This is a genomic window from Neorhizobium sp. R1-B, assembly GCF_004368875.1.
GTDB classification, from domain to species: Bacteria; Pseudomonadota; Alphaproteobacteria; order Rhizobiales; family Rhizobiaceae; genus Neorhizobium; species Neorhizobium huautlense.
In genome coordinates, this window is sequence record NZ_SOEM01000008.1 from 162,911 (window position 1) to 212,230 (window position 49,320).

Here is a 49,320-nt window from a genome sequence, read left to right on the forward strand (position 1 = left end):
CGCCGAGGGCATTCACATGCAACTCCAGATCGACCAAGGCGGCCTTCTGAGGCGGGTGGAGCGACCTTCTTCCTTGGGCATTTCGATTTCAGCAACTTCCCAATCACCCCCATCCGCGCTTTTGGGACAGGATGGTTCGCAATCCCTTCTTGATTGGCGACGGGATCAAAAATAACTCAATCTGGTGAGAAGACCGTCGCCAGAGAGTCGATTCCGCCAATGACCAAACCCAATATTCTGATCATCATGGTCGACCAACTGAACGGGACCTTGTTTCCGGACGGTCCGGCGGAGTGGTTGCATGCGCCGCATCTCAAAAGCCTGGCGGCGCGTTCGGCCCGATTTGTCAACAACTATACCTCTTCGCCGCTCTGCGCGCCGGCGCGGGCTTCCTTCATGGCCGGGCAATTGCCGAGCCGAACCCGCGTCTACGACAATGCTGCGGAATATGTTTCCTCGATCCCGACCTATGCGCATCACCTGCGCCGCGCCGGATATTACACCGCGCTGTCGGGCAAGATGCATTTCGTCGGGCCAGACCAGTTGCACGGCTTTGAGGAGCGGCTGACGACGGACATCTATCCGGCCGATTTCGGCTGGACCCCGGACTACCGAAAGCCTGGAGAGCGGATCGACTGGTGGTATCACAATCTCGGCTCGGTGACCGGCGCGGGCGTTGCCGAAATCACCAACCAGATGGAATATGACGACGAGGTCGCCTTCCTCGCCAACCAGAAGCTTTATCACCTCGCCCGCGAGCGTGACGATGCAGCCCGTCGGCCCTGGTGCCTGACCGTTTCCTTCACCCATCCGCACGACCCCTATGTGGCACGCAGAAAATTCTGGGACCTCTATGAGGATTGCGAACACCTTCTGCCGGAGGTTGGCGAAATACCGCTCGCGGAACAGGATCCGCATTCCCAGCGGATCATCTTTTCCTGCGACTACAAGAATTTCGACGTCACGGATGACCATATCCGCCGGGCGCGCCAGGGCTATTTTGCCAACCTTTCCTATATCGACGAGAAGGTCGGCGAACTGATCGATACGTTGACCCGCACACGGATGCTCAACGATACCTTCATCCTGTTCTGCTCCGACCATGGTGACATGCTGGGAGAGCGGGGGCTGTGGTTCAAGATGAACTTCTTCGAAGGATCGGCGCGCGTGCCGCTGATGATTGCCGGCCCGGGTATCTCCCCTGCCCTCCTTGCAGCGCCGGTTTCCAACCTCGACGTCACGCCGACACTCTGCGATCTGGCCGGAATTTCGATGGACGAGATCAAGCCATGGACGGATGGCGAAAGCCTGAAGCCGGTCATCGATGGAGGCATCCGCTCCGCACCGGTGCTGATGGAATATGCGGCAGAAGGCTCCTACGCGCCGCTGGTCGCTATCCGCGAAGGCAAGTGGAAATATATCCACTGCGAGCTGGACCCGGAGCAGCTATTTGATCTCCAGGCCGATCCGAAGGAGCTCAGAAACCTTGCCGCGGATCCGGCCTATACAGACGTGCTGGAGGATTTCAGAGCCAAGCGGAGGGCCAAGTGGGACATGGCCGCTTTCGATGCGGCCGTGCGGGAAAGCCAGGCACGGCGCTGGGTGGTCTACGAGGCGCTTCGCAACGGAGCCTATTATCCTTGGGACCATCAGCCATTACAAAAGGCCTCGGAGCGCTACATGCGCAACCATATGAACCTCGACAATCTCGAGGAATCCAAACGCTACCCGCGCGGAGAATGAGATGAAAGCCCAGCCGATCGCCAGCCATTTCATCGATGGCGAATATGTCGAGGATACCGAGGGCACTCTCATCGAAAGCCTTTATCCGGCAACCGGGGAGGTGATTGCCCGGCTGCACGCGGCAACGCCTGCCATCGTCGAACGGGCGATCGCTGCGGCCAAACGCGCCCAGCCAGAATGGGGGGCAATGAGCCCGACGGCGCGCGGGCGTATCCTCAAACGCGCCTCGGAGATCATGCGGGAGAGGAACCGCGAGCTTTCCGAACTTGAGACGCTCGACACCGGCAAGCCGATCCAGGAGACGATTGTCGCCGACCCGACCTCCGGGGCGGACAGTTTCGAGTTCTTCGGCGGGGTGATCGCCGCGGGCATGAACGGCAGCTATATCCCGCTCGGCGGCGATTTTGCCTATACCAAGCGTGTGCCGCTCGGCGTCTGCGTCGGCATCGGCGCCTGGAACTATCCCCAGCAGATTGCCTGCTGGAAAGGTGCGCCGGCACTTGCCGCCGGCAATGCCATGGTCTTCAAGCCGTCCGAGAACACGCCGCTCGGGGCGCTGAAGATCGCCGAGATTTTGCATGAAGCGGGCCTTCCCAAGGGACTCTACAACGTCATCCAGGGCGACCGGAATACCGGGCCGCTGCTGGTCAACCACCCGGATGTGGCGAAGGTTTCCTTGACCGGTTCGGTGCCGACAGGCCGCAAAGTGGCGGCAGCGGCTGCCGGGAGCCTGAAGCACGTGACGATGGAACTTGGCGGTAAGTCGCCGCTGATCGTTTTTGACGATGCCGATATCGACAGCGCCATCGGCGGCGCCATGCTCGGCAATTTCTATTCGACAGGGCAGGTCTGCTCCAACGGCACGCGCGTCTTCGTGCAGAGGAATCTCAAGGATGCTTTCCTGTCGCGGCTGAAGGAGCGGACGGAAAAGATCGTCATCGGCGACCCGATGGACGAGGCGACGCAACTTGGACCGATGGTCTCCTTCGACCAGCGCCAGAAGGTTCTGAGCTATATCGACAAGGGCAAGGCTGAGGGCGCGACGCTTCTGACGGGAGGCGGCATTCCCAACCACGTCACCGGCGAGGGTTATTACGTGCAGCCGACCGTGTTTGCGGACGTCACCGACGATATGACTATCGCCCGCGAAGAGATTTTCGGGCCTGTGATGTGTGTGCTCGATTTCGACGACGAGGAAGAGGTGATCGCCCGCGCCAATGCGACCGAATTCGGCCTGTCGGCCGGCGTTTTCACCGCCGATCTTTCTCGCGGCCATCGCGTGGCGGATCAGCTTGAAGCCGGCACATTGTGGATCAACACCTACAATCTCTGCCCGGTGGAAATTCCCTTCGGCGGCTCCAAGCAGTCCGGCTTCGGGCGCGAGAATTCGCTTGCGGCGCTGGAACACTATTCGGAGCTGAAGACGGTCTATGTCGGCATGGGCAAGGTCGAGGCGCCGTATTGAGGTTGACGGAATGAAAAGCGCAGATTTCGTCATTATCGGTTCCGGCTCGGCGGGGTCGGCGCTGGCCTATCGTCTGTCGGAGGACGGCAAGAACTCGGTGATCGTCATCGAGGCGGGCGGATCGGATTTCGGGCCGTTCATCCAGATGCCGGCGGCACTTGCCTGGCCGATGAGCATGAAGCGCTACAATTGGGGTTATCTTTCAGAACCCGAGCCGAACCTCAACAACCGGCGCATCACTGCGCCGCGCGGAAAGGTAATCGGCGGGTCATCCTCGATCAACGGCCTCGTTTATGTCCGCGGCCATGCGGAAGACTTCAATCGCTGGGAAGAGCTTGGCGCGACCGGCTGGGCCTATGCGGACGTGCTTCCCTATTTCAAGCGCATGGAGACGTCCGAGGGTGGCGAGGACGGCTGGCGGGGCACCGACGGACCGCTGCATGTCAAGCGCGGGCCGGTGAAGAATCCGCTCTTCCACGCCTTCATCGAAGCCGGGAAACAGGCCGGCTTCGAGCTCACCGACGATTACAATGGCTCGAAGCAGGAAGGCTTCGGGCTGATGGAACAAACGATCCACAATGGCCGCCGCTGGTCTGCCGCCAACGCCTATCTGAAGCCGGCGCTGAAACGGCCGAATGTCGAAATCGTCTATGGCTTCGCCAACAGGGTCGTCATCGAGAATGGCCGCGCGGTGGGCGTGGAGATCGAGCGCCGGGGGGGCGCCGAAACCATCATGGCCAATCGCGAGGTGATCATTTCGGCCTCCTCCTTCAATTCGCCGAAACTGCTGATGCTTTCCGGCATCGGTCCGGCGGAGCATCTGAAGGCTATGGGTATCGAGGTGAAGGCGGATCGGACTGGCGTCGGTGCCAACCTGCAGGACCACATGGAATTTTACTTCCAACAGGTCTCGACGAAGCCGGTGTCGCTTTATTCCTGGCTTCCCTGGTTCTGGCAGGGAGTGGCCAGCGCGCAATGGCTGCTTTCCAAAGGAGGGCTCGGCGCTTCCAACCAGTTCGAGGCCTGCGCCTTCCTGCGCTCGGCACCCGGTTTGAAGCAGCCGGACATCCAGTACCATTTCCTGCCAGTGGCGATTTCCTATGACGGCAAGGCAGCAGCAAAAAGCCACGGCTTCCAGGTCCATGTCGGCTATAATCTGTCGAAATCACGTGGAAACGTGACGCTTCGCTCGCCCGACCCCAAGGCGGATCCGGTTATCCGGTTCAACTACATGAGCCATGCGGAAGACTGGGAAAAATTCCGCCACTGCGTGCGGTTGACCCGTGAAATCTTCGGTCAGAAGGCCTTCGACCAGTATCGTGGTCCGGAGATCCAGCCCGGCGAGCACGTCCAGACGGACGAGGAGATCGACGCCTTCCTGCGCGAGCATCTGGAGAGCGCCTACCACCCCTGCGGCACCTGCCGCATGGGCCGCGCCGACGATCCCCTCGCCGTCGTCGATCCGGAATGTCGGGTGATCGGCGTGGAACGATTGCGCGTTGCCGACAGTTCGATCTTCCCGCATGTCACCTACGGCAATCTCAACGGTCCGTCGATCATGACTGGCGAGAAGGCCGCCGACCATATCCTTGGCAGACAGCCTCTGCCCCGCAGCAATCAGGAGCCCTGGATCAATCCGAGAGCCGCTGTGAGCGACCGGTAGTCAGTGGCCAACGCTGTCGAGAAAATTCCGGGTGTCTCCCAAGCGCCTGCGGCGGCGAGCCATGATGCCGGGCCATTCGTTCGAGGGGCTACTCAGTTCAAGACTATGAGGATGCCTTGGTCGCTAGTGCCTCCTTGCAGACTTGCTCGACGAGCCCCTGAAGGACCTGAATGCGTTCCACCAGCCATTGCAGCTCTTCGTCAGTGATTTCGTAGTGGGGAGAATAGCGTGCATCGACATAAGCGCGATCGAGCCGTTCGAAGCACCGGCGGGCGAACTTGGTATCCCGCGGCCATGCCTCGATCAGCCGCGGCTCGAGCCGCTCTGCCGAGGACCGAAGAGATTTCAGCCGGTGCGATTTTGGGCTGTAGAGCGTCAGCACGAGGAGGACGCAGTGGTAGAGGCGCTCTGTGGCCTGATGGAGCATAAATGCACCATCGCACCAAATCCTTCGCTCGATGGCAATGCTGGCTAATTCGAAAGCGTCCGCGGAAAGGGCGAACCATCTTTGAAAATATGCCTGTGCTTCCTTCCTCGCCTCGTCTTCGCTGAGCGGCTTTGGTGCCACAAAGGGATGGCCGTCCTTCTCATAGAGCATGATGCCATCGCGGACGATGTCGATGAAGAACGGCTTCCCGCGGGCCAGCTGGTCGTTCACATCCTGCAGCGTGTGCACGATGACATTGACCGGCGTTTCAATCGTTTTCGTCACCAATAGCTCGCGCAAAAAATGATCGGAGACGTCGTGCCAAAGCTCGTTTTCCTCGCCGACGCTATGCATGTTGACGACGACAAGAATGTCATAGTCGGAGCGGTAACCGCTCTTGTGGTCCTCCACCCAGCCGCCGCGGCTATACGAACCAAATAAAATGACTTTGAGGATCCGGCCGGCCTTCTGTTTTTCCGAAAGCTTTGACTGCTGCGCGGCATCGAACTCCTCGAAAATAATCTTCAAGGCGCGCGAAAGCTCCCGCCGCTTGCGCTCCGGAAGATGGCCTAAAGCCTCGTTGTCAGTCACACCAACACCTGTGTCCATTGTCGTACAGCAGCCTCGCAAATTTATGGAAGCAAGCCACGCTTGAAATCGTGGCTACGACTTGATCATCGCACTAGCTCACTCGTGAAGATATACAACCTAAAGGCTTTCCCCGCCACTCGTTGCACATACCGATGACGTCAGTGACGATAGTCTGCGTGCCGCGGACTCGCTAGTTCCATAGATGCCCTTGGTCAACCTGAACGAATCTACGAACGGAACAGATGCCACGGCCTCGACTCGTGATCAGACGTTCAACATGTCGGTGCCCGAACGCGATCGTCAGTCAAAAAGAGCTGCTCACACGCGTCCAGTTCGACATCAGCCAAAGATAGGGTCGCGTAAGAGATAGCCCCTTCGGATAGCGATCTCCCATCTATAAAAACCCGATCCAGCGACCAGCAATCACGGCGCCGACCCAGGAAAGAACCGAAAATGTTGCACCAACACGCAATGCCATACTTGGCGTCTCTCCCGAAAGCACCGCTCGCCATCCGCTTCCGAAGTACACGACCGCGACGTTGACAAGGGCGAGCGCGACAAGGCAGAGCTTCGCCAGGAAGGCGGTGTTTCTTGCATATTCCGTTGGTCGGACAGAAAACAGGCAGAGGCCGGTGAGGACGGCGAGAAAGACGCCTGCGGCGGCGATCCGGGAAAGATAGGGAGCAATCGCGGCCAAGGGGACAGCCGGAGCAAAGCCCAGCAATCGCAGGTCGAGCGCCAGGATCGCTCCGAAAAGCGTACCGATGCCGAGGATATGTGCGGCGTTGACCAAGAGATAGAGTGTCGAAGAGGCAATCAGGGCTCGTGCAAGCAGCGTCTCGGCAAGCGGCGCAAGCCACTCCATCGACATCGCCTCAATTGCTCTTGATCCGCTCGGGATAGATGTCGAAGGTTTTGCCAGCGACGATGATCCGGACGGCCTTCATGCGCTTTTCGTTGCGGTCTTCGGAACGGTTGCCGGTGGCAACGATTCCATCGCCGACTTTTGCCTGCCCCTCCACAAAGCCCGAGCGCTGGGTCTGGTTCGGGTTGCCGAGTTCGACACGCCAGACTCCATCTTCGGCCTTGACCTCTAAAGTAGGATGCGGCGGCGCGAAGGAAAGCGACTGGATCGTGCCCTTAAGATCGATCTGGTCGGCTTCGGCCCAGGACCAGCCATGGTGGGCCGCAGCCGAGCCCGCCAATGCGGCGGCAAGGGCGGCTCCGGCAAAAATGCGGGTGATTGGATATCGGGTCATGGAGGCTCTCCCCGGGGTTTTAGAATTCACCTGGGAAGATGTGGACGCGGTGGCGATTGACCAGAGGGTTTCACCTCTTCTTGAATGACCGGTGAGACGCCGGTCAATTCGCCGCCGTCACCGCAATCGCCCGATCCAGGATCAGCCGGCCGAGCGCACGGTAGTCGCCATCGAAATGGTGGCCGCCGTCCCGCGCCAAGATCTGAGCGCCCGGCATTTCCGCAACCGCCGGGCAGGCGCTGTCTTCCTCCGCAAGACCATAGATACACTGGATCTTGAAGGGCTCGATTGCCCTCAGATCATCGATGGGATCGCCATATTTGCCGGCGCCGGAAAAACCGAGCCAGCCGGTGACATCGATTTCAAAATCGGCCTGATGCGACAATGCCAGCAGCGAGACAAGCGTGACCGCCTGCCTGTCTACCTCGGGCAGAAGCCGGTAGGTGGCCGGCAGAATGTTCGCACCGAAGGAATATCCGATCAGCAGCACGTCTTCGACCTGCCACCGGTTGCGATAAGCTCTGATGATCCGGGAAAGATCGGCGGCGGTCTGTTCCGGCGTCTTTTCGCTCCAGAAATAGCGCAACGCATCCACGCCCACGACCGGAATGCCGTCCTCCTTGAGATAGGCGCCCAGTTGCTGATCGATATCGCGCCAGCCGCCGTCGCCGGAATAGATGATCGCCATGGCGTCGTGCCGGGGTATCGCCTCGATTGGCACGATCGGCAGATTGAGTGGGGAAGCGGAGCCGGCCAACCCTTTCGTGATCGACGCGGTCTTGAGCGTCAGCGCCGCAGCGGGATTGTCCGCCGTCTCGCGCAGTTCGACCGCCGGATGGGTTTCCTTCAGGGCTTCCACGTGCACGCGACCGGCAGCGTCCGCGCCCGGGGTGAAGACGACGCGCACCGGATTGGGCAGATCGCCCGGGGTCAGTCCATAAACCATACCCTCCGGTACGGGCGTTTTCGGCGCCGGGGTGCAGAGCACTTTGGAGAGCGGGATCGTGGTCTTGGGGTCCACTGAAATGGTTTCGGCAATGGTGGAGACGGGCGTCTGGGCTGCAATGGCGAGCGCGAGCGTCGCCCCGTCGCCGATGCCGGCGACCACGGGCGGGCGGTAGTCGGAAATCTCGGCCGACCGATGAAGTTGGCGGCTCAGATCCTCGATATCGGCGACAAGATAGAGGCAGTCATCCTGCTCAGCCTTCAGTGCAGCGTAATATTCCGGCAGATCGACTCCCACCACCAACGCGCCGTCCTTGATAAGAGTGGCGGTAATCTCCGCTTCCCTCTCCGACCAGCCTTCGCCATCGGAAAGCAACACGACGATGCCGACTGCCGGGCCGTCGGGATAGGAGATCCGGCTGGTTGGCAGACTTCTGGTCTCAAGTTCGGAACCGGATACGAGATGGAAGACTGTCGCAGCAGCCGTGATGCTTGCGACGATGATCGGCAAAAGCCTCATCGGCGCAATAGTCCCTTGAGCCCACCGCCAATGAGCATGGTTATGTCGAATACTGAAAGGACGGGCATGCCAGTGCCGGAGACCGCCAGATAACGCGGATGCCAATCCGGATCGAACTTTGACTTGAAAGCCTGGACCCCGCGAAAATTATAGAAGCGTTCGCCGTTGCGGAAGATGCGCTCGCCGACATGGTTCCAGAGCGGAGCCTTGCTATGGGTCGAAAGGCCGGCAAGCGGCGCCATGCCGAGGTTCAGCGTCTTATACCCCTCGGCCTTCATGTGCTCCATGATACGCACGAAGAGAAGATCCATCATGCCGCGATGGGTCTCGGGGAGATGCCGCATCAGGTCGATGAAGGCATCGCCGCCGGACGCCGTGGAGAGAATGCTGGCAAAGGCCACAATGCGGCCTTTCAACCGGATGACTGCCACCGGTCCGGCAGCGACATATTGCGACTGGAATGTCCCCAGCGAGAACCCTTTTTCCGCTGCATTCTGCGCGGCAAGCCATGTGCGGGAAACGGAAAGCAGTTCATCAAGAACGGCCGGCACCTCCTCCGGCTTCAGCATCGAGAACTCGAGCCCGTCGCGGACCGCCCTGTTGATCGAACGGCGGAGCTTCAGCCAAGCGCCGCCCTTGAGATCGAACCTGGTGAGATCGACGACCGCCTGTTCGCCGAGCTTGTAAGGCTTCAATCCGGCCTCGACAGTCAGCGGCAGAAATTCCGGCGAGACCTGATAGAACACCGCCCGGCACCCTGCCTTTCGGGCCGTCTCCATGAATTTCAGCACCAGATCGGGCCAGGCCTTGCGGCAGCCGATCGGATCGAACAACGCCACCCATGAGCGGCCTTGCTGGGCATACATGATGAAGGCCTTGCCGCAGCTGGAGAAGAGGATCTTCTTGTCGCCGAGGCGCACCAGGCCCCCGATCGCATTCGGCTGCGTGGCTAGGATCTCCACGGCCCGGTTCATCTCCTCGTCGGATGGGGGCTTGCGGCAGGGAGCCGCGCGCCGCAGCCGGTTGGTGGCGACCGTGCCGATCAGAAGCGTCAATGCAAGGCCGGAGGGCGCGTGCATCGGGTCGCCCGAAAGAAACAGCGTCCAACCCAATCTCGCCAGGCTTTCCTCGAGAAAGAGATTGGCGGCGAATGCGATCGTAAAGAGGATCAGGCTGAAGAAGAGGATGATACCGCTGCCGGGGGTAAGCCTGCGGATCAACACCTTCGCCAGCGATACAGCGAGAGGAGCAGGCCGGCTTTCCGGCGAACCCGTATGCGGCTCGGAAGTGTCGTCAATTTGGGCAGTCTCTGCCATGGAATACCTGTCGGGATTAAAGATTGCGCGGCACATTAGATGTCGCGCATGGACCGAAGCTTGCGACGACGGCTATTTACCCGCACTCCGTGAAGCAGAAAATGACATGTATCAATTTTTTACGCTTTTAATGCGGGCGAGAACGGGGTTTAAGGCCGGCCGCGATGCAGCGGCCGGGCCAGATAACCCGAAGACCGGCATCGTCAGGCGTTTGTAAAAACCTTCCACCGCGTCGGACGAAAGCGCACCTCGCTTCCGAGCGCCACCGGCGCATGAAGCGGCACCTCGACCTCGACGTGATAAGGCGCATGGCCCTCATTGGCGATGTCGATCTCTGCAATGCGGGTGCCTGCCAGCCGGCGGCAGGCGGTGACCTTGCCGAACAGCGCATCCTGAGCGTCGACAAGAGATACATCCTCAGGGCGGAAGAAGAGCTCCCCGCTTCCTGCCGCCGGTTCTGAAATGCCGATGGGTTGCCCCTGGAAGAGAATGGTTTTGTCTTTTACTTCCACCGGCAAATGCGAGGATTCTCCGATGAAGGAAAAGACGAAGGGCGAGCCGGGACGGTCGTAGACATCGTCGGCGGAACCGACCTGCTCGATCTTGCCCTGGCTCATGACCACGACCCGGTCGGCAAGCTCGAGAGCCTCTTCCTGGTCATGGGTGACAAACACCGTCGTATGACCGGTCCTGTCGTGAAATTCCCGCAGCCAGCGCCGCAATTCCTTGCGTACCTTGGCGTCGAGGGCGCCGAACGGTTCGTCGAGCAGCAGAATGCGAGGCTCAATCGCCATGGCGCGGGCAAGCGCCACGCGCTGGCGCTGACCGCCGGAAAGCTGGTTCGGATACCGTTTCTCAAGCCCCCCGAGGTGAACCATGTCCAGCAGATCCGAGACGCGGCGGCGTATCTCGGATTTCGGCGGGCGGGCTGACGACGGGCGGACCTTCAGACCGAAACCGATGTTCTCCGCGACCGTCATGTGACGGAACAGCGCGTAGTGCTGAAAGACGAAGCCGACATTGCGCTCCTGCACCGAACGGTGGGACGCGTCTTCGTCGCCGAAAAAAATCTGACCCGCGGTCGGAAAATCCAGACCGGCGATCAGGCGCAGAAGCGTCGTCTTGCCCGAACCGGAAGGCCCGAGAAGCGCGATCAGTTCACCGGAAGCGATTTTCAGCGAAACGTCGTTCAGCGCCGGAAAGCGTTCGAATTCCTTGCGGATATTGTTGATGGTGACTTCCATCGATGCGTAAACCTTTCAATGCCTGCCGCCGGCATTGCCGGCACCGAACCGAAGTTCGAGAAGTGTCTTGAGGGCAAGGGTGACGAGCGCAAGCAGTGCAAGCAGCGATGCCACCGCGAAGGCCGCTACCATGTTGTACTCATTATAAAGTATCTCGACATGCAGCGGCATGGTGTTGGTGAGCCCGCGAATGCGGCCTGAAACCACCGACACGGCGCCGAACTCGCCCATGGCGCGGGCATTGCAGAGCAACACCCCATAGAGCAGGCCCCATTTGATGTTTGGGAGCGTGACCAACCGGAAGGTCTGCCAGCCGGATGCGCCAAGCGACAGCGCCGCCTCTTCGTCGCCGCTTCCCTGGTCCTGCATCAGCGGGATCAGTTCGCGCGCCACGAAGGGAAACGTCACGAATACCGTCGCCAATACGATACCCGGCACGGCGAAGAGGATCTCTATACCCCAGCTTTTCAGAAGAGGGCCAAGCAGGCTGCCCGAACCGAAAAGCAGAACGTAGACGAGACCCGAGATTACCGGGGAGATCGAGAACGGCAGATCGATGAGGGTGATCAGGAAGGCTTTGCCCTTGAACTCAAACTTCGCGATCGCCCAGGAGGCACAGAGCCCGAAGACGAGATTGAGCGGCACGGCGATCGCTGCGACCAGAAGCGTCAGCCGGATAGCAGCCGCTGCATCCGGCTCGGCCAGAGCTTCGTAATAGGCGCCCCACCCTTCCCGGAAAGCCTCCACGAAGACCGAAAGGAGCGGCAGAAAAAGAAAGAAGACGAGAAAAGCAAGCGAAAGCAGGAGAAGCACGACCTTCGTCGCCAGCCCCTCATCTGCCGGATCGCGGAAGGCCGCTTTGGGAGTGCGGGGGTGGTCAGACATTACCGTACCTCCTGCGGCTCCAGGCCTGAATGAGATTGATGACAAGCAACATCAGGAAGGAGATGAGCAGCATGATCGTGGCGATCGCTGTTGCGCCCGCATAGTTGAACTCCTCCAGCCGGATGACGATCAGCAGCGGCGCGATCTCCGAAACATAGGGAATATTGCCGGCAATGAAGATCACGGAACCATATTCTCCGACACCTCTGGCAAAGGCGAGCGCAAAGCCGGTCAGTATCGCCGGCGTCAGTCCAGGCAGGATGACCCGGGAGATCGTCTGGAACCGGTTGGCACCGAGCGTTGCAGCTGCCTCCTCAACCTCCCGATCGATCTCTTCCATGATCGGCTGAACGGTGCGAACCACGAAAGGGAGCCCGATAAAGATGAGTGCTATGACGATGCCAAGCGGCGTAAACGCGATGCGGAAGGGCATGAAGAGGGAGCCGATCCAGCCGTTCGGAGCGTAGAGCGAGGCAAGCGCAATGCCGGCTACAGCCGTCGGCAAGGCGAAAGGCAGATCCACCATGGCATCAACCAGCCGCCGGCCGGGAAAGTTGTAGCGGGTGAGCACCCAGGCGAGAATCGTGCCGAAGACGACATTGACCAAGGCAGCCAGAAAGGCCGTGCCGAAGGATATATAAAGAGCGTCGAGCGTACGTCGGTCGGCAAAGACGGCAAAAAAGCCGCTCCAGCCAAGCTCGGCGGTGCGCCAGAGCAGACCGGCAAGGGGGATGAGAATGATCAGCGACAGGTAGGCGAGCGAAAAGCCGAGCGTCAACCCGAAACCCGGGATGATGCTCGGCTGCTTCAGTCGCCACTTCGCCGGTGAGGCAGTGGCGGTATGGGTCATAAAGGATTCCGAATTACTTCCCGGGCTTGTAGATCTGGTCGAAGATGCCGCCGTCGCCGAAATGTTCGGGCTGCGCCTTTTTCCAGCCGCCGAAGATCGGATCGTCGATTGTGACAAGCTTGATGTCCGGCAGAGCCTTCAGCAGATCCGGCTTTACCACATCACGCTTAGAAGGACGATAGAAGTGCTTCGCGGCGAGGTTTTGCCCTTCGTCGGAATAGAGATAGTGCAGATAGGCCTCGGCCTGCTTGCGGGTGCCCTTGGCGTCGACATTGGCATCGACGACGGCGACCGGCGGTTCGGCGAGGATGGAAATCGGCGGTACGACGATATCGAAAGCGTCCTTGCCGAATTCTTCGCCGGCCAGATAGGCCTCGTTTTCCCAGGCAAGCAGCACATCGCCGATCTGGCGCTGGGCGAAGGTGACCGTCGAGCCACGGGCACCGGTGTCGAGGACGGGCGCGCGTTTATAAAGATCGGCGATATAGCCCTTGATCTTCGCCTGATCGCCCTTGAACTCCTCGTTCGCCCAAGCCCAGGCGGCAAGATAATTCCAGCGCGCGCCACCTGAGGTTTTCGGGTTCGGGGTGACGATCTGGACGTCGCCCTTCACCAGGTCGCCCCAGTTCTTGATCCCCTTGGGATTACCCTTGCGGACAAGGAAGACGATGGTCGAAGTATAGGGCGAGGCATTGTTGGGAAGGCGCGCACGCCAGCCGGCTTTGATCTTGCCGGTCTTCTCGATTGCGTTGATATCGCTTTCGAGCGCCAGCGTCACCACATCCGCCTCAAGGCCATCGATGACCGAGCGGGCCTGCGCACCGGAGCCGCCATGCGACTGCCGGATCGACACGTCTTCTCCCGTCTGGGCCTTCCAGGACTTTGCAAAGGCAGCGTTGACGTCCTTGTAGAGTTCGCGGGTCGGATCGTAGGAAACGTTGAGAAGCTGGGTATCGGCGAAAGCGGGCGTGAACACCCCGACTGTCAGGGAAAGACCGAGAGCGACGGCCCCCAATCCCTTGCCGAATCGCCTGGTGAAACTGAACATGAAGCTCCCTCCTGTGGTTTGGCCGAAACTCTATCGGTTGGGTCGACTTAGTCAATCGAAGGCAAAAAGAAGGCAAAACTGTTTCCCTCGCCGTATTCGGGGGGCAAAGAATGGGTTAATCTTTCTGGCAACGGCAGAACGTGCGCATTGGGAAAAGCGCCTTCGGGAAAATCACAATCCAGCCGCAAGGGAGATTTTGAGGCATTCGAAGAAAGATTTTTCGCCTATTCCGCAACGTGACCGGTTATGGCCATATATGATCCGACGGATGCAAAACCGTTGCTGCCGATCCAAAGATCACCCGCGCCTAACGGAGTTGAAAGATTGAGCGTCGCCTTCACCAAGGAAGATAGTGCCGAAACCGCTTCGGAAACCCTATTGCCCGACCGTCCGATTTCACCTCACCCGAACCTGGTGACGGAGGACGGATTGAAGGCACTGGAACTGCAGCTGGCTCGGGCGCGTGAGGCTTATGAGGCTACGACCACGATCGAAGACGTGAACGAACGCCGCCGGCAGGCTGCCGGCCCGCTGCGCGATCTGCGTTATTTCGCGGAAAGAGTCCGCACCGCGCAGGTTGTCCCAAACCCCGCGTCGGCCGATACCGTCGCCTTCGGAAACACTGTCACCTTCAGCCGCGAGGACGGCCGGGTGCAGACGTATCGGATCGTCGGCGAAGACGAGGCCGACCCCAAGGCCGGATCGATTTCCTACGTATCGCCGGTGGCAAGAGCGCTCACCGGCAAAGCGATCGGGGATGTCGTGAATGTAGGGGGCCAGGAACTGGAAATAACCGCGATTTCGTAATCCCGGCTCCACAGGCGATAGCGGAACCCGGCACTTTCAGGCCGTCAGCAGTTCCCTGACCGGCGTTTTGGTGTCGCCGGCACCTTCGACCGCATCGGCGATCGTGGTGCTGAACAGCACGTCGCGGGTTGCGTCGGCCACGCGGGCGAAGACATGGCGGATCTCGCAGAGGTGCTCGCCATCGCAATCTTCGCATTTGCGGTAGGCGGTCTGAGACAGGCAGGGAAGCGGCGCAATCGGCCCATCCACGAGGCGCAGCACCTCGCCGAACGTGATCGCATCGGCCGACTTCAGGAGCAGATATCCGCCCTGCTTGCCGCGGCGGCTGACAACAATGCCCGAGCGCTTGAGGTCGAGGAGGATCTGCTCCAGGAACTTCTTCGGAATGCTCTGCTGGACGGCAATCTCGGAGATCAGCATCGGCACGTCCGGATCGGCCTGCGCGAGGGCGGCAAGCGCCCTCAGCGCGTATTTCGCTTTCTGGGATATCATCACGCAACCATTAAACGATAACGTCGCCGCGAGGCGAAAGTCCTCACAGCGCCGCTCAAACAGCTTTCAAGGGCATCCACGGGATCGCCGGAAACGGCGCTCAGGGGCTGCATGTCCGCAAGTGGCAATCATGCCTTGCGGGCATGTCTCTGGATTAGCTCAAATTCCGAGAAATTACAAACCAATGCGGGTAGTTAGAGCGGCAAAAATGGTCACGTTTGGTTAAGGCGGCAGGTTTTCTGTGTGCTTGCCGCTTTGGAGAGATATTTGCTCCTCATCCTGTTGTGATGGGACGGGTTTTTCTGTCCTTTCGTGCGCGGAGCCGGGATAATCCAGCAAATGCTCACGGAATGATATCCCCATGACCTTTCATGATGCCGCCAGCCGGGATCGCCTGATACTGGCTTCCACCCTCGACGCACAGCTGCAAGACCTCGATCTTGCAGGTCGTCTCGCGCTTGCCGCCGAGCTTGGCAATGCCGTCTTTACGACGAGCCTCGGCATTGAAGACCAGGTGATATCAGCAGCAATCGGAATTCATCGCCTGTCGATCGAAGTTTCGACACTGGAAACCGGCCGCCTGTTCAAGGAAACGCTGGACCTCATTGGAGAGACGGAGGGGCGGTATGCGATTTCGATCCGCCGCTTTGCGCCTGAACCGGAGGATGTCGACGCCTATGCTGCGAAATATGGCATGAACGGCTTTTACGACAGCGTCGAAGCCCGCCACGCCTGCTGTCATGTGCGCAAGCTGAAGCCTCTTGCAAGAGCTTTGGCAGGAGCGGACGTCTGGATCACCGGGCTTCGCCGCGGCCAGTCGGGCAGCCGTGCCGCGACGCCGTTTGCCGAATACGATGCCGAGCGCAACCTCATCAAGATCAACCCGCTCGCTGACTGGGACATTGATGCGATCCGTGCCCATGTGGCGGCCGAGGCGATCCCGGTCAATCCGCTGCATGCCCGCGGCTACCCTTCGATCGGCTGCGAACCCTGTACGCGCGCCATCAAGCCCGGCGAGCCTGAGCGCGCTGGCCGCTGGTGGTGGGAAAACGACGAGAAACGCGAATGCGGGCTGCATGTGCCGGAAAGCGCATCGCAATCCGCCTCACAGCCCATCCCGCAGGCGAGCCAGATCGCTCGCTGAACCCTTTGTGTTTGTTTCGATAGACTGCCCGGAGACCGAAATGCCTTTGTCAGTACAGGAAACGGAAGTAAAGAACCCGCCCGTTTCCAGACCGCCGCTTGATCCGCATCTCAAAGCCCTCGAAAACGAAGCGATCCACATCTTTCGGGAAGTGGCAGCGGAATTCGAAAAGCCGGTGATGCTCTATTCCATCGGCAAGGACAGTTCCGTCCTCCTGCATCTTGCCCGCAAGGCCTTTCATCCGGGTCGCGTCCCCTTCCCGCTTCTCCACGTCGACACGACATGGAAGTTCCGCGAGATGATCGAGTTCCGCGACGAGATCGCACGGAAATACGATCTGGACCTCGTTGTCCACACCAATCCGCGCGGCGCGGAAGAAGGCATCACGCCCTTCTCCCACGGTTCGGCGCTCTATACAGACATCATGAAGACCGAAGCGCTGCGTCAGGCGCTCGATGACGGCGGCTATGACGCAGCCTTTGGCGGCGCACGGCGCGACGAGGAAGCCTCCCGCGCCAAGGAACGGATCTATTCCTTCCGTACGCCCGACCACAAATGGGACCCGCGCAACCAGCGGCCGGAGCTCTGGAACATCTATAACGGCATGATCAAGAAGGGTGAGAGCGTACGCGCCTTTCCGCTCTCCAACTGGACCGAAGTCGACATCTGGCGCTACATCCAGGCCGAGGACATTCCGCTCGTGCCGCTCTATTACGCCGCCGAACGCCCCTATGTGGAGCGCGACGGGATGATGATCCTCGCCGAGGATCCGCGGCTTGAGCTCCTGCCCGGCGAAACCGTTCAGCACGGCATGATCCGTTTCCGCACGCTTGGCTGCTTCCCGCTGACCGGCGCCATCCGCTCGACCGCTTCCAACCTCGAAGAGGTGATCGCCGAGCTTGAAATCGCCACCGTTTCCGAACGCCAGGGCCGCGCGATCGACCGCGACCAGTCCGGCTCCATGGAAAAGAAAAAGCGCGAAGGATATTTTTAAGATGACCGCTCCAGCCCAAACCGCTTCGGCGACCATCCTGCCCTTTGCCGAACCCGTAAAGGCCGCGCGCGACACGCGCCCGCTGCGCCTCATCACCTGCGGTTCGGTGGACGACGGCAAATCGACGCTGATCGGCCGCCTCCTCTGGGACACCAAGGCGGTCAAGGAAGACCAGGCGGCAACGCTTGCGCGCGACAGCGGCAAGCAGAACGACCTTGGCCTGCCCGACTTCGCACTACTACTCGACGGCCTGCAGGCGGAGCGCGAACAGGGCATCACCATCGACGTCGCCTACCGCTATTTCTCAACCGACCGGCGCTCGTTTATCGTCGCCGACACCCCCGGCCACGAGCAATATACCCGCAATATGGCAACCGGCGCATCGACCGCCGATCTCGCGATTCTTCTGACCGACGCCCGCTCCGGCATACTCGAGCAGACCCGCAGGCATGCGACGATCGCCGCTCTGATGGGCATCCGCCAGTTCGTGCTGGCGGTCAACAAGTTCGACCTCGTCAACTACGACAAGGCGATCTTCGAGAAGATTTCCCACGAATTCCGCGAATTCGCGCTTTCGCTCGGCGTACGCCAGATCACCGCAATTCCGATGTCGGCGCTGAAGGGCGAGAACGTTGTCTATTCGGCCGACAGCGCCATGCCATGGTATGACGGTCCGACGCTAGTCGAGACGCTGGAACTTGCGACCGTACGCACCGCTCAGGCGGGTGGCTTCCGGCTGCCGGTGCAGCGCGTCGCGCGTCCTGGAGAAAGTTTCCGCGGCTATCAGGGCACCGTTGCCGGCGGCTCGATCAAGCCGGGCGACCCGGTCGTCGTCCTGCCGTCCGGCGTGGTCGCCAACGTCAAGCAAATCGTCACCTTTGATCTCGTGCGCAATGCCGCCGTGGCAGGAGATGCGATTACCCTCGTGCTGGACCGGCAAGTGGACGTAGCCCGTGGTGACGTGATCGTTTCGCTCGAAGGGCAACCGATGACCGGCCTTCATTTCGATGCCCAGCTTGTCTCGCTGCAGCCGGGCGGCATCGAGCCGGGCAAACGCTACTGGCTGAAAAGCGGCTCGCGCCGCCAGCGCGTTGCCGTCGAGCCGATCTCCCAGCTTGAGCTTTCGAGCGGCAAGTGGCAACCGCATGCCTCGACGCTCCAGATGAATGCGATCGGCAAGGTGCGGCTTTCCTTCGAGGAGCTGGCGGTCTTCGACGCCTATGAGCAGAACCGCTCGACCGGCGCCTTTATCCTGATCGACCCGGATACGCTGAACACCGTTGCAGGCGGCATGATCACGGCAAAACGCGCCGAACTCGGTGGGATCCACACAGAGGGCCAGCGCGTGCTGATGTCGCTACCGGCAGATCTTGCCGAGCAAATCATGGCAAGCGAGCTGTTCGCCAACCGCCGCGATGAGACCGAAATCCGAAGACTGACGGCAAAGCAGGCTGCCGAGGTTTTCTCGAACGCAGCGAGCGACATCTGAAGTCTTTCCGATCAAGGATGGCGAAGGCGGAGTTCTGCTCCGCCTTAAGACCGGAGATATTAGCTAGAGAACAGGCCATGGCAAGAGAACTCTCCGCCAACTGTCGTGACCAGACGGAACGGAAGCCCATGGCGCCGAAGCATACTGCATAAGTATTTGAGACCTGACATTTGAGACTTCACGAAGAATGCGCTCAATACGCGCAGGGTATTTGTTCCTCGCGACATTCAGCCCCTTGAGCGGATCATCTCTTGCGACCAAGGAGTGCAGCCCGATTGCGCGCCTCGATCACTTCGAAGCCATTTTCGAGTAGGAACGGCATCGCGGTTGTTCCTTTTGCTGACCAGTTGCCCTCGAAATCAGTCCATGTATCGTCGAAACAAATTAACCCATCCTCGGCGAGTGTGCGTACGAGGGACCGTGCGCAATCAAGATGCATCTGGTGGCATTCCGCGTCGCTGATTCGATTGCCAAGGTAGCGTTCGTACCGCTCCTGACGCTGCTCGGAGTGATTTCCATGATCGAAATCGTACGCGTCGAGGAAGACGTAATCGATTGGAGCGGTGTGAGAGGCAAGAAAATCCTCACCTTTGGCAGTGATCGCCTTAAAGGGCAATCCGAGGCGTTTGAACATACGACGCGCACGGCGGCTGTTCGACGGGTCCATATCGACAGTGATGAACTCTATCCCCAGTTCCGCGCAAAGCTGTGCCAACTTACGGGTCGATCCCTGCCCTGGAACATCTTCCCGTGTGGTGCCAATCTCGATCATCAACCGTTTACGTGACATGGGCTCCGGAGGCCTATCCCGCAGCCGCGACATCAATAAAGCGTGTCCATGATCGCCAGTTGATTTCTTCGCGGGCCTGCCGGCAAGTGCCTCATCAAGCGTTGCGATCTGAGGCGGAGCCAAAAGACCCGACTGTCGGAGGCCCGACGTCAACGCGTCCAGGGCCAACGCTCCTCTATTCATATCAAGATAGAGAGACGAGGCCAGTGCGGTGAGCCCCTGAGCCTGCGAAGAGGTTTCATCAAGCGCTTCGGTTACGAGACTGAGTGCCTGCAACATCTCGCCCTTCCGAATGAAATGAGCAGCCACAAGCAGCATGGCGAGTGCCCGCTGCTCCCCACCCAGCGAAGAAAGGAGGGCATCGAGAGCCTCCGGCACAGCTTCCGCAGCGACGATCGAATCAATCTGCGGCAAGAGCGCCTGCACGTTGCGAACGCTAGTGTCAGGAAGCAACATGGAAACTCGCGGCAAGAACCAGGAGATCTGGGCCGAACCGCCCTGTGGTGCGGCAAGCCATGTGGACTCGGCGCGGTAGGTCAAGCAATCGGTTTCGATGAGGCGATAGGGATCGTAGCTGAGTCTGGCGCAAAGTTGTTCGTAGGCTGGAGCTCCGCCGAAATAATCTACCGGCTCTACTACAGTTGGTGCCGGAGGACTCGGCGGTGATTCCTGGCCCAGCAGTATCTTTATCAAAACCGCCTGACGATTAGCTGCGTCTTCGTAGCGCAAAACGTTATGCGTTGTAAGATCCTGCAGGTGTTCGGAAAGCACTTCGCAGAAATCCTGGAGGGAAAGGCCTAACGCCGGACCAGCTGCCACATAGGCCCGCCAAGGATGACAGACCAACAACCGCATTCGTGATGGGTTGAAGGCGAAGCCGGAAGGGAGAGTAAAGGGTGTTGCGATCAGGAAAAGCTCACGTCCCTCGCGCGCGAGATCATGCTGCATCGTTCGAACCATCGCTTCGGACAGGTACAATCCGTCCGGCTCGGACAATCGACGAAACTCCATGGCCGGCACATGACCACGCCACCAGTCCAAATCGAGGGGAGGCAGGCCGGGGAAGGCGACAAGAAGCGCCGGCGCTTCCGTTTTCGGAGTTGCCGCGATCTTTTCGCACTGCTGCAAGAGGCTGGTTAGCGGCTCGCCGGGAAGACTCCCTAACGTCTGTTTTGGATAGGAACCACTTTCAAGGACTCTGATCATGTCTTCGAAAAGCGCGACGGTTTCGCTCAATCGTATTGGATCCGAGGTTACGACGGAATTCGGAACATTTTTTTGCATGGTTTCTTCTTCGATAGTGGCCCATCGACTTGGCCGATACGCTTTATTTGCTTTCGTAATCAGCCCTGGTCCGCGGCGGGCTCCGTATGCGCTGCATCCTTCGGTGCCGGAGCAAACAGCTCCCGCAATTGCCCAGCTGCTTCCCGCAAGCGAGGAGTCAGCTTTCGAATAAGCTCCTCAAGCTGACGCTTCTCGTCAAATACGCTCGCATAGCGACCACGCAGGTCCTTCAGGTCGCCCTGAGTTACCCGCAAACTCTCTAGCATTAGGGACATCTCATGACGGGCACGGGCATAATCCCCCCGAGCTCGGGCCAGCGCCTCTTCGTTCTCACGAAGCGAACTCTGAGCCTGGCTTGCCACGGCCTTATGCGCGGCGACACGCTCCTGCTCGGCTTTCAAAGACTTTTCAAGCTCAGCCAACGCCTTTGTCATACCATCGATTCGAGCTTCGAGCGCCGGAATTCGGCGGCCATTCAGATCTGCCGCGAAGGCCAATTGCGGCCAATCAGGATCCTCCCCGCGACGATCCAACAGATAAAAGAAATGCGCCTTCAACCACTCGCGGATCTGGGCCTCATCGGAAGCATGCTCGAAGAATATGTCTTTACCGCACCGGAGGTGGATGGTCGTGACCCTGGCGAGAAATCCTGACTCCTCAAGATACTTTAGAATGGACAACTCTGCTCCCGGCGTTTCAACGACGAGGGCGAACGTCTCATCTTCACGCCCAAGAACCGATGACAGGCTTTCCGTCGAGATATAGTCCGCCGCCGCGACTCCCTTGACGCGAAGGCCGGGAAAAAGCGACTGTAGCGCCGTGGTCGTCCGCGCACTACTGAATATTTTGGGGTGAGTATGGGAGAAAATCTCCGTCTGGCCATCTTTGTCTGAAGGTATGCCAGCGATATGGATGATCTCTATATCGCTCTTCGACAGGCTAGAAAGGGCCGCTGATTTGCTACCGATCGGGTCCAGAAGGACAACTCGCTGGGGGGGGGCATGCGGATTTCGTTCGGAACACCATTTTAGGGTATCGTAAACACCCCATACGACAGCCAGAACGGTCTTCTCTGGACTATAGGCACCTTGCCTCTCACTCATAAAACACTCCAACCAGCCTACTGCTTTTGCTCACACCGATGTATCAACTGACTATTCCGGGTTTAATGGAAACTGACAGTATCGGACCCGATCCGCAATATGAACACCGGGACACGAATATTGTCACATCCCAATCGAACATTCGGCGATGATCTCTGCTTTTGAGAAGTTCGAGCCGGCCGACGCACCGCATAGAAACGGTGCCAGATCGGTCATTGGCCGGCTATAAATTGAGTACCTTCATTTCGCATCCGAGACGCGGTTCTAAGGCGCTCGACCGCGCCATCCAATTGGGCGAAAGGACCATGCCGTCCCTTGTCCGGTTCACACAAGGCATCCGTCATCTCATCGATCGTGCGCAAATATCCATAAAATTCCGCGGCGGCTTCAGCGGAGACCGGAACTGCACTGAGAGCCGCGATGATCTCGCTCGTCTTGGTGACGATGTCGAGTGTCCGCCTCCCGGCGTGAAGATCGAGGAATGCCGGCCCGTTTGCCCTCACTCTCCCCTGCCACTCATGTAACTCGCCCAAATCGGCTACCAGCTCATCCTCGCTTCGGCTGACCGGATAGGCTCCCATTGGATCGAAGGTGAATTTGTCCACCTTTTCATTGTGGATATTGAAGTAGAAAACCGGTTTGTTGTACGCTATCGCTTCGAGTATGCCACTTGCAAAGCGCTGTACCGAAGCGCAGCAAGTTTGCAGCGTTTGATAGAAATCCTCCGTTGAAACAAGTTCAGGGAATAGGCGGCCCATATCGGCAGGATGTCTGCTGATAACGGGCTCATAACCCGCTCGTCTCACAGCTTGGACGGCAGAAGCCAACCACTGGTCGCGATGCTGGGTGAGCACCCCGTAGGAAAAATTCGAATTGATCAACACGCGCCTCTCCATCGCGAGGGATGGAGCAGTTTCAGGCTGATTCCGCATAGCCTGAATACGAGGTATTCCACTGATGAATACGCGCTGGCCAGAAGCGTTGACGAAATACCGATAGTCAAACGCGCCGGGCAGGATTACATTCTCGACCAGCCGGTAAGCTTTCCTTTCAGCCCGAGTATCGACGTCGTCGTAATCCTGAATTCCTTCCACTATACCAAGGGTACCCAAACCGGCAGCCCGCGCGGCTAACACCAAAGGCCGAGAGATGTAGTCCCAGTCATTAAACGTCACCACCACGCTGGGAGCGAAACGCCCAACCACGAACTCCCCTAAGCCCAAGAGTTCAACCTGATAACGTTGCGCGCTACTTCGCACACCGGCCTCGCCCCACTGCGGGGTCAGGTCGAGTGACAAGAATTCCGCCCCCAAAGCCCGTAGCTGCGGCGCGAGCAGGCCAATCGTCCACACGTGGTAGTCCTTGTGTGGTATGAACAGTATGGGCAAGTCCCTTTGGTTTTTAGTGGAGCAGCTTGCACGGCTCGAAGCTTTGGCACCGATAGTGTCCGCTTCGGTGGGGCCAGTCGCCAATGTATAGCCGGCATCCAGAAGTCTGGCGAAGAAGCGCGCCTCGTCATCGACCTCATCCGTTTCGACAAAACCTCCAATCGCGCGCACTGCGTCGGCCCTCAACACCGTTTGGTCGAAACGCGGTCCCTCGACGAGTCCGACATATAAGCCTGCATGCCTCGACGCATCCATTCGATCAAGCTGCCGCGACAGATCGGGCAAAGAATACTGACCTTGAATCAGGGCGACATACCGCGTTTGGGCCAACCGGAGGCCGGTGTTACGCGCCGCGCCAATGGAGGCTGGGGCACGGAAACTTATGATGCGGAAGCGAGGGTCGCCATCCGCAGCAGCGTTCAAGGCCTCTTTTGAAGGGTCGGCCTGGGAGCAATTGACGACGATGCACTCGAAGTCGCGAAATGCCTGCTCACGCAGGGATGCAATTGCACGCGTGCCGATATCGGTATGGCCCGGTACACAGAGTATGAGCGAGATTCTTGGAATAGGCTGCCGAGGGCCAGGATGCATAACGAATTGGTCGCTCCCAATCGACACGGCTTGGAAAGACACGCCACACTGCATGTCACTGTTTTTTGGAGGCTACAGAATTTTAAAATGCACCGCAAGCATGCGCTGGAGCCGCCGTCTCGTGCGGACCTACGCCTACATTTCATCGGCGAGCGCATCAGCTCAACGTCGGTCGAGGGTCAATTGCTCGCAACTCGCTGCGAATCCGCGCCGGGCACACGGACGCTTCCCCGCATCAGAACAGCGGAGGTTTCCGTCCGCCTACGACGGGATTGACGCTAAAGTCGGGATCGTTTAGCCCTCTCTTGCAGCTCAACCCGCACATAATGATGCTCAGAAGCGGGCGGTTTGGAGATTGAGGAAAAATGCTTTTTGAGGGTGGGAGCGGAGCTATCGTGACAACTCCAGCGACGACGACTATCGGCAGCCAGTACGCAGAGGTTATCGCGAAACTTCACGATATCCTCGGAGGTACTACCCTACGTATCATTTCCGCAGTTCCCACCGAAAACGGCAGCGTAAGCGCCCTGTCTTTGCCCGAAGAGACAGTAGCACCGATATTGATTCTCTACGAAACTGCCGAAGACGCAGTTGCACGTGGCTTGCTGAAGGGAATTCTGCCCAGCAAGGTACTGGCAAAATGGATAACGGATGCCGCAGCTCTCCTTTCCCAGCACCGCGGGCGCCGCCGACAGGCAACGCTCGCCTCGATTGGGTCCGTTCTCACTGAACCAGCTATTTTCGTTAAAGAACTTCGCAATCGCCTAAAGGAGCTGGAGTTTTCTGAAGACAAGCTCAGCCCAGTGAAGCCCGTATGGCCTGCGCTGCAGGGCTTACTGGCACGTCAGATCGTCTCCAGTGACCCTGTGGCGACGCGTTTAAGCTTTGAACTTGAGGCGGCTGCACTGCCTACGCCAGCGGTTCATTACGATTGCGATGTCGCGGCGTCCGAACTCAATGCGCCGAATCTAGAGACGGAATGCACACTGCTGCGCGCCCAGATCACACACTTGCAGCAGGCGATCCAGGAACATGAGAGCGCCCTTGCCGCAAAACAACAGCAGTTTTCTGCTACCTATTTGGCGCTGACGGCTGCTCAAGACCGCGTTGATGGCCTCGAAGCCACGTTAAAAGGCTTGACCGTTCAGAGCGCACGAGACAGAGCCAATCTCGATCAGCTGGCGGCGAAACGGCAGCAACTGCTGCAGGAATTCGGTCAAATCATGCACAGAGTTCTTAATGGCTCAGGACTAATGAGCTGGCCGATCAATTGGCGGAAAGCGGAGCAACTGAGGATCGTACGCGATTGCGGCCTCATCGATCCCGATTGGTACCTAAAAAATTATCCGGACGTCGCTCAAGCTGGCCTCGATCCATTTAAGCATTACATCAACCATGGCGCTAAAGAAGGTAGAGCACCCAACGAAAGCTTCTCATAGGTGTTCCGCGGAACAATCCTCAAACAGCACATACGTCGACGGAGTGTGGTTTGTTAATTTTTACGCGTTTGTCAGCAACGGGAGGCTTCGGCCATGTTATTTTCCGGAATTGGTCATCCCTGGCCCTATCTAGCTGTTGGAAATTATCGAAGTTGCGCGCGGCGGAGCTTTTGCCATTTAAGCCGCCGAAATTCGACAACAAGGACATAGACATTGCAGGTTCTATCCGTTAGTTCTCTGATACCGCCGGACATCATCAATTCGCTTTGTATTGCCTAACTCCTAGTTGAAAATGCGCGCCAGCATCATAGTCAGAACTTTGAACGAGGCACGATATCTTGGCGATCTGCTCGTTATGATCGAGCGGCAAGTTACGGATGCGCTCGAGATCGAAACGGTTGTCGTCGACTCTGGGTCCACCGATGGAACGATTGAGATCGCCAAAAGATATGGCGCCAGGGTTACAACAATAGCGAAATCGGAATTTTCGTTCGGACGTTCACTTAATCGTGGCTGCGAATTTGCCACGGGTGATATCCTGGTGATGATTTCGGGGCATTGCGTGCCCGTTGACAGATTCTGGCTGCAAACGCTGTGTCAGCCTTTGATCGACGGCACCGTTGCCTACAGCTACGGCCGCCAGATTGGCGACGATCAGAGCAACTACAGCGAACGTAGAACATTTGCGAAGTATTTTCCCGAGAAGTCCCGCCTACCGCAGGAAGGTTTCTTCTGCAACAATGCCAATTCGGCCATCTTGCGATCCTTCTGGGAGACGCACCGTTTCGATGAGGAACTGACGGGTCTCGAAGACATGGAACTGGCAAAGCGCCTTTTAGCGGCTGGGCAACCGATCGGCTATGTGGCAGAGGCTCCGGTTTTCCATCATCATCAAGAGACCTGGGCACAGGTCCGCCGGCGCTTCGAACGTGAGGCCATTGCGTTGCGCTTGATAATGCCGGAGATTCATCTTTCCTGGTTTGATGTATTGCGGTTCGTCCTTGCAAGCACTGTGGGAGATTGGCGTTCCGCGCGCCGGAACGGAATTAGCTCAACTTCCCCAATAGACATGCTCCGATACCGCTGGAACCAATATCGCGGATCCTATAAGGGCAACCACGAACACAAGATTCTTTCGCGACAGGCGAAAGAGCGTTTTTTCTATCCCCAAGTTTCACGAAAGGCAGATCAAGATGAGTGGCTTAGGCCGTTGCGTCGCCCTTCTTCCCATGAAAGCCAATAGTCAAAGGGTTAAAGGCAAGAATTTCCGGCCACTTCACGGCAAACCCCTTTTTTCCTGGATCTTGGACAGTCTTCTCGCGATCGCCGAGATCGACCAAGTCGTTATCAATACGGACGCGCGCGCCATTCTGGCGGAAAACGGTCTGGTTGATAGCGATCGTGTGTTGATCCGAGATCGGAAGGCAGAGTTGTGCGGGGATACGGTCTCGATGAATCTCATCCTCGCTGATGATATAGCCACAGTAGGTGCGGACACCTATGTGATGACCCATACCACGAACCCGCTGCTGAGCGCTGAGACCGTTCACGCCGCTCTGGAACGCTACAAAGACGGCATCACGGCGGGAACCGCGGATTCGCTTTTTACGGTTAATAGAATTCAGACCCGGTTCTATCGAGCTGATGGAAGCGCGGTGAACCATGATCCGGACAACCTCATCCAGACCCAAGACCTGGAACCATGGTTCGAAGAAAATTCCAATCTGTACATATTTTCCCGTGACAGTTTTACCAGCACGAATGCGCGTATCGGGCGCAAGCCGCTGCTATATGTCATGGACAAGATGGAAGCTATCGACATAGACACGCCAGAAGACTGGGCTCTGGCTGAAGCAGTGGCTTCTCTGCGCGGCTACACCGCCAGATAACCCGATGAAGGAAGCGAAAATGAAGGATATTCTTGTCAGCTGCCCGCCAATGCTGGGGCAGATCGGCCTATTTATGGACTATGCCGCGGAGCGCGGGCTGAAATTGCACCCTGCCCAAGTCACCCAGATTTTGAGCGAAGACGAACTCAAAGACCTACTCCCCGGCTACGACGGCTGGATCATCGGCGACGATCCGGCAACCCGCTCGGTTTTCGAAACTGCGAAAGGGGGACGGCTCCGGGCGGCGGTCAAGTGGGGGATCGGCGTCGACAACGTTGATTTTGCGGCTTGCAAGGACCTGAATATCCCGATCATCAATACCCCCCAGATGTTTGGGGCTGAAGTTGCGGATGTTGCAACAGCCTTCGTGATCGGTCTCGCACGCCAGCTTTTCCTTATCGATCGCGGCGTCCGCGACGGTAAATGGCTTAAACCTGCGGGCATCAGCCTCCATGGACGCCGTGCAGGCGTGGTCGGGCTCGGAGATATTGGACGGCACACCGTCACACGGCTTCAAGCGCTTGGACTCAAGGTTGTCGCTTATGATCCGGGCGTTCAAGGAGATACGGGGATACCAGGGCTGGAACGTGCCACCTGGCCCGACGTTGTGGAAGATCTGGACTTCCTGGTGTTTACCTGCTCGTTAAATACCCACAATTTCCACATGCTCGACGCCAAAATTTTGGCGCGCTGCAAGCCTGGCGTCCGCATCGTCAATGTGGCACGCGGTCCGCTAATCGATGAAGCAGCGTTGATCGAAGCACTCCAATCTGGCCATGTACATTCAGCGGCACTCGATGTTTTCGAAATCGAACCTTTGCCGGCCGACAGCCCCCTGCGTCACATGGAGCGAGTGATCCTGGGCACGCACAATGGATCGAACACCATCGACGGTGTCATCCGCGCAAGCCATACGGCAATCGACCGATTGGCCGGCTTTTTCCGGGAGCTTGGGTAATGCGAATCGTCTTGACCGGCGGCGCGGGGTATATTGGTAGCCATACATTGGTGGAACTGCTTCCGCTCGGTCATGAGATATGCGTTATTGACAACTACGCCAACAGTTCTCCTGAGGCGTTACGCCGCGTCCGTGAACTTTGCGATCGGCCTTTTCAAATAGAAGAGGCCGATGTTCGCAATTGCGTTCATCTGACGGCAATCTTTGACGCCTTCCGCCCCGATGTTGTGATCCACTTCGCCGGGCTTAAGTCCGTCGGAGAAGGTGAGGCTCGACCTGTCGAATACTACGAGACGAATGTCGCCGGGACGCTGGCATTGCTCTCGGCGATGACGGCCGCAGGTTGTAAACGGATCATCTTTTCCTCTTCGGCCACCGTCTATGGTGAGCCGGAATACCTTCCGCTCGACGAGAGGCATCCCTGCCGGCCCGCCAGTGTCTACGGCCGTACAAAATATATCGCCGAGCAGATCTTGGCGGATTGGGCACAGGCCAGTTCTGGCACGTCTGCAATTCTGTTGAGGTATTTCAATCCGGTCGGCGCCCACAAAAGTGGTCTGATCGGCGAGGATCCCCAGGGGATCCCCAACAATCTCATGCCATTCATCGCTCAAGTGGCCGTAGGTCGACGAGAAAGTCTTGCAATCTTCGGAGACGACTACGATACGCGGGATGGCAGTGGGTTGCGGGACTACATCCACGTGGTTGATCTTGCCCGTGCGCATATTGCGGCAATGAACTTTTCTGCCGGACATCAAGGTGCGATGACCTTCAATGTGGGTACTGGCACGGGAACTACGGTGAAGGAAATGTTGGCGGCCTATTCTCGAGCCTGTGGACGCGATCTGCCCTCGCGGGTGCTAGACCGTCGCTCAGGTGACGTTGCCGCCTCCTATGCAGACGCATCGAGAGCCGAGGAGATGCTGGGGTGGCGAGCTACTCACAGTCTCGAAGATATGTGTGTGAGTTCGTGGAAGTGGCAGTCGGAAAATCCCGCCGGTTATCAGGCCTCTGAGAAAACGTAGGATTTGAACGAACTTTTGGTGACTGAGTCATACGGAGGTCGCAACGCTTATGGCAAGTGGATTGAACCATGGGCATTGGTCGACAATCCGCATCGACCCGAGTGTTCAGATTGCTTTAAACTAAGGTGAACCTTCCCTCTCATTTCAATCCGTGACACCCAACCTTTCGCGAGGCTCAGTTATGCCATCCGTTACAGAATTCTATAAAAAGTATGATGGAAAACGGTGCTTTATTTTAGGAAATGGGCCATCCTTAAATAAAGTCGACATGGCTAGGATGCGAAACGAATTTACATTCGGAGTAAATTCAATTTTTCTAATGACGCGCAATAATAACTTCAGGCCAACCTTCTATGTTGTCGAAGACAATCTCGTTTTTAGTGAGAATAAAGATGATATTGACGCTTACCAAGGAGTGATTAAGATTCTCCCTCAGCGCTATGCTGAGCAACTTAAGTCTGGTGATAGCTGTCATATTTTCGAAATGGACACGTCGTTCTACAACCGCACCGATAAAGCAAATTATGGCACGCCGCAGTTTAATATTGGATCGGAACCCGTGTTCTACTGTGGACAGTCCGTTACGTATATCAACATGCAGCTTGCGTATTATTTTGGTTTTTCAGAAGTTTACCTAATTGGGATGGACTTCTCCTACTCAAAGCCCAGCGACCATCACCAGAAGGGAAACCATATTCGCTCCGAAGGCGACGATCCGAACCATTTCCACAAAGATTATTTCGGCAAGGGCAAAACCTGGAAAGATCCTCGTCTTGGCCGCGTGCAGCGTAGCTATCTTCGCGCCAAATTCGAGTTTGAAATTGCAGGCCGGATAATAATGAACGCAACCAGCGGAGGAGAACTGGAGACCTTTTCCCGCATCGACCTCGACACTCTGTGGGGGAATTGAAATGCAGATTGCCGTCTACGTCCTCTACCAACGTCATGAGTTTGCCAAGGCATCTTGCTTTCTGACGCGCGTTGGTCCTTGTCTCGGTCCGGATGCGAGGCTGTGGCTCCTAATCAATGACCAAGATTGTCCAGACATCCGCAAGGTTGCCGCTACGATTTCCCAGCATATCCAGATCCTTTGCGTGGGACAGAATCTAGGAGTCGCTGGGGGGCGTAACCATCTAATTCGCGCCGCGATGGACGCAGGCGCGGAGTTTCTAATTTCCTGCGACACAGACATTCTCTTCGAGCCTCACTATTTCCGAGGTATCGCTGCGGCGTGGCAAGCCCTCCGCGCAAAAGACCCGAACGTCGGGCTGGTTCAGCCTCTACTACTCGATGGCCCTAAAGTGTCGGGATGCTTTGAGGCGTTGAATGGTGTTCGGGATTGGTCCGAACTGCAGGGTCGTTTCAGCGGAGACACTAGCCTTTACCAACCATTCTGGCCAAGAATCCGTAATGTTTTGGGCGAAGACCTCGCCTTGGGTGCGATTATGCACTCTGGAGTGAGCAACGTCTGGGCGGCCCATTTTGGTGCGCCGATCGGCAACGATGTAGATACGCCCGATCTGGAAGCAGGATTTCTAGAAACTTTTCGGACCCGTTTTCCCACCCTCCGAAGCGCTTCGGGCCTGCTGGCGACGGTGCTGGCGGAGGGTGTGCCAGTACGAGTCGGCGCTACGGCTGGCGGCATCAGCGCCTTTCACCGTAGCCTTTATGAAAGTGTGGGTGGATACGATGAGATCTTCAACCCTTTTGGTTTTGAAGACTCCGAATTTGGTTTTCGCGCGCAGGCAGCCGGTTTTCATCACTATCTGGTACCGAGCATTACCGCTATTCACGACATTTTTGTTAGTGGTCAGGCCCGGAGCCTACTTTATGCGGCGCGGATCGGGCTCTTGCGGGGTGTTGAGGCCGGTGGTGGTGGCCTAACAGACACCCAGCGTCATTTCGCTCTGCGTCAAAGTCTCTTCTTCGGCCTTCGCACTCTAATAACAAGCTTCCAGCGCCACTTAAGTGAGAATCCGGCTGAAGAATCGGCAATCAAGAAGCTCCTCCCTTCAGCGCTGGCCTCATACGGGTTCGAGTTCTTCCGAGGACTTCTCCATGCTGCAAAGCGCGATGGAACCTCGGCTTTCAATGGTCTAACCGATCTATTGGCGCCAGGGCGACAAACGCTAGAATCCGTAGCCATACCTCTTGACCAAAACGTAGCTTTAGTCGGCCGACGTGTAACTAAAGCGGGAAACTTGTTCAACACTGGCGGTGGGCAGTTTAGCCTCCACGCCTATGACTGCCATATCCAAGAGATAGTTGGAAATGAAGTATTGCCGTCGCGCTACTTTGACCTCTCACTGCACGTCCGTCGCAGAGATGAAAGAAACGACTATATGTTCGCAATGGACGTGCTATCTGACGATATCCTTTACAAAATCGATGCTAGCTTCCGCATCGATTTTGCTAATGCAGCTCGGGATGGAATCTTGAACATCGTTGACTTCGAATGCCGAACCAAAGTGCACGATTACGGCGCCTTCTCGAATGAAGATCTTTACCCTTCCCCACGGCTTTCCTTTTCGACAACCTGGCTACCCATGGTGCTTTCGCAGCTCCGGTTTGCGGGCGACCTCGATATAAGATTAGGAATTAAATCACCGCTCGCGGCTCTGGTTGATTATCTGCAATTAGGTAAGGATTCTCAGCCCGAAGCTTCATCAGCTAAGGCAAGCATGGTCGTAACTCCGCCGCCTAGGCGCGTGTTGATTTTCACTGACAGCCGCGGACAACACAAGCCGCGCGGTTGCCACCATGACGTCTTTGCCGAACGCATGGCCAAGGACCCGCGCCTCGAGGTCGAGAGCTACCTTTGCCCGATGAAATGGACGACGTCGTTGGACTTCTTGATGTTGTTCACTCCGGATCAATTGGCGCGCTACGATCATGTTATCCTGTATACCGGGATTGTCGATTGGTCTCCGCGAAAGCTGTCTAATGCGATGGAGGATCTATATGATCGAACGGCTGCAGAAAACCTCGCCAATCTTGGCTTGAATACTCGCGATTACTCGAAGAAGGTAATCAACTCCAAGAAAGCCAAATTCGACGAAATCTTTGGGGCGGACGTGATGACACGCCATTTCGCAAATCCCTTTGGCATGGTTTACGAGGGCGAACGCACTATTAATATGTATCCGCTGGAGGATGGTGTCGAGCAACTCGGTTCGAGGCTAGCCGCGATTCCCAATCTAATCTTCATTAACGCTAACCGGATCGTTCCGGGCTGGCGCGGTGACTATCCGCGCGAGCGTCCGACCAATATGTCAATCATTCATGACTATTCTAGCCGGTTTGCAGCTAAATTCCCCTCCGAAAGGATAGTTGATCTCATGGAGTGGGGCGACGCTGAAGTTCAACGCTACACCTGTGACAATCTGCATTTGACGGAAGCCGGAAGTGACTGGATCTATGAGAAGCTGATGGAACGACTACAGATGCAACCACAGGCCAAATCAAGCTCTACCGCTCCCGCTTCTTCCCCGCAATCGGCGTCTTCAAAGACGGCGGCGGTTTCTAACACACAAATTAAATGGCCCGAGATCACATTCCATCCTTTTGCGCCGGTGGAGCGAATGACTCCAAGCGAAATCGCAGCTGTGACCAACCGCGTTGGTCGGCAAGGCCAGACGCTTGCGACATTGATAATAGGGCTTCGGCTAGTGGACAACGCCCCGGAGCGGTTAACGAACCTTCGCGCGCTGCTGGATTGGATCGACAAGCATTATGCCGATCTCTTCGACGTTCTGCTTGTCGAACAGGATGCCCAGCCGAGGTTGAAACTCTCCGATCTAGGAGCCAAGTCCTACGTCCGTCACGAGTTCATTTTCAACGATAGGGAATTCAATCGCGGCTGGGGTTACAACGTTGCCGTACGACATTTTTGTGAGGATTCCGTCGTTGTAGCCCTGATGGACACCGACGTTTTAACCGGTCCCGGTTTCGTCTCGGGCGTGATCTCCTGCTACGAAAATGCAGACGTCTGCTCCCCATATGTGAATGTTTATTATTCCACGGCCGCTGAGGCTCAAACAATTCTTTCCACCGGCACACTCGAACACCTGACAAATCCAGCAAATGTAAAAAATCCCGTTACAATTTGCGGTGGCATCGTTATTTTCCGCCGCTCAATTTTCCTAGCACTAAAGGGCTTCGAGCAGTATATCGGCTATTCCTGTGAGGATCGGGCACTGGACGTAACTTTACTAAATCATCTTGATCCGAACCGGATTAAGATACTGCCCGAGATCTATGTTCATCTCTTCCATCCCAGCGACCAAGCATCTCGAGTCAATGTCGATCAGATAATCACACACCTGCAGGAAAATTACAGTTGCCGATATCACGAGGAAATTAAGCCCTTCGAGTTTATTCACCGCCTCTGCCATCACGCGTCAAAAGAGCAGACAACGGCGCTGATGATTGAGCGGGCCATCGATTTCGGTGATCTCGAGCTCTATCGATCTGGCGCGCCCTTGACGGTGAACGGTCGACGTCGGCGCACTGCTCCTTTGACGCATCATACGGTCGGCGAGGTTGCAGGCGATCTGATTTTCCCACCGAACTTCACGAACCTTTCCGATTATCCCGAACGTGAAGTCTATCCAGGGTCTCAACCTCCCGATTCGGAAGAACTTACTTGCTTCTATAACCGCTATAAAGGCGAGCGTTGCTTCATCATCGGTAACGGCCCCTCACTGAACCGTCATGATCTTTCTCTACTCGAGGGGGAGTTTTCTTTTGGAGTGAACTCCTTCTATTACAAGACCCGCGAAACGGGCTTCGTGCCGACGTTTTATGTTGTCGAAGATAGTTCGGTAATGAAGGAAAATGTGGAAGAAATTCGCGCCTTCGATGCGCCCTTTAAGTTCTTTCCGACAATTTACCGGCGTTTTGTGCCTAAGACACCGAATACGTTCTTCTTCGAGATGAACAGAAGCTTTTATGAAAAGAGTTCGCCAAACTATGTGGTGCCGCGGTTTTCAACCGATGCCTCAAAGGTTCTTTATTGCGGACAGTCAGTAACCTACATCAATCTCCAGTTGGCCTTCTTCATGGGGTTTACGGAGGTTCACCTCATCGGAATGGATTTCGATTACGTCATTCCCGAAAGCCATAGGCGCACCGGTGATATTCTTCTATCCGATACAGATGACCCTAACCACTTCCACAAGGATTACTTTGGCAAGGGAAAGACATGGAAGGACCCGAAGCTCGATAGAGTGGCCTTGAATTATCGGCAGGCGAAGCTTTCATATGAAGCGGTGGGCCGTAGGATTTATAACACCACAATCGGGGGCAAGCTGGAGGTTTTTGACAGGGTCGACTACGAGACACTACTGCGCGATCCCCGTACTGGCGGGAAAAGGAAAGAACGAATCTTTCCGGGCTTTTCATCGCGCGGCTCTCAGGAAGCTGCTCCGACCGTCGCTCCAATCGCACACGAAGGAAGCGCCTTCCTCCGCAACCTCGCATCAGAACTTCTGCTTGACTCGGCCAACGGTTTCGCTCGCTTGCAGGATAAAGAGCTTTCAACCAGAGTAGAAATGGCTCTCGCGACGTTGCCTGATGAGGATCCGCTTCTTCAACACTTTCAACGAGTGAAGGCGTTTGTCCAATCGCGAGGTACTTGAAGTCGGGTGCGGCAAGGGGCCGCTCCAACAGCGCCATAAGGTTGATCATTGATCGCCATAGACGTATAGCCGACTAGGACATCCGGATTGCGGAGTACCTTAGCGTATTGATGACGTAGCCACGTGCCCATAGTGGCAATAGAAAGATCCGGGCGAAGTATGGTCACGAAAGTTCTGGGCGCTTCCTATTATCTGATCGCTAGCATTTTGTTTCGTCGGTCAAGTCTATTCGATGCCCAGTGGTACGAACTCGCCTACCCTGCCCTAACGAAAAGGGATTCAATCCATCACTACCTCACGAAAGGCGCTACCCTCGGCTACAATCCTAGTCGCCTTTTCGATTCACAAGCCTATCAGAAGCGCTATCTTGCCAACTCGCCATCCTCTCCCGACCCTCTTCTTCACTATCTGCTGATCGGTCGCTGGCGTGGGTTTCAGAAACAGCCGGCGGAACCCAGCGACGCCGATATCATCCGGGACTCCGGATTTTTCAACGACGACTGGTATTACGCGGCCTACCCCGATGTGTTCGCATCTCGAATACCAGCACTCAGGCATTTCATGACTTTTGGCTGGCGCGAAAACCGCTCTCCTGGACCTGAGTTTAATTCGACATGGTATTTGAACCGATATCCCCACGTCATAGGCCAGAACCCGCTCCTCCATTTCATCAAGCACGGACGGGGCGAAGGATATTTGGCTACGCCGCCTACCGTCGATTTGGACAGCGCCCGGAAAGTTATTGAGGAAGTTGAGGATCTGGACCCCGAATTTTACGCCGCAAACTATGGTCAAGATATCGCCAATCTGGAAATCTCCACGAGCATGCCGCGCCATCGCATCGCGCTTGTGTTTGAGAAGATCATATCTCGGCTGAATAAACCGCCTAAGATTATCGTTTTCGTACCATGGCTGAAGCGCGGCGGTGCTGATCTGCTCGCCTGCCATGTTGCCCGTGCATGCGTAGAAACCTTCGGGCTCCACTCGATTCTGGTGGTTCTCACAGACAATGATGACCGGTCCGGAGAGCATCGCTTGCCTGATGGTGTTAACGTTGTTTCGTTTTCCGCCATTGCACCGGATCTCGACGAGTCGGCCCGGGTGGAACTCGTTGAGGCCTTGGTCCGCAGCCTGCAGCCGAGCGCGATCATCAACGTAAACAGCCGGCAATGCTGGGAGGCGATCCGGCGTCATGGCCATAGGATGGTACAGTTCGCTCAGCTTTACGCGATGCTCTTCTGTCCCGATTATGATTCTCAAGGTCGCCGCTTCGGCTATTCGTACGAGTTTCTGCGCCCCTGTCTTCAGTTCTTGGCCGGCGTCTACTTTGACAATACGACCCATCTGGAGGACCTAAAGGAACAATTCGCAATACCGCCGGATCTACAAGATCGCCTCGTCTGCCTCCTGCAACCCGCGCCGCCTCTCATTCCTCCACGCTTGAGAGAGGATGGCGACACCAGGCGCCCGAACATATTGTGGGCAGGTCGGATCACTCGTCAGAAAAATATCCGACTTCTCTTGGAAATTCTCCAGAACGCCCAGCAATTCGATTTCCATATCTGGGGCGATACCGACGATCCTACACTTATGGCTGCGCTTGACGATGTTGCACGGTCTAGGGACTACGTCTTTTTGAATGGGAAATTTGATCGCTTCGAAGACCTCCCCTTGCCCTCCTACGATGTCTTTCTCTACACCTCGCTCTGGGATGGGCTTCCGAATGTGCTTCTGGAAGCAGCTGCCTCTGGTCTTCCTATCGTCGCGTCGGAGAGCGGCGGAATTGCTGAATTGGTCAACGATACAACCGGATGGCTGGTCCCTCCATCTCATCAGGCCCCTGGTTTCATCGCCGCCCTGCGGGAGGCGACCGACAACCCGGAAACGGCCTATTTGCGCGCGACTGCGATGCAGCGCAGGCTTATCGAGCATCACAACTGGAAGTCTTACAAGACGGTGCTCACCCAGCAGCCATCGGCAACTGGAGGCTTGCTCCATGGCTAAGTCAAAAATCACGGCGATCCTGAATGTCCATCGCGAAGGCCTACTTGCCGTGCCGGCGATAGCAAGCATCTATCGCAACACCGACCGTCTGCTCGATGCTGGTTATGAAGTAGAAATCCTCGGGATAATGGACCGGTCCGATCCATTGACCAAAAGCGTTATCGAAAGCCGCTTCCGAAAGGATGTCACCCTCATCGAAACTGATTTTGGCGACGCTGGTCTCGCTCGAAATCATGCCGTCAATGTCGCCACGGGTGACTTTCTAGGCTTTTTAGATGCGGACGATCTTTGGGGAGCTGACTGGCTGATCCGGGCCGCCGACATGGCTCAGACGCGTGAAGCTTCGGTCATCTGGCATCCGGAAGTTTCCATTTACTTCGGAGATGCGAAACTGGCCTTCTATCACATAGACATGGAAGACCCGCGATTCGAGCCAACTGGCTTAGCATTGGACAATTATTGGACAGCGTTGAGCTTTGCCGCCCACGAAATTTATAGCCAAAATCCATATCCTCCAACAGACCTGCGGGAGGGCATAGGCTTCGAAGATTGGAGCTGGAACATGAATACTATCAGCGCCGGCCTTCTCCACAAAGTCGTGCCGAAAACCGGACATGCCATCCGCAGACGGTTACGATCGCTTTCTCGCATGACGTTGAAGGCCGATGCGATTTCGCATCCCGGCGATTACATCAAGCACGTGATCGAGACACGTGATCTGCAAATGCCCCTTCAAATTGAGCAATAAACTCTTGAGCGTGCTCCGTTTTCCAATAACCCGCAGTTTGAAGTAGGCAAAAGAATTACAGGCGATGATCACCAGCAGATTGGTCCGCGAAGAGCGCGATTTACATGAAACCTTCAACAGGCTGTACTAATGATTTCTTTTATCGTGACGGACATCGAAACAGACGGCCACGTACCGGGCACCCACTCGATGATAAGTCTTGCCTCCGTTGCAATCGGCGAAGACGGAGCATCCCACGGGACCTTCAGCATAAACCTGAAGCAGCTCCCTGACGCCACGACAGACGGCGAAACGATGCTGTGGTGGCACTCACAGCCGCTTGCCTGGCGAGCGGCTACCGTTAATCAACAAGATCCAAAAGAGGGAATGCGCGCTTGGGCAGATTGGGTTGAAAGCCGTCCTGGCGATCCCGTCTTTGCCGCCCACCCCTTATGCTTCGACGGACCCTGGGTAGATTTGTACTTGCAGAAATTCGTCGGACGCCGCCTCTTCAAACACCCGCGAGATTCCAGTCTCTGCATGGGCTCAGGCGTCGATATTCCCTCACTTATCATGGGTACGACGGGCTGGGATTACCGTCATTGCAACCGGGAACACTATCCCGCAGAATGGCTCGGAGGCCACGCCCATAGTCATTTCGCCCTGGACGATGCACTTGGTTACGCCCACTTGCTTAGTCTCATCTTGACCAGTTCCCTCCCGCATGCAAAGCGTTGAGACAGCTAGGTCATGCCGCCCGGCATCGAGCTCAGCGCGACTGCGATCCCGGGTGGTTTCGCCATGATCCGCGCTTCAGCACTGAGGCTTTATCAGCTGGCCGTTCCAATGACGCGCCAGGCCAGTTTCAACCTCGGGATAGACTCAGTAAAGTCAACGTCGCCGTCTATAGTTCGTCGTATTCGCGCCCGACGCGACCGAGCGCAATGGCCTGCAACCACAATATCGGCAGGCCACAGATCAGGAGAAGCAATTCCTTCACCGTAACTCTGCGGCGAGCATCGGTTGCGCCGGTATTTTGGGGTAGCTGAACAGCGTTTCTCAGGAGAAGCTGCGTCAGCTGGCGATCCTCTTCAAGTATCGTGCCATCACCGTCAACCACCTTTGAGGCCGGCTTTGCGGTCTGTTTCATATGGGCTTCCCAACGATAGATAAAACTCTAATTATCACAGCTAAGATGGATTGCCAAAGTTAATGTCGTACTGGAGAAGGCCGATTCATCCCCGTCACCCGAGATGGCGTGGTCCGAGCTTTCAGATTTGCTGTTAGAGAGCCAACACGGCTGATGAATCCTTGAGCTCTCTCCTTCTTGAAATGGAGCGCTTGTGCAAAAGAGGATATTAACCCATATATCCTCTCTAGATCGGGATCGACTCGCTGTAGCTCAATGAATTTCTGCGTTTACAAAGACATAGGCAAGGAAATCCACGGTTACCTTGTACCGGACGGATATTCTACAAAGCCGAAAGTATTGGTCAGGATCAACGACGACAGCAAAATTACCGAGGTCAATACCTGGATTTTTATCGAAGGAGCACACGCCCAAGGACTGCACGAGACCGGAAATGTCGGTTTCATACTGAACGAGAAAAACGTTCCGGGCGTCAGCACAGCTTCCAAGGTCGAGATATCTGACTCTGAAACAGGTATGATCATCTATCGGCGAGCGCAGCCAGAATATATTCCCAAGAAAGTCCTGCGTGTCGAGACCGCATATTTTCCTCAGACCGATCTCGACCTTTGCCTAAAGCCGTTCTTCCAGTTTTATGAACACCGCGTCGAGCATTATGGTTTTGAGACGGTGCGCCAAATGCTCGAGATTTTGCATCAGCCGTCCGTCTACGTTTCGGGTCGTATCCTCCTGAAAAATTATCGCATCTATATCGACTACAACATTGATGTGACGATGATTTCTCTGCGAGATCCGTTTTATGAACTTGCCCTGCGGCTGATCATTTTCAGCCGATACAACAAACAGAAGTTTCCATTTGTCGCTCCCCGCGATATACTCTTATTTAAGCCGGTTATGGACTGGTTCGACGATCTTGCCCTGCAGGACGAGGCTGCAATTTCGAAGGCAATCCGGAGCGCACCCAATGACACACTGAAACTTCTGGCATCGCCATTTACACAGCAGCTCGTCGCGGACAATCCGTCGGACACCGCGACACTTGATGATGTCTCGCAAGCCCTTGATATACTTTCACAGTTCACCTTGTTCGACGCGGGCCGCGACGATCGGACCTACCCGAGGCATATTGCTGAGCTGCTCGGCATACCGGAAAGCAGCGTGCGCACGAGAGGCCAGCTTGAATCGGTCCATCAACTAGCTGATATCTTGAAGAAAATAGGCCGCATTGAGCATTTGCTTGAGGCTGACTTGATCCTGTATCATTTCATCCAGAAGGCAGAAGCCCGCGCGCAATGAGGTTGAATTAACTGAGCGCCACGTCCATTCGAAGCACCTATCTAGATGAGAGTAAGATCGTGTTTTTCCACAGCCTGAAAACGCTCGTAAAAAAGAACAGCCTTCTTTGGGGGAAGGACGTTGCCGATGCTTATCACGGCGCCGCGTCGAGAGACATGAATGCGCACTGGAGCGTCTTTGTACAACCAGTGCTTGATCGACATCCAATCAATTTCACGAGGAGCATCGACTTTGCATGCGGCTACGGTCGAAATACGGACAAGCTGCTTGAACTTGCAGATCATGTGACCATGATTGACGTAAATCAAGAAAATATTGAACACTGCCAAAAAAAATATGCAGGCAATCCGAGGACCAGCATCACGGAATGCAATGGATATGATCTACGCAACGTCGCCAGTGAAACGTGCACTTTCTTCTACACGTTCGACAGCATGGTGCATTTCCCTCCGGAAATCGTGAAATCCTACCTTCCCGAGTTTTACCGTGTGATGTCCCCGAGCGGCTACGCGTTCATTCATCATTCAAACTACACCCAGGCTGGGCCAAAAAAAGATTTCCGCCAAAACCCTCATTGGCGGAACTACATGTCGGCCGAGATCTTCGCGGACCTGGCCCGGGCCGCAGGTTTTACGGTTGTCGAACAGACGTTTCACGATTGGGGCGTGCCTAACCTCGATTGTATATCGCTGCTAAAGAAGGCCTAAAGCTCACTTGAGATCAAGGAGTCTCCCTAGTCTCTAAGTGCGAGATCCTGGCACCCCACGGCGTTAGGTTTCGCCGTATTGCGACCCAAATGGTGGTGTCATAGATGTGGCAGTGGTGGATTGCAGTTTGAAGTAAGATGGTAGAAACAAAAACTCTGGACCAACGAACGAAGCCGGCGACAGCCTCCTCTGCAATCGCCCTGCAAAGGATACTTAACGTCATGCACGCAGTGATACTGCGTGACATCCGAAGCCGTTTTTTCAACAACGGCCTAGGCGCCTTAATTCCGCCATTGATGCCAATAGCACATGCTCTAATTCTGCTACTAATCTACACACTTACAAGCCGAACGGCGATTTTTGGTGACGACTTATTTTTATTTTTTGCCACTGGCCTTATACCGGCTTTGACTTTCTCGTATATTTCAAGATTTATGGCAGCATCTCTTCTAACGAATAAGAATATGTTGGCCTTTCCTGCAATTCATTTGCTCGATATTATTCTAGCGCGCTGCGCTCTCGAACTCATCGGGATTGTAATCTCAGTTTTTGTAATGTTTATCATTTTATTATCAATTGGCTCGGACCCCTACCCCCGGCAACCGGACCAAGCTCTTTTGGCAATGCTGAGCACTGCGCTTCTTGCCATCGGCGTCGGTATTATAATCAGCGTTATTTCGGCGATATATCCGTTTTTTGCGAGATTCTACTCCCTCTTTGTGGCGATAATATATCTCACCTCCGGCGGACCAATTTACCTGTATATATTTCCAAATGAGTTAATCTATTATTGCACGTTCAACCCCGTTTTTCACGCGGTTACTTGGATGCGTAGCGCCTACTACCTAGGTTATCCAACCCAGGCGCTAGATAAACTCTACTTAATTGGCTTCGGAATCCTGTGCCTTTGCATAGGCTTGTTGATGGAAAGGCTTCTGCGCAAGAAACTTCTCTCCCACTGAGCCCCCATAATTAAAATCAACTTCCACTTTACTGGAACTAGCGATTTTGGGTAGAGCATGTCCTGTTGATGTCAGTTGTCGAGGGTATCGACTGTCACGGCTGGCGAGGCATGAACATCTCTCCGACTCGTTTCGTGAGAGACCAATGCTGCGCCCATTACCGAAGATTGCGATGAGCCATCAGCGTCCTTCAGCAATCTTGCCAAAGTATGCAGGCTTGCGAGATTGACGTGCGGGACCGCCAGGCTTGACGTGCCCCCAAGAATTTAGGCCATTTGGAACTGGAATTTTCCACTTATGATCCCTGTTGGGAAGAAGAGGAGAATTCGATAAAGGCCTCGAAGTTTTCAGAAGCGCAGATCGCATTTGTTTTGAAGCAGGCAGAGGATGGGACGCCGGTCGGTGAGGTGTGCCGCAAGGCAGGGATTTCCGATGCGACCTTCTATAACTGGCGCAAAAAATACGCGGGGCTGATGCCTTCGGAGATGAAGCGATTGCGGCAGCTCGAAGAGGAGAACGCCAAGCTGAAGCGGATCGTGGCGGACCTGTCATTGGACAAAGCCATGCTACAGGATGTGCTTTCAAAAAAGCTCTGAGGCCTGCCCGCAAGCGCAAGCTTGTCGACACGGTCAAGGCGGACTGGAAGGTCTCGATCCGGCGTGCATGCGCAGTGTTGAGAATCGACCGGACGCTTTATGTCTACAAGTCCAGGCGCGGCGAGCAGGCCGAATTGAAGCTGAAGATCAAGGACATCTGCCAGACCAGGGTGCGTTATGGCTATCGCCGCGTTCACGTTCTGATCAGGCGTGATGGTTGGGCCGTCAACCCGAAGAGAATCTATCGACTTTACAAGGAGATGGACCTTCAGCTCCGCAACAAGACGCCCAAGCGCCGCGTGAAGGCGAAGCTGCGAGCCGACCGCACGGAGCCAGCCCATTCCAACCATGTCTGGGCTATGGACTTCGTTCATGACCAGCTGGCTACCGGCCGCAAGATCAGAGTTTTAACGGTTGTCGATACCTTCTCTCGCTTCTCGCCGGCGGTCGATGCACGTTTCAGCTATAAGGGCGAGGATGTGGTCCAAACGCTCGAACGGGTATGTCGCCAGGTTGGTTACCCTGCCACCATTCGTGTGGACAACGGCAGCGAATTCATCTCCCGAGACCTTGATCTATGGGCCTATCATAAGGGCGTCGTGCTCGACTTCTCGCGACCAGGCAAGCCGACCGACAACAGCTACATCGAAAGTTTTAACGGCAAGTTCCGTGCCGAGTGCCTGAACGCCCACTGGTTCATGAGCCTTGACGACGCGCGTTCGAAGATGGAGGATTGGCGTAGAGACTTGTATGAAGCGGCGTTTGTCAATCCATCGTCATCCCTCCCAAGATTGCCTTCCATCGGTTGTTCGCAGTCGTCTGGCAATCCGGCACCCGTTGGTGCCTCCACTTGTATCCGGCTGAGGCAGCTGCCTCCGACCATAATCCCGATTCATGGTGGCCAAACGCCTGCTTCGAAACGCGGTACCAAACTACAACTCGGCGTGTGATTTCCATCTCTACGCACGGTAGCCACGCTTCCTCTCAACTGCCCGTCGGCGGTTGAACCCTTATTTGGCGGCGATAGATAGCGTGGCCCCTTCGGGCACCACACCGTCTTCGATGAACCGCCAGAATGCTATTGCAAGTTTGCGGGCCAAAGCGACTATTCCGACCTTTCCAGAACGACCTCCATGCCCCGAGAAGCGGGAGCGATACCATTGCGTGAGCTGGCTTTGTGGTTGGTACTTGAGCCAACACCAAGCCAGTTCGATCAGCATCACGCGTGCTTGTTTGTTGCCCGCTTTGCTGATGCCCTGATCTCGATGCACCTCTCCACTGGAATACGGGCTGGGAGACAGTCCGAGGTAAGAGGCCAGATGCTTTCGGTTCTTAAATGTTCGATGGAACACTTCGGCGACCAAGTGTGCAGCGCCGGTTTCGCCGATGCCATCGAGCTGCTTCAGAACTCTGATCTTGGCGCCGTTATCGATCTCTCCTTCGGATGCGCAAGCCTGAACGCGTTCTTTCTCCAGAGCCTTGAGTTGCGAATGCACGAGGTCTAGGCGTTCGAACTGGCGGCACAGCTCACGGAAGATGAAAGGGCCCAGTTCCCTGCCGTCGCCAGTTCGGATATTCGAAAGCACTTCCTTCCAGCGCCCTCCCCAAAGACCGGGAACCGAGCGAATACCGTGGAGTACCAACAAGGCGCGAATGCGATTGACGTGGCGCGTGCGCTCCTTCTTCAATTGGGTACGTTCTCGGGAGAGGCGTTTGGCGTCCTCTTCATCGATGCTGGGTAGCCGCACCGGGCGGCAAACCGACCTATCTCCGAGCAGATAGGCCTTTAGGGTAAACACCATCGCTTCAACATCGATGCGATCTGTCTTCACACGTCGGCCTCGACGGGAAACCAAAAAACTGGACGGGTCCAAAACGGTGGTATCGATACGGCTGTTGAGGAGAAAGCGGGCAAGCCAAAAGCCATCATAGCCCGCTTCGAAACATACTCGCAGCGGCCCTGCCGCAAATCCTGACGGAGAGCGATTTCGTGTCATGCTTTGAATTCTTAAAAGAGCGGACAGGAGAGCCTCGGCGTTGCCGCCGGCAACCGTAACCGTCTGCACCTTATCCGAGCCAGGCAAAAGGTACCCGACCAGCCACGTTCTCTGGCTCAATTCAAGGGCGATATAGCAATCATTGACATTATCAGCGCTCATTATCATCCTCCGTGGAAAAGCGGAGGTGAAGTATCAAGCTCCGCGGCGAGCTTGCATAGGATCTATAACGAGTTCCGGCCACATAGCGCGATCGGCAACAAGGTGCCGATTTCGCTCATGAACAGCTCATCGGCATCCCCGCCGACATGAGCTTTAACCCCGGAAAATTCCAGCTCGCGCTGGCCCAAAAACGGGGAGCACGTCAAACTGGCGCTGACCTGCGTGGACTTCCGCTCCCGATCCAACGGGATAAGCGGTGCCGGCTGCGCCATCTCTCGGGATATCGTTGGTGGCCTTTTCGACCTGTTGGTTATGGTGATATTAGTTCACGCTAGGCCTGTCAGCGTGCAGCAATCCAGAGCTCTAGAGGAATTCGACATGACATCGGAACTTGGAAGTGTGGAAATAGGGGACCTCACTGTCACGTTCAGAAAGGGAGATTCTGGAGGCACGCACTATTATGGCCGAGGCCATTTTGAAGAGTTTCATAGCTCGTTCTATTCAGTTCTCCGTAACACTATTGACCCAAAAGTTTGCATCGATGTCGGTGCAAATTACGGCTACACTGGAATGTTAATGCGACGCGCTTTTCCATCATGCAGGTTGATACTCGTAGAACCCATCCCATGGCTCGCGGAGTTCGTTGCTGATAATTTTGCCTCTAATGGTATACACTTTGATCATTTTTACTCCGCAATCGTTTCGAACAGTCCGTCGGTCAAAAAGTCAGCATTCGGCGTTAACGAGAGATCTTCTCAAGACAGTCGCGTTATTGCGCAGCCCGGCTGGTCGATCGTTCAAACTGACGTCCTTACACTGGACATGTTGACGAAGGACGTTAAAGCAAACGAAGGAGTTTACATCAAGATCGACACTCAGGGATGGGAAGAGAGAGTATTTGCTGGCGGCCGCGAATTCCTCTCTACGCATAAAAACTGGTTCATAAAGACGGAATTTGCGCCCTATTGGATGGACAGCCAGTCTACTGACCCAGTCGAATTCCTACAGGCCTTGACGGCCCGTTATGCTGTATATGAGAGCCCTGGTAGGCAGCGCTGGAATTGCTTGACGTTAAGTGATCTAATCGGAGCCCCGTTGACCCCGGGATGCGAAGAAGAATTTGTCTCCTATGTTCGCAAGCTTGCAATGAACGAAAAGGGATGGGTTGACCTGTACGTTTTGCCACCACCAAAGCTGGGGCAGTTTGCTGAGGGGTAATCCCCCCGCTAAACGGGGAGGATTGCCATGAGGTTTACTTCACGTATCCGAGCGCATAGGTCAGGCCGAATGACACATATTCGAATTGAATTCCAGTCTTCGCCTTAAATTCCATGAATGCCTTATATTCATGGTCCTTGAACCCGCGATATCCGATCAATTCATCGAACACGATCCAAGTGCCGGATTTGACGAGAGAGCCAAGCACATCGAAGATGGTCTTGGTTGAGGAGTAAAGATCGCAGTCAACGCGGAGCAATGAGATCGGACTCGTTTTGTTTTCTTCGAACCATCCGGGAAGCGTATCTTCGAACCATCCTTTGTAGAGGCGGACGTTTGCCGGCATATTAGGGAGGACCCCCTTCACCTCCCCGAAGCTTCCCTTCAATGACCCTGCCCAATCCTCTGGCAGACCCTCAAATGAATCGAACCCATGAATGCTACGATCCGGGAATATTCCGGCAAGCGTTCTGGTGCTGCTCCCCTTATAAACACCTAAGTCGAGAATAGACCCGTTCAGGCGCGTGATCTCGTCACGGCGAGACTGAATCACCGACATCTGGTTTTGGATGAACTGTGCCTGAGGCATTTCCTTGTCGACAAAGTCGTATGTCTCGACTGCTGCGCGGCGATTCTTTTCCTCCAACATCGCCACAAAGCGATGATTTCGGCTGTAGAAATTTTGCAACTCAGCGTTCAACGGCCCAGACGAAAGATCTCTCACGAGGCTCTTAACATCTATCCTGACGCCTCCTTCAGCCTGTGTTTTCTGAAGCTCGTCAGCGACCACTTTGACTGACTTGCGAAGGAACGATTCTACCTGTGGCCACCTTTCTTCGTCCAAAATCTGAGACAATACATCTTGAATAGAGGAGGTCGACCTTTGGATGAAGCTCACAATAAGACCCTTTCGATCACGCTGAAAAATCTATCAGCGCTCGTAATTCGCACAACGTGTAAAAAGTGTCTAGGTTGCGCAACCTGCTTGACCTCTTCAAACCTCAGCATGAAATTTAAAGTCGCCGACGAACTGTTATTTACCATTGAAGTGCCGTGACCGGGATCAGACCGCTAGCGCCTCCGCCCAGCAACCTGCCGCCTGCATCACTGCCTTGGTCGAAGGTAAGAGTGGTAAGGGCGACGTGCCGCTGGCCTTTGTTGTTGAGAAATGACTTTCTGCGGAGATGACCGCAGTCAGCGTTTTCTCATCGGAGGAAACCTGAACCCTTAGGCAGGCGTGTTTGCCGACGTTGCCTGTCCAGGCATTCCTATGTTCGAACCAGTGCCTGATACGAGCCTGTTAAAGTAGGGTACGCAGAGACCAAATTCTTCTGACCGTGCCCTCTTTCTAAAAAGAAATGGTCCCCAGGCGGCGGCTTCAGTTCGTCCAAAAGGGTCTGTGCGTAAAACAGCTCCCCACGTTTTGCTCGCCGATATGTCTCTTGAGCTGCGGCCAAGCCCTTGCTGATGGAGATATCTAACTCGTCCGCCCTAACCGCAAACGTCAGCCCTGCCGATTGCTCCACCACCTCCGCGACAATACCCGTCGGGTCGTGCAAAATTCTGATCGGGAGCCGGTACCATGGCGAGGGTACAAGTCTGGCAGCGTCAAAATAAAAGATGTCGATCTTCCCGAACGGCAAGAAGTGCGATACACAGTGCGGCGTGTTCGGAAGCCTTTCGTTGAAGAGGAAGCCGGGCCACTGCGCTGGAATTTCGCGTCGCTTCTCTACGAACTGTGAATGCTGCTCCGATGCCACCACAATGCGCAGGTCAATATCGGAATAGGCGTCGGCGCTTTCAGCGGCGACTGAGCCTCCAAGGAAAATCCCCAGGACGCTCACGTCGCTCTTGAACCAGCCAACCGCCATCGTAAGCAGCCCTTCCCTCGCCCTTTCCAGATCATCCTGTGTGATTGGTGTTCCCATGCATGAAGATTAGCTGGGCTCACAGCTTCGGCAAAGTCCCTGGACCACAAGCTACGTGGAGCAGCTTGCTCGACAATCGACGCGACAAAATCCGACTTGCCTCCCGTATAGGATTTCCAGTCACCGTTCGCCTCCGCAGCCAACCAGTCTTTTAGTTACTCCGGGACACCATTCGGAAAAATCGCCCGCACGTCGGAAGAGCGGTAGGTTTTTGAACCACACTCCTCGGCAAAGGCAAGATATCCCTTGAAAAACTTGGTCCTGAGCAGCAAGAACTCGCGAGTGTTCTTCATCAAATTATTCTGTTCGGCAACCGACCTTTCGATCTCGTCCAACTGCCTGTCCAAATCATCTTTCGGGGCGCTTTTTTCACGCTGCTGCTTGTTGATGACACTGGATGATTCTTCGACAGCCAAGGTCGCACGCTTCACACCCAGATGCAGGCGCTGCCTTTCCACCGCAGCGTATCTATTGAAGCAGGCCAGCAGCTCTTCCGAGGTAAGAACCGGCGACCGACCGTCAGCAAACTCAGATGGCACGCCAAACGGAAGCAGATCTTTCGAGAGGGAGAAGCGATCCGAGTTTAGGTCTGTGGAAAGTAAGGCAAAAATCAAAAGCGGGCCAAGCAAGCGTTCACCCCAAAGTTTCGAACCGGCAACCGTGGATTCATCTGCTGACCTTTACACCCTTTCCGCCAATATGTGATGCTAGCTTGATGACGAGATCGCCTGAGATATCACTGCCCGAAAAACTACGGGAAAATGGCCGCTTGCGCGGAAATGAGTGGGCTTGGCCAGTTTGTGACATCCCTGCCGTTATCGAAGCAGCGCGGCTCGCTGGACTGGTGAGCATTGGTGGGCAATTGCAGTTCCGATTCCCTGAGGCTATATGTGAGCTTTATTGGATTGAGGTCGATACCTTCCCTTTCGTTTCATCTGCCCTCTCATGGCGTGAACGGGTCGAGCAAACAGCAGCGGTCGCATTGACGCAGTTTCGAGCGCTGCAGAAGGACTGCGATTTCGTTGGTGAAGGCCAGTCCAGCTTCGGCCAGCACCTGAATTCGTACAAAGCCAGCGGCGGCGATCCACGCGACGCAATGTGTTTCGTTGGTATCTTGAGACTACCGCAGATTCGGAGCAGGTCTAGTCCCACGCTTCATACTTAGATGCATGTGGGGGCAGCTTGGGGTCAGGTGTGGCGGGATATTTTTCGCATAGAGGTTAACTATGGAAACCCGTTTTCTGGAAGCACTATGACAACGACCTACGATGATCTGGGTTCACTCGATGATTGGCTTCTAAAGCAGGCGATAGAACAGGCCAAAGACGGGATTTCCATAGAAGATCAGCTCATACCGGTGACGGTTATTCGCCTCGGCCAGCCTCATGTATATCTCTACGCCACAGTTATCTTCGACGGTGAGGTTGCAAACGGCGGCCTCCAGCAGTTCTTCGATAATTCCTCCGGTGCTCTTGTCAAGCGAAGCGAAGAATTGACCCCCCCTATTGCCTCACCCAGGGATGTTACCGAAGTGTTTGGCGCTGAGATGGCCGTTATCTTCTCCTGCCGCGGCGGGAGAAGATAA

At 56.0% G+C, this 49,320-nt stretch carries 40 protein-coding genes and 1 pseudogene; 23 read left to right on the top strand and 18 right to left on the bottom strand.

Annotated features, from left to right (window positions below):
* Positions 1-219 precede the first annotated feature (219 nt).
* Genes betC through betA form a run of 3 tightly spaced genes read left to right on the top strand, consistent with a single transcriptional unit; the run spans position 220 to position 4,871 of the window.
* A complete protein-coding gene (betC, locus tag EDE05_RS13950; protein ID WP_132410478.1) occupies positions 220-1,743 on the top strand; it encodes a choline-sulfatase in 1,524 nt (507 codons plus the stop codon).
* Between the two features lies 1 nt (position 1,744).
* Positions 1,745-3,208, top strand: coding sequence for a betaine-aldehyde dehydrogenase (betB, locus tag EDE05_RS13955; RefSeq protein WP_132410476.1), 1,464 nt, complete (start codon positions 1,745-1,747; stop codon positions 3,206-3,208).
* A 10-nt stretch (positions 3,209-3,218) separates the two neighbouring features.
* A complete protein-coding gene (gene betA, locus EDE05_RS13960; RefSeq protein ID WP_132410474.1) occupies positions 3,219-4,871 on the top strand; it encodes a choline dehydrogenase in 1,653 nt (550 codons plus the stop codon).
* A gap of 103 nt (positions 4,872-4,974) precedes the next feature.
* Here the strand turns inward: betA and EDE05_RS13965 are convergent, their stop codons facing one another.
* The 9 genes from EDE05_RS13965 to EDE05_RS14005 all read right to left on the bottom strand — a co-directional run bounded on the left by EDE05_RS13965 (position 4,975) and on the right by EDE05_RS14005 (position 13,956).
* Complete coding sequence (locus tag EDE05_RS13965) at positions 4,975-5,907, bottom strand: HEPN domain-containing protein (RefSeq protein ID WP_132410472.1); 933 nt, start codon at positions 5,905-5,907, stop codon at positions 4,975-4,977.
* Between the two features lie 376 nt (positions 5,908-6,283).
* Positions 6,284-6,754 (bottom strand): DUF2214 domain-containing protein, encoded by a 471-nt coding sequence (locus EDE05_RS13970; protein WP_134101580.1) that lies wholly within the window; start codon positions 6,752-6,754, stop codon positions 6,284-6,286.
* A gap of 10 nt (positions 6,755-6,764) precedes the next feature.
* Positions 6,765-7,148, bottom strand: a complete 384-nt coding sequence (locus EDE05_RS13975) for a DUF6152 family protein (RefSeq protein ID WP_132410468.1) — start codon at positions 7,146-7,148, stop codon at positions 6,765-6,767.
* 103 nt (positions 7,149-7,251) lie between these two features.
* Positions 7,252-8,613 (bottom strand): AcvB/VirJ family lysyl-phosphatidylglycerol hydrolase, encoded by a 1,362-nt coding sequence (locus EDE05_RS13980; RefSeq protein ID WP_134101585.1) that lies wholly within the window; start codon positions 8,611-8,613, stop codon positions 7,252-7,254.
* Complete coding sequence (locus tag EDE05_RS13985; RefSeq protein WP_132410464.1) at positions 8,610-9,929, bottom strand: GNAT family N-acetyltransferase; 1,320 nt, start codon at positions 9,927-9,929, stop codon at positions 8,610-8,612. Before EDE05_RS13985 ends, EDE05_RS13980 begins: the two co-directional genes overlap by 4 nt.
* 203 nt (positions 9,930-10,132) lie before the next feature.
* Positions 10,133-11,173 carry a sulfate/molybdate ABC transporter ATP-binding protein gene (locus tag EDE05_RS13990; RefSeq protein WP_132410462.1) on the bottom strand — a complete coding sequence of 347 codons (1,041 nt, stop codon included), beginning with the start codon at positions 11,171-11,173 and terminating at the stop codon, positions 10,133-10,135.
* A 15-nt stretch (positions 11,174-11,188) separates the two neighbouring features.
* Positions 11,189-12,058 (bottom strand): sulfate ABC transporter permease subunit CysW, encoded by an 870-nt coding sequence (gene cysW / locus EDE05_RS13995; RefSeq protein ID WP_132410460.1) that lies wholly within the window; start codon positions 12,056-12,058, stop codon positions 11,189-11,191.
* On the bottom strand, positions 12,051-12,908 hold the full coding sequence (gene cysT / locus EDE05_RS14000; RefSeq protein WP_132410458.1) for a sulfate ABC transporter permease subunit CysT: 858 nt from the start codon (positions 12,906-12,908) through the stop codon (positions 12,051-12,053). Before cysT ends, cysW begins: the two co-directional genes overlap by 8 nt.
* A gap of 13 nt (positions 12,909-12,921) precedes the next feature.
* Positions 12,922-13,956, bottom strand: a complete 1,035-nt coding sequence (locus tag EDE05_RS14005; protein WP_112802574.1) for a sulfate ABC transporter substrate-binding protein — start codon at positions 13,954-13,956, stop codon at positions 12,922-12,924.
* 324 nt (positions 13,957-14,280) lie between these two features.
* Here EDE05_RS14005 and greA point away from each other — a divergent pair, with 324 nt between their 5' ends.
* Entirely contained in the window at positions 14,281-14,763 is a 483-nt protein-coding gene (gene greA / locus EDE05_RS14010; protein ID WP_132410454.1) for a transcription elongation factor GreA, read from the top strand.
* Between the two features lie 36 nt (positions 14,764-14,799).
* On the opposite strand, the gene EDE05_RS14015 is transcribed toward greA, so the two are convergent.
* The gene (locus EDE05_RS14015; protein WP_105371811.1) at positions 14,800-15,255 is read right to left on the bottom strand and encodes an Rrf2 family transcriptional regulator; all 456 of its coding nucleotides are present in this window, start codon (positions 15,253-15,255) and stop codon (positions 14,800-14,802) included.
* Between the two features lie 361 nt (positions 15,256-15,616).
* Between EDE05_RS14015 and EDE05_RS14020 the strand changes: the two genes are divergently transcribed.
* Genes EDE05_RS14020 through cysN form a run of 3 tightly spaced genes read left to right on the top strand, consistent with a single transcriptional unit; the run spans position 15,617 to position 18,882 of the window.
* On the top strand, positions 15,617-16,399 hold the full coding sequence (locus EDE05_RS14020; RefSeq protein ID WP_132410452.1) for a phosphoadenylyl-sulfate reductase: 783 nt from the start codon (positions 15,617-15,619) through the stop codon (positions 16,397-16,399).
* Positions 16,400-16,439: 40 nt separating this feature from the next.
* Positions 16,440-17,393, top strand: a complete 954-nt coding sequence (gene cysD / locus EDE05_RS14025; RefSeq protein ID WP_112802569.1) for a sulfate adenylyltransferase subunit CysD — start codon at positions 16,440-16,442, stop codon at positions 17,391-17,393.
* A 1-nt stretch (position 17,394) separates the two neighbouring features.
* The gene (cysN, locus tag EDE05_RS14030) at positions 17,395-18,882 is read left to right on the top strand and encodes a sulfate adenylyltransferase subunit CysN (protein ID WP_112802567.1); all 1,488 of its coding nucleotides are present in this window, start codon (positions 17,395-17,397) and stop codon (positions 18,880-18,882) included.
* A gap of 244 nt (positions 18,883-19,126) precedes the next feature.
* Here cysN and EDE05_RS14035 read toward each other — a convergent pair whose 3' ends face one another.
* From EDE05_RS14035 to EDE05_RS14045, 3 genes are all read right to left on the bottom strand, one after another.
* Positions 19,127-20,908, bottom strand: a complete 1,782-nt coding sequence (locus EDE05_RS14035; protein WP_134101588.1) for a hypothetical protein — start codon at positions 20,906-20,908, stop codon at positions 19,127-19,129.
* Positions 20,909-21,015: 107 nt separating this feature from the next.
* Positions 21,016-22,059 carry a hypothetical protein gene (locus EDE05_RS14040; protein ID WP_112802563.1) on the bottom strand — a complete coding sequence of 348 codons (1,044 nt, stop codon included), beginning with the start codon at positions 22,057-22,059 and terminating at the stop codon, positions 21,016-21,018.
* A gap of 212 nt (positions 22,060-22,271) precedes the next feature.
* Positions 22,272-24,080, bottom strand: coding sequence for a glycosyltransferase family A protein (locus EDE05_RS14045; RefSeq protein ID WP_162712530.1), 1,809 nt, complete (start codon positions 24,078-24,080; stop codon positions 22,272-22,274).
* A 353-nt stretch (positions 24,081-24,433) separates the two neighbouring features.
* Here EDE05_RS14045 and EDE05_RS14050 point away from each other — a divergent pair, with 353 nt between their 5' ends.
* The 10 genes from EDE05_RS14050 to EDE05_RS14095 all read left to right on the top strand — a co-directional run bounded on the left by EDE05_RS14050 (position 24,434) and on the right by EDE05_RS14095 (position 38,457).
* On the top strand, positions 24,434-25,477 hold the full coding sequence (locus EDE05_RS14050; RefSeq protein ID WP_132410448.1) for a hypothetical protein: 1,044 nt from the start codon (positions 24,434-24,436) through the stop codon (positions 25,475-25,477).
* A 292-nt stretch (positions 25,478-25,769) separates the two neighbouring features.
* Complete coding sequence (locus EDE05_RS14055) at positions 25,770-26,720, top strand: glycosyltransferase (RefSeq protein WP_112802557.1); 951 nt, start codon at positions 25,770-25,772, stop codon at positions 26,718-26,720.
* The gene (locus EDE05_RS14060) at positions 26,707-27,366 is read left to right on the top strand and encodes an acylneuraminate cytidylyltransferase family protein (protein WP_105371820.1); all 660 of its coding nucleotides are present in this window, start codon (positions 26,707-26,709) and stop codon (positions 27,364-27,366) included. Before EDE05_RS14055 ends, EDE05_RS14060 begins: the two co-directional genes overlap by 14 nt.
* A gap of 4 nt (positions 27,367-27,370) precedes the next feature.
* Positions 27,371-28,324: a phosphoglycerate dehydrogenase gene (locus EDE05_RS14065; RefSeq protein WP_205839324.1), complete on the top strand. Its 954-nt coding sequence runs from the start codon at positions 27,371-27,373 to the stop codon at positions 28,322-28,324.
* Complete coding sequence (galE, locus tag EDE05_RS14070) at positions 28,324-29,349, top strand: UDP-glucose 4-epimerase GalE (protein ID WP_105371821.1); 1,026 nt, start codon at positions 28,324-28,326, stop codon at positions 29,347-29,349. The genes EDE05_RS14065 and galE overlap by 1 nt, the downstream gene beginning before the upstream one ends.
* Positions 29,350-29,500: 151 nt before the next feature.
* Positions 29,501-30,259 carry a 6-hydroxymethylpterin diphosphokinase MptE-like protein gene (locus EDE05_RS14075; RefSeq protein WP_280952520.1) on the top strand — a complete coding sequence of 253 codons (759 nt, stop codon included), beginning with the start codon at positions 29,501-29,503 and terminating at the stop codon, positions 30,257-30,259.
* A 1-nt stretch (position 30,260) separates the two neighbouring features.
* Positions 30,261-34,988 carry a 6-hydroxymethylpterin diphosphokinase MptE-like protein gene (locus EDE05_RS14080; RefSeq protein ID WP_134101591.1) on the top strand — a complete coding sequence of 1,576 codons (4,728 nt, stop codon included), beginning with the start codon at positions 30,261-30,263 and terminating at the stop codon, positions 34,986-34,988.
* A 159-nt stretch (positions 34,989-35,147) separates the two neighbouring features.
* Positions 35,148-36,992, top strand: a complete 1,845-nt coding sequence (locus tag EDE05_RS14085; RefSeq protein ID WP_112802552.1) for a glycosyltransferase family 4 protein — start codon at positions 35,148-35,150, stop codon at positions 36,990-36,992.
* Complete coding sequence (locus tag EDE05_RS14090) at positions 36,985-37,740, top strand: glycosyltransferase (protein WP_112802550.1); 756 nt, start codon at positions 36,985-36,987, stop codon at positions 37,738-37,740. The genes EDE05_RS14085 and EDE05_RS14090 overlap by 8 nt, the downstream gene beginning before the upstream one ends.
* Positions 37,741-37,869: 129 nt before the next feature.
* Positions 37,870-38,457: a 3'-5' exoribonuclease gene (locus tag EDE05_RS14095; RefSeq protein ID WP_112802548.1), complete on the top strand. Its 588-nt coding sequence runs from the start codon at positions 37,870-37,872 to the stop codon at positions 38,455-38,457.
* A gap of 166 nt (positions 38,458-38,623) precedes the next feature.
* Here the strand turns inward: EDE05_RS14095 and EDE05_RS14100 are convergent, their stop codons facing one another.
* Positions 38,624-38,869 (bottom strand): hypothetical protein, encoded by a 246-nt coding sequence (locus tag EDE05_RS14100; RefSeq protein WP_105371827.1) that lies wholly within the window; start codon positions 38,867-38,869, stop codon positions 38,624-38,626.
* A 255-nt stretch (positions 38,870-39,124) separates the two neighbouring features.
* Here EDE05_RS14100 and EDE05_RS14105 point away from each other — a divergent pair, with 255 nt between their 5' ends.
* From EDE05_RS14105 to EDE05_RS14125, 4 genes and pseudogenes are all read left to right on the top strand, one after another.
* A complete protein-coding gene (locus EDE05_RS14105) occupies positions 39,125-40,165 on the top strand; it encodes a hypothetical protein (protein WP_105371828.1) in 1,041 nt (346 codons plus the stop codon).
* Between the two features lie 59 nt (positions 40,166-40,224).
* Positions 40,225-40,872 carry a class I SAM-dependent methyltransferase gene (locus EDE05_RS14110; RefSeq protein WP_105371829.1) on the top strand — a complete coding sequence of 216 codons (648 nt, stop codon included), beginning with the start codon at positions 40,225-40,227 and terminating at the stop codon, positions 40,870-40,872.
* Between the two features lie 137 nt (positions 40,873-41,009).
* Positions 41,010-41,834 (top strand): ABC transporter permease, encoded by an 825-nt coding sequence (locus tag EDE05_RS14115; RefSeq protein ID WP_105371830.1) that lies wholly within the window; start codon positions 41,010-41,012, stop codon positions 41,832-41,834.
* A gap of 329 nt (positions 41,835-42,163) precedes the next feature.
* Positions 42,164-43,176, top strand: a pseudogene (locus tag EDE05_RS14125) (IS3 family transposase); the annotation flags it as partial.
* A 264-nt stretch (positions 43,177-43,440) separates the two neighbouring features.
* Here the strand turns inward: EDE05_RS14125 and EDE05_RS14130 are convergent.
* A complete protein-coding gene (locus EDE05_RS14130; protein ID WP_134101594.1) occupies positions 43,441-44,589 on the bottom strand; it encodes an IS110 family transposase in 1,149 nt (382 codons plus the stop codon).
* 378 nt (positions 44,590-44,967) lie between these two features.
* Here EDE05_RS14130 and EDE05_RS14135 point away from each other — a divergent pair, with 378 nt between their 5' ends.
* Positions 44,968-45,807 (top strand): FkbM family methyltransferase, encoded by an 840-nt coding sequence (locus EDE05_RS14135; protein ID WP_166675458.1) that lies wholly within the window; start codon positions 44,968-44,970, stop codon positions 45,805-45,807.
* 34 nt (positions 45,808-45,841) lie between these two features.
* Here the strand turns inward: EDE05_RS14135 and EDE05_RS14140 are convergent, their stop codons facing one another.
* From EDE05_RS14140 to EDE05_RS14155, 3 genes are all read right to left on the bottom strand, one after another.
* Entirely contained in the window at positions 45,842-46,705 is an 864-nt protein-coding gene (locus EDE05_RS14140) for a TylF/MycF/NovP-related O-methyltransferase (protein WP_105375125.1), read from the bottom strand.
* A 370-nt stretch (positions 46,706-47,075) separates the two neighbouring features.
* Entirely contained in the window at positions 47,076-47,678 is a 603-nt protein-coding gene (locus EDE05_RS14145; RefSeq protein ID WP_132408886.1) for a nucleotidyltransferase domain-containing protein, read from the bottom strand.
* A 212-nt stretch (positions 47,679-47,890) separates the two neighbouring features.
* Complete coding sequence (locus EDE05_RS14155) at positions 47,891-48,364, bottom strand: hypothetical protein (protein WP_112802531.1); 474 nt, start codon at positions 48,362-48,364, stop codon at positions 47,891-47,893.
* A gap of 623 nt (positions 48,365-48,987) precedes the next feature.
* Between EDE05_RS14155 and EDE05_RS14160 the strand changes: the two genes are divergently transcribed.
* Positions 48,988-49,320 (top strand): DUF4375 domain-containing protein, encoded by a 333-nt coding sequence (locus tag EDE05_RS14160; RefSeq protein WP_166675459.1) that lies wholly within the window; start codon positions 48,988-48,990, stop codon positions 49,318-49,320.

Bases quoted from the DNA above. Each gene is read 5' to 3' on its own strand.
- EDE05_RS14160 (WP_166675459.1), top strand. From the start codon at position 48,988: ATGACAACGACCTACGATGATCTGGGTTCACTCGATGATTGGCTTCTA.
- cysD (WP_112802569.1), top strand. From the start codon at position 16,440: ATGCCTTTGTCAGTACAGGAAACGGAAGTAAAGAACCCGCCCGTTTCC.
- EDE05_RS14105 (WP_105371828.1), top strand. From the start codon at position 39,125: ATGAATTTCTGCGTTTACAAAGACATAGGCAAGGAAATCCACGGTTAC.
- EDE05_RS13970 (WP_134101580.1), bottom strand. From the start codon at position 6,754: ATGGAGTGGCTTGCGCCGCTTGCCGAGACGCTGCTTGCACGAGCCCTG.
- cysT (WP_132410458.1), bottom strand. From the start codon at position 12,908: ATGACCCATACCGCCACTGCCTCACCGGCGAAGTGGCGACTGAAGCAG.
- EDE05_RS14060 (WP_105371820.1), top strand. From the start codon at position 26,707: ATGAAAGCCAATAGTCAAAGGGTTAAAGGCAAGAATTTCCGGCCACTT.
- cysW (WP_132410460.1), bottom strand. From the start codon at position 12,058: ATGTCTGACCACCCCCGCACTCCCAAAGCGGCCTTCCGCGATCCGGCA.
- EDE05_RS14085 (WP_112802552.1), top strand. From the start codon at position 35,148: ATGGTCACGAAAGTTCTGGGCGCTTCCTATTATCTGATCGCTAGCATT.
- EDE05_RS14090 (WP_112802550.1), top strand. From the start codon at position 36,985: ATGGCTAAGTCAAAAATCACGGCGATCCTGAATGTCCATCGCGAAGGC.
- EDE05_RS14115 (WP_105371830.1), top strand. From the start codon at position 41,010: ATGGTAGAAACAAAAACTCTGGACCAACGAACGAAGCCGGCGACAGCC.
- EDE05_RS13965 (WP_132410472.1), bottom strand. From the start codon at position 5,907: ATGGACACAGGTGTTGGTGTGACTGACAACGAGGCTTTAGGCCATCTT.
- EDE05_RS14015 (WP_105371811.1), bottom strand. From the start codon at position 15,255: ATGATATCCCAGAAAGCGAAATACGCGCTGAGGGCGCTTGCCGCCCTC.
- betA (WP_132410474.1), top strand. From the start codon at position 3,219: ATGAAAAGCGCAGATTTCGTCATTATCGGTTCCGGCTCGGCGGGGTCG.
- EDE05_RS14095 (WP_112802548.1), top strand. From the start codon at position 37,870: ATGATTTCTTTTATCGTGACGGACATCGAAACAGACGGCCACGTACCG.
- EDE05_RS14100 (WP_105371827.1), bottom strand. From the start codon at position 38,869: ATGAAACAGACCGCAAAGCCGGCCTCAAAGGTGGTTGACGGTGATGGC.
- betB (WP_132410476.1), top strand. From the start codon at position 1,745: ATGAAAGCCCAGCCGATCGCCAGCCATTTCATCGATGGCGAATATGTC.
- EDE05_RS14040 (WP_112802563.1), bottom strand. From the start codon at position 22,059: ATGAGTGAGAGGCAAGGTGCCTATAGTCCAGAGAAGACCGTTCTGGCT.
- EDE05_RS13990 (WP_132410462.1), bottom strand. From the start codon at position 11,173: ATGGAAGTCACCATCAACAATATCCGCAAGGAATTCGAACGCTTTCCG.
- cysN (WP_112802567.1), top strand. From the start codon at position 17,395: ATGACCGCTCCAGCCCAAACCGCTTCGGCGACCATCCTGCCCTTTGCC.
- betC (WP_132410478.1), top strand. From the start codon at position 220: ATGACCAAACCCAATATTCTGATCATCATGGTCGACCAACTGAACGGG.
- EDE05_RS14065 (WP_205839324.1), top strand. From the start codon at position 27,371: ATGAAGGAAGCGAAAATGAAGGATATTCTTGTCAGCTGCCCGCCAATG.
- EDE05_RS14135 (WP_166675458.1), top strand. From the start codon at position 44,968: ATGACATCGGAACTTGGAAGTGTGGAAATAGGGGACCTCACTGTCACG.
- galE (WP_105371821.1), top strand. From the start codon at position 28,324: ATGCGAATCGTCTTGACCGGCGGCGCGGGGTATATTGGTAGCCATACA.
- EDE05_RS14145 (WP_132408886.1), bottom strand. From the start codon at position 47,678: ATGGCGGTTGGCTGGTTCAAGAGCGACGTGAGCGTCCTGGGGATTTTC.
- EDE05_RS13975 (WP_132410468.1), bottom strand. From the start codon at position 7,148: ATGACCCGATATCCAATCACCCGCATTTTTGCCGGAGCCGCCCTTGCC.
- EDE05_RS13985 (WP_132410464.1), bottom strand. From the start codon at position 9,929: ATGGCAGAGACTGCCCAAATTGACGACACTTCCGAGCCGCATACGGGT.
- EDE05_RS14005 (WP_112802574.1), bottom strand. From the start codon at position 13,956: ATGTTCAGTTTCACCAGGCGATTCGGCAAGGGATTGGGGGCCGTCGCT.
- EDE05_RS13980 (WP_134101585.1), bottom strand. From the start codon at position 8,613: ATGAGGCTTTTGCCGATCATCGTCGCAAGCATCACGGCTGCTGCGACA.
- EDE05_RS14055 (WP_112802557.1), top strand. From the start codon at position 25,770: ATGCGCGCCAGCATCATAGTCAGAACTTTGAACGAGGCACGATATCTT.
- EDE05_RS14080 (WP_134101591.1), top strand. From the start codon at position 30,261: ATGCAGATTGCCGTCTACGTCCTCTACCAACGTCATGAGTTTGCCAAG.
- EDE05_RS14020 (WP_132410452.1), top strand. From the start codon at position 15,617: ATGACCTTTCATGATGCCGCCAGCCGGGATCGCCTGATACTGGCTTCC.
- EDE05_RS14130 (WP_134101594.1), bottom strand. From the start codon at position 44,589: ATGAGCGCTGATAATGTCAATGATTGCTATATCGCCCTTGAATTGAGC.